The 57,671-nt window shown below is 38.9% G+C and carries 54 protein-coding genes and 5 tRNA genes (1 of these 59 running past the window's edge); 33 read left to right on the top strand and 26 right to left on the bottom strand.

What is annotated here, in order from left to right; translation table 11 throughout:
* Positions 1-190: hypothetical protein (locus tag E6C50_RS04715; RefSeq protein WP_136402076.1), on the bottom strand; the 190-nt coding region annotated here is incomplete at its 3' end.
* A gap of 364 nt (positions 191-554) precedes the next feature.
* On the opposite strand from E6C50_RS04715, the gene E6C50_RS04720 reads away from it, so the two are divergent.
* The 4 genes from E6C50_RS04720 (at position 555) to E6C50_RS18070 (ending at position 2,293) form a co-directional block, all read left to right on the top strand.
* Entirely contained in the window at positions 555-1,481 is a 927-nt protein-coding gene (locus E6C50_RS04720; protein ID WP_136402077.1) for a DUF58 domain-containing protein, read from the top strand.
* Between the two features lie 85 nt (positions 1,482-1,566).
* Positions 1,567-1,643, top strand: a tRNA-Asp gene (locus E6C50_RS04725).
* Positions 1,644-1,926: 283 nt separating this feature from the next.
* A tRNA-Asp gene (locus tag E6C50_RS04730) sits at positions 1,927-2,003 on the top strand.
* A 50-nt stretch (positions 2,004-2,053) separates the two neighbouring features.
* Positions 2,054-2,293, top strand: a complete 240-nt coding sequence (locus E6C50_RS18070) for a GIY-YIG nuclease family protein (protein ID WP_168732745.1) — start codon at positions 2,054-2,056, stop codon at positions 2,291-2,293.
* Between the two features lie 121 nt (positions 2,294-2,414).
* On the opposite strand, the gene E6C50_RS04740 is transcribed toward E6C50_RS18070, so the two are convergent.
* Positions 2,415-3,131: a LexA family transcriptional regulator gene (locus E6C50_RS04740; protein ID WP_136402078.1), complete on the bottom strand. Its 717-nt coding sequence runs from the start codon at positions 3,129-3,131 to the stop codon at positions 2,415-2,417.
* Between the two features lie 1,074 nt (positions 3,132-4,205).
* On the opposite strand from E6C50_RS04740, the gene E6C50_RS04750 reads away from it, so the two are divergent.
* The 3 genes from E6C50_RS04750 to E6C50_RS04760 all read left to right on the top strand — a co-directional run bounded on the left by E6C50_RS04750 (position 4,206) and on the right by E6C50_RS04760 (position 8,703).
* On the top strand, positions 4,206-5,672 hold the full coding sequence (locus E6C50_RS04750) for a tetratricopeptide repeat protein (protein ID WP_136402080.1): 1,467 nt from the start codon (positions 4,206-4,208) through the stop codon (positions 5,670-5,672).
* An 11-nt stretch (positions 5,673-5,683) separates the two neighbouring features.
* Positions 5,684-7,147 carry a sigma factor-like helix-turn-helix DNA-binding protein gene (locus tag E6C50_RS04755; RefSeq protein ID WP_136402081.1) on the top strand — a complete coding sequence of 488 codons (1,464 nt, stop codon included), beginning with the start codon at positions 5,684-5,686 and terminating at the stop codon, positions 7,145-7,147.
* 131 nt (positions 7,148-7,278) lie between these two features.
* Positions 7,279-8,703, top strand: coding sequence for a T9SS type A sorting domain-containing protein (locus tag E6C50_RS04760; protein ID WP_168732746.1), 1,425 nt, complete (start codon positions 7,279-7,281; stop codon positions 8,701-8,703).
* Between the two features lie 31 nt (positions 8,704-8,734).
* Here the strand turns inward: E6C50_RS04760 and E6C50_RS04765 are convergent, their stop codons facing one another.
* Positions 8,735-9,247, bottom strand: a complete 513-nt coding sequence (locus tag E6C50_RS04765; RefSeq protein ID WP_136402083.1) for a DUF456 domain-containing protein — start codon at positions 9,245-9,247, stop codon at positions 8,735-8,737.
* Between the two features lie 93 nt (positions 9,248-9,340).
* On the opposite strand from E6C50_RS04765, the gene E6C50_RS04770 reads away from it, so the two are divergent.
* Entirely contained in the window at positions 9,341-9,823 is a 483-nt protein-coding gene (locus E6C50_RS04770) for a hypothetical protein (protein WP_136402084.1), read from the top strand.
* Here the strand turns inward: E6C50_RS04770 and E6C50_RS04775 are convergent.
* Both E6C50_RS04775 and E6C50_RS04780 read right to left on the bottom strand, forming a co-directional pair.
* Positions 9,801-10,943, bottom strand: coding sequence for a glycosyltransferase family 2 protein (locus tag E6C50_RS04775; protein WP_136402085.1), 1,143 nt, complete (start codon positions 10,941-10,943; stop codon positions 9,801-9,803). The two genes, E6C50_RS04770 and E6C50_RS04775, sit on opposite strands and share 23 nt — an antisense overlap.
* Positions 10,931-11,875, bottom strand: a complete 945-nt coding sequence (locus tag E6C50_RS04780) for a lysylphosphatidylglycerol synthase domain-containing protein (protein WP_136402898.1) — start codon at positions 11,873-11,875, stop codon at positions 10,931-10,933. The genes E6C50_RS04775 and E6C50_RS04780 overlap by 13 nt, the downstream gene beginning before the upstream one ends.
* 23 nt (positions 11,876-11,898) lie before the next feature.
* On the opposite strand from E6C50_RS04780, the gene ruvC reads away from it, so the two are divergent.
* The 7 genes from ruvC to E6C50_RS04815 all read left to right on the top strand — a co-directional run bounded on the left by ruvC (position 11,899) and on the right by E6C50_RS04815 (position 16,424).
* Positions 11,899-12,453 (top strand): crossover junction endodeoxyribonuclease RuvC, encoded by a 555-nt coding sequence (gene ruvC / locus E6C50_RS04785; protein ID WP_136402086.1) that lies wholly within the window; start codon positions 11,899-11,901, stop codon positions 12,451-12,453.
* A gap of 8 nt (positions 12,454-12,461) precedes the next feature.
* Positions 12,462-13,589 carry a radical SAM family heme chaperone HemW gene (hemW, locus tag E6C50_RS04790; RefSeq protein WP_136402087.1) on the top strand — a complete coding sequence of 376 codons (1,128 nt, stop codon included), beginning with the start codon at positions 12,462-12,464 and terminating at the stop codon, positions 13,587-13,589.
* 87 nt (positions 13,590-13,676) lie between these two features.
* The gene (locus E6C50_RS04795) at positions 13,677-14,444 is read left to right on the top strand and encodes a cyclase family protein (protein ID WP_136402899.1); all 768 of its coding nucleotides are present in this window, start codon (positions 13,677-13,679) and stop codon (positions 14,442-14,444) included.
* A complete protein-coding gene (locus E6C50_RS04800; protein WP_136402088.1) occupies positions 14,441-14,803 on the top strand; it encodes a DUF4260 domain-containing protein in 363 nt (120 codons plus the stop codon). Before E6C50_RS04795 ends, E6C50_RS04800 begins: the two co-directional genes overlap by 4 nt.
* A gap of 1 nt (position 14,804) precedes the next feature.
* Positions 14,805-15,176 carry an MmcQ/YjbR family DNA-binding protein gene (locus tag E6C50_RS04805; protein ID WP_136402089.1) on the top strand — a complete coding sequence of 124 codons (372 nt, stop codon included), beginning with the start codon at positions 14,805-14,807 and terminating at the stop codon, positions 15,174-15,176.
* 81 nt (positions 15,177-15,257) lie between these two features.
* Positions 15,258-15,980, top strand: a complete 723-nt coding sequence (locus E6C50_RS04810; protein ID WP_136402090.1) for a PH domain-containing protein — start codon at positions 15,258-15,260, stop codon at positions 15,978-15,980.
* 12 nt (positions 15,981-15,992) lie between these two features.
* On the top strand, positions 15,993-16,424 hold the full coding sequence (locus E6C50_RS04815; protein WP_136402091.1) for a 3-hydroxyacyl-ACP dehydratase FabZ family protein: 432 nt from the start codon (positions 15,993-15,995) through the stop codon (positions 16,422-16,424).
* A 35-nt stretch (positions 16,425-16,459) separates the two neighbouring features.
* On the opposite strand, the gene E6C50_RS04820 is transcribed toward E6C50_RS04815, so the two are convergent.
* The 3 genes from E6C50_RS04820 to E6C50_RS04830 all read right to left on the bottom strand — a co-directional run bounded on the left by E6C50_RS04820 (position 16,460) and on the right by E6C50_RS04830 (position 19,642).
* Positions 16,460-17,560: a DUF4407 domain-containing protein gene (locus tag E6C50_RS04820; protein ID WP_136402092.1), complete on the bottom strand. Its 1,101-nt coding sequence runs from the start codon at positions 17,558-17,560 to the stop codon at positions 16,460-16,462.
* A gap of 124 nt (positions 17,561-17,684) precedes the next feature.
* Positions 17,685-18,233: a class I SAM-dependent methyltransferase gene (locus E6C50_RS04825; RefSeq protein ID WP_168732747.1), complete on the bottom strand. Its 549-nt coding sequence runs from the start codon at positions 18,231-18,233 to the stop codon at positions 17,685-17,687.
* Positions 18,234-18,253: 20 nt separating this feature from the next.
* Positions 18,254-19,642 (bottom strand): dipeptidase, encoded by a 1,389-nt coding sequence (locus tag E6C50_RS04830; protein WP_136402093.1) that lies wholly within the window; start codon positions 19,640-19,642, stop codon positions 18,254-18,256.
* Between the two features lie 139 nt (positions 19,643-19,781).
* Between E6C50_RS04830 and E6C50_RS04835 the strand changes: the two genes are divergently transcribed.
* A tRNA-Leu gene (locus E6C50_RS04835) sits at positions 19,782-19,862 on the top strand.
* 148 nt (positions 19,863-20,010) lie between these two features.
* Here the strand turns inward: E6C50_RS04835 and E6C50_RS04840 are convergent.
* A complete protein-coding gene (locus E6C50_RS04840) occupies positions 20,011-20,448 on the bottom strand; it encodes a hypothetical protein (protein WP_136402094.1) in 438 nt (145 codons plus the stop codon).
* Between the two features lie 92 nt (positions 20,449-20,540).
* On the opposite strand from E6C50_RS04840, the gene E6C50_RS04845 reads away from it, so the two are divergent.
* The 4 genes from E6C50_RS04845 to E6C50_RS04860 all read left to right on the top strand — a co-directional run bounded on the left by E6C50_RS04845 (position 20,541) and on the right by E6C50_RS04860 (position 26,387).
* Entirely contained in the window at positions 20,541-21,221 is a 681-nt protein-coding gene (locus E6C50_RS04845; RefSeq protein WP_136402095.1) for a glycerophosphodiester phosphodiesterase, read from the top strand.
* On the top strand, positions 21,218-22,432 hold the full coding sequence (locus tag E6C50_RS04850) for a BaiN/RdsA family NAD(P)/FAD-dependent oxidoreductase (protein WP_136402096.1): 1,215 nt from the start codon (positions 21,218-21,220) through the stop codon (positions 22,430-22,432). Before E6C50_RS04845 ends, E6C50_RS04850 begins: the two co-directional genes overlap by 4 nt.
* A 70-nt stretch (positions 22,433-22,502) precedes the next feature.
* Positions 22,503-25,067: a ligand-binding sensor domain-containing protein gene (locus tag E6C50_RS04855; protein ID WP_136402097.1), complete on the top strand. Its 2,565-nt coding sequence runs from the start codon at positions 22,503-22,505 to the stop codon at positions 25,065-25,067.
* Positions 25,068-25,247: 180 nt separating this feature from the next.
* Positions 25,248-26,387 (top strand): T9SS type A sorting domain-containing protein, encoded by a 1,140-nt coding sequence (locus tag E6C50_RS04860; protein ID WP_168732748.1) that lies wholly within the window; start codon positions 25,248-25,250, stop codon positions 26,385-26,387.
* A gap of 95 nt (positions 26,388-26,482) precedes the next feature.
* On the opposite strand, the gene E6C50_RS04865 is transcribed toward E6C50_RS04860, so the two are convergent.
* The 3 genes from E6C50_RS04865 to E6C50_RS04875 all read right to left on the bottom strand — a co-directional run bounded on the left by E6C50_RS04865 (position 26,483) and on the right by E6C50_RS04875 (position 28,492).
* On the bottom strand, positions 26,483-27,004 hold the full coding sequence (locus E6C50_RS04865) for a hypothetical protein (protein ID WP_136402099.1): 522 nt from the start codon (positions 27,002-27,004) through the stop codon (positions 26,483-26,485).
* Positions 27,005-27,020: 16 nt separating this feature from the next.
* Positions 27,021-27,935 (bottom strand): OmpA family protein, encoded by a 915-nt coding sequence (locus tag E6C50_RS04870; protein WP_136402100.1) that lies wholly within the window; start codon positions 27,933-27,935, stop codon positions 27,021-27,023.
* A gap of 77 nt (positions 27,936-28,012) precedes the next feature.
* Positions 28,013-28,492: a TspO/MBR family protein gene (locus tag E6C50_RS04875; RefSeq protein ID WP_136402101.1), complete on the bottom strand. Its 480-nt coding sequence runs from the start codon at positions 28,490-28,492 to the stop codon at positions 28,013-28,015.
* An 84-nt stretch (positions 28,493-28,576) separates the two neighbouring features.
* On the opposite strand from E6C50_RS04875, the gene E6C50_RS04880 reads away from it, so the two are divergent.
* The 5 genes from E6C50_RS04880 to E6C50_RS04900 all read left to right on the top strand — a co-directional run bounded on the left by E6C50_RS04880 (position 28,577) and on the right by E6C50_RS04900 (position 33,006).
* Positions 28,577-29,662, top strand: coding sequence for a diphosphomevalonate/mevalonate 3,5-bisphosphate decarboxylase family protein (locus E6C50_RS04880; RefSeq protein ID WP_136402102.1), 1,086 nt, complete (start codon positions 28,577-28,579; stop codon positions 29,660-29,662).
* Positions 29,663-29,728: 66 nt separating this feature from the next.
* On the top strand, positions 29,729-30,667 hold the full coding sequence (locus E6C50_RS04885; RefSeq protein ID WP_136402103.1) for a mevalonate kinase family protein: 939 nt from the start codon (positions 29,729-29,731) through the stop codon (positions 30,665-30,667).
* Between the two features lie 54 nt (positions 30,668-30,721).
* The gene (locus E6C50_RS04890) at positions 30,722-31,642 is read left to right on the top strand and encodes a geranylgeranylglycerol-phosphate geranylgeranyltransferase (RefSeq protein ID WP_136402104.1); all 921 of its coding nucleotides are present in this window, start codon (positions 30,722-30,724) and stop codon (positions 31,640-31,642) included.
* A gap of 69 nt (positions 31,643-31,711) precedes the next feature.
* Positions 31,712-32,599, top strand: coding sequence for a pseudouridine synthase (locus E6C50_RS04895; protein WP_136402105.1), 888 nt, complete (start codon positions 31,712-31,714; stop codon positions 32,597-32,599).
* A 44-nt stretch (positions 32,600-32,643) separates the two neighbouring features.
* Positions 32,644-33,006: a nuclear transport factor 2 family protein gene (locus E6C50_RS04900; RefSeq protein ID WP_136402106.1), complete on the top strand. Its 363-nt coding sequence runs from the start codon at positions 32,644-32,646 to the stop codon at positions 33,004-33,006.
* Between the two features lie 28 nt (positions 33,007-33,034).
* Here E6C50_RS04900 and E6C50_RS04905 read toward each other — a convergent pair whose 3' ends face one another.
* The 3 genes from E6C50_RS04905 to E6C50_RS04915 form a co-directional block, all read right to left on the bottom strand.
* Positions 33,035-33,406, bottom strand: a complete 372-nt coding sequence (locus E6C50_RS04905; protein WP_136402107.1) for a hypothetical protein — start codon at positions 33,404-33,406, stop codon at positions 33,035-33,037.
* A 2-nt stretch (positions 33,407-33,408) separates the two neighbouring features.
* Complete coding sequence (locus tag E6C50_RS04910; protein WP_168732750.1) at positions 33,409-33,813, bottom strand: Panacea domain-containing protein; 405 nt, start codon at positions 33,811-33,813, stop codon at positions 33,409-33,411.
* A gap of 240 nt (positions 33,814-34,053) precedes the next feature.
* On the bottom strand, positions 34,054-36,198 hold the full coding sequence (locus E6C50_RS04915) for a M3 family metallopeptidase (RefSeq protein WP_136402109.1): 2,145 nt from the start codon (positions 36,196-36,198) through the stop codon (positions 34,054-34,056).
* A gap of 144 nt (positions 36,199-36,342) precedes the next feature.
* Between E6C50_RS04915 and E6C50_RS04920 the strand changes: the two genes are divergently transcribed.
* On the top strand, positions 36,343-39,183 hold the full coding sequence (locus E6C50_RS04920; RefSeq protein ID WP_136402110.1) for an AsmA family protein: 2,841 nt from the start codon (positions 36,343-36,345) through the stop codon (positions 39,181-39,183).
* 77 nt (positions 39,184-39,260) lie between these two features.
* On the opposite strand, the gene E6C50_RS04925 is transcribed toward E6C50_RS04920, so the two are convergent.
* Together E6C50_RS04925 and E6C50_RS04930 are read right to left on the bottom strand one after the other, a co-directional pair.
* Complete coding sequence (locus E6C50_RS04925; RefSeq protein ID WP_136402111.1) at positions 39,261-39,662, bottom strand: hypothetical protein; 402 nt, start codon at positions 39,660-39,662, stop codon at positions 39,261-39,263.
* Positions 39,662-40,804, bottom strand: coding sequence for a hypothetical protein (locus tag E6C50_RS04930; protein ID WP_136402112.1), 1,143 nt, complete (start codon positions 40,802-40,804; stop codon positions 39,662-39,664). Before E6C50_RS04930 ends, E6C50_RS04925 begins: the two co-directional genes overlap by 1 nt.
* A 303-nt stretch (positions 40,805-41,107) precedes the next feature.
* Here E6C50_RS04930 and E6C50_RS04935 point away from each other — a divergent pair, with 303 nt between their 5' ends.
* Positions 41,108-42,055, top strand: coding sequence for a hypothetical protein (locus E6C50_RS04935; RefSeq protein ID WP_136402113.1), 948 nt, complete (start codon positions 41,108-41,110; stop codon positions 42,053-42,055).
* Between the two features lie 47 nt (positions 42,056-42,102).
* Here the strand turns inward: E6C50_RS04935 and E6C50_RS04940 are convergent, their stop codons facing one another.
* The 9 genes from E6C50_RS04940 to E6C50_RS04980 form a co-directional block, all read right to left on the bottom strand.
* A complete protein-coding gene (locus E6C50_RS04940) occupies positions 42,103-43,863 on the bottom strand; it encodes a flavin monoamine oxidase family protein (protein ID WP_136402114.1) in 1,761 nt (586 codons plus the stop codon).
* Positions 43,860-45,083, bottom strand: a complete 1,224-nt coding sequence (locus E6C50_RS04945; protein WP_136402115.1) for an FAD-dependent oxidoreductase — start codon at positions 45,081-45,083, stop codon at positions 43,860-43,862. The genes E6C50_RS04940 and E6C50_RS04945 overlap by 4 nt, the downstream gene beginning before the upstream one ends.
* 137 nt (positions 45,084-45,220) lie before the next feature.
* Positions 45,221-46,126 carry a hypothetical protein gene (locus tag E6C50_RS04950; RefSeq protein ID WP_136402116.1) on the bottom strand — a complete coding sequence of 302 codons (906 nt, stop codon included), beginning with the start codon at positions 46,124-46,126 and terminating at the stop codon, positions 45,221-45,223.
* Positions 46,113-47,213: an RNA polymerase sigma factor gene (locus E6C50_RS04955; RefSeq protein ID WP_136402117.1), complete on the bottom strand. Its 1,101-nt coding sequence runs from the start codon at positions 47,211-47,213 to the stop codon at positions 46,113-46,115. Before E6C50_RS04955 ends, E6C50_RS04950 begins: the two co-directional genes overlap by 14 nt.
* A 3-nt stretch (positions 47,214-47,216) precedes the next feature.
* Entirely contained in the window at positions 47,217-48,218 is a 1,002-nt protein-coding gene (locus tag E6C50_RS04960; RefSeq protein ID WP_136402118.1) for a hypothetical protein, read from the bottom strand.
* Between the two features lie 209 nt (positions 48,219-48,427).
* Positions 48,428-48,500 (bottom strand) — tRNA-Phe (locus tag E6C50_RS04965).
* 112 nt (positions 48,501-48,612) lie between these two features.
* Positions 48,613-50,904: a GH92 family glycosyl hydrolase gene (locus tag E6C50_RS04970; RefSeq protein ID WP_136402119.1), complete on the bottom strand. Its 2,292-nt coding sequence runs from the start codon at positions 50,902-50,904 to the stop codon at positions 48,613-48,615.
* Positions 50,905-51,020: 116 nt separating this feature from the next.
* Positions 51,021-51,437: a hypothetical protein gene (locus E6C50_RS04975; protein WP_136402120.1), complete on the bottom strand. Its 417-nt coding sequence runs from the start codon at positions 51,435-51,437 to the stop codon at positions 51,021-51,023.
* 71 nt (positions 51,438-51,508) lie between these two features.
* A tRNA-Phe gene (locus E6C50_RS04980) sits at positions 51,509-51,581 on the bottom strand.
* A 100-nt stretch (positions 51,582-51,681) separates the two neighbouring features.
* Here E6C50_RS04980 and E6C50_RS04985 point away from each other — a divergent pair.
* The 6 genes from E6C50_RS04985 to E6C50_RS05005 form a co-directional block, all read left to right on the top strand.
* Positions 51,682-52,413, top strand: coding sequence for a type III pantothenate kinase (locus E6C50_RS04985; protein ID WP_136402121.1), 732 nt, complete (start codon positions 51,682-51,684; stop codon positions 52,411-52,413).
* On the top strand, positions 52,410-53,681 hold the full coding sequence (locus tag E6C50_RS04990) for a hypothetical protein (RefSeq protein ID WP_136402122.1): 1,272 nt from the start codon (positions 52,410-52,412) through the stop codon (positions 53,679-53,681). Before E6C50_RS04985 ends, E6C50_RS04990 begins: the two co-directional genes overlap by 4 nt.
* Before the next feature lie 7 nt (positions 53,682-53,688).
* Positions 53,689-54,243, top strand: coding sequence for an LPS export ABC transporter periplasmic protein LptC (gene lptC / locus E6C50_RS04995; protein ID WP_136402123.1), 555 nt, complete (start codon positions 53,689-53,691; stop codon positions 54,241-54,243).
* A 2-nt stretch (positions 54,244-54,245) separates the two neighbouring features.
* Entirely contained in the window at positions 54,246-54,422 is a 177-nt protein-coding gene (locus E6C50_RS17600; RefSeq protein ID WP_168732751.1) for a hypothetical protein, read from the top strand.
* A 12-nt stretch (positions 54,423-54,434) separates the two neighbouring features.
* The gene (locus tag E6C50_RS05000; protein WP_136402124.1) at positions 54,435-55,691 is read left to right on the top strand and encodes a hemolysin family protein; all 1,257 of its coding nucleotides are present in this window, start codon (positions 54,435-54,437) and stop codon (positions 55,689-55,691) included.
* A 114-nt stretch (positions 55,692-55,805) separates the two neighbouring features.
* Positions 55,806-57,671 carry the 5' portion of a peptidylprolyl isomerase gene (locus E6C50_RS05005; RefSeq protein ID WP_136402125.1) on the top strand. Its footprint extends 234 nt past the window's final position, so 1,866 of the gene's 2,100 nt are visible here — the first part of the coding sequence; its start codon is at positions 55,806-55,808; its stop codon lies beyond the right edge, outside the window.

The following is a 57,671-nucleotide window of genomic DNA, read 5'->3' on the forward strand; positions in this document are numbered from 1 at the left end:
GACCACTTTGATATACGATATTGATAAGCGGACTGGTATTTTTCAAACTGGGAGGCAGCGCAATAGGCAGGGTATAGGTGGTTTGTCCCGCATTGGAAATTTCCAGTTTTCCCTGTGTATCGTGAAAATGTTGCGCCGATACCAAAATAGCATAAATAAGCGTCCATAGCAATAGTAATCTTCTTATCATAATAGGTTTCAAATTATGGGGAGTGATACAATTATTCCGGTGCTTTGGGGAATTAGGGAAGAGTTGCTGTAAAAACAAGCGGCTCTATAATCGGACTCGAAATGTCCGTCTTTGATAGAATGACGATAAATAATTGGATTATTAAAGTATTAAAAATTTGTTTTAAAAAGTATGCGATAGTACAGATGTACCTGTTAAAACAGGGTTTGACTTATATTCGGGCTAAAGTGACTGTTTGTCTTTTGTTGTTCGACACGTCTTTTAAGACTGTGAAAAGTAAAAAGGGTTTGATTTTGTGTCCTATTTTAAAAAGAAGCTTTTCTAAAATACGAAAGCATTCAATTATCTCATTATCTTTGGAAGTATGAAGATTGACAATCAAATTGCAAAAATATCGAGCTTTCAGCATTTGGAACTTTTGGCGAATCAGATCGTGGAAGGCTTTATTTCGGGTATGCATAAAAGCCCGTTTCACGGATTTTCGGCCGAATTTGCGGAGCATAAAGTCTATAATCCCGGCGAAAGTACCCGACATATCGATTGGAAGTTATTTGCCAAAACCGATCGTTTGTATACCAAACGTTTTGAAGAAGAAACCAACCTGAGATGTCACCTGATTCTGGATAATTCCTCGTCGATGCATTACCCGGAACTAGGGAAAGAGCAGTTGTTTTACGAGAATAAAATCGGATTTTCGGTACTGGCCTCCGCGGTATTGATGAACCTGCTTAAAAAACAACGCGATGCCGTGGGATTGAGTGTTTATTCGGACACCTACGAATACTATGCTCCCGAAAAAGGTAGTGAGCGTCATCATCGGATGTTGCTCAATGTACTGGAAAATGTTTTACAAGCGCCAAAATCGTCAAAAAATACCGATACGATCACCTTTTTACATCAGATAGCGGAAAAGATTCACAGAAGATCAATGGTGATTTTATTCACGGATATGTTTCAGGGGGAAGAGGACGAACGTCTGTTTAAAGCCTTGCAGCACCTAAAACACAATAAACATAAAGTGGTCTTGTTTCATATAATTGATAAAAAAACAGAATTTCGATTCGATTTTGACAATGCCCCACGGAAATTTATTGATCTTGAAACCGGTGAAGAGATCAATCTTTTTGCCGAAAATGTCAAAAATGATTACGAAAAATTGGTTCAGGATTACTTTACAAGAGTAGCAAATACCTGTACGCAGTATAAAATTAAGTATGTTCCGATTTCGGTTGACGAAAAATTTGAAAAAATAATGACTACCTACCTGGTTGAAAAACAAAAGTTTGGGTAGTAATCTAAAATTAATTCTGATTTTTTTTAGAATTTGTTTGGAGAAATGGAAAAGGGTTGTATATTTGCAACCGCAATAAAGCACTGGTTTGGTAGTTCAGTTGGTTAGAATACATGCCTGTCACGCATGGGGTCGCGGGTTCGAGTCCCGTCCAGACCGCCAGTAAAGAGGAAGCCTTTCGAAGAGAAAGGCTTTTTTGCCCTCTTAAAATATTTAAGATTAGTTGTGTTGTTTAGGTACGCAAGTACCAGGTTTAGTAGTTAGACCAATGAAAAGCTTTCCTATGTTTCTGAGTGCTCAGATTCGGGAGGGCTTTTTTGATTTTGTAAGTCTCAGTTATTGTAAATACTGGTGTTCAGGGAGTTATAAAAAACATGATTTTTTCTTTAAAAAATGTTTGCAAATCATTAAAAACGTTCTATATTTGCAACCGCAATAAAGCACTGGTTTGGTAGTTCAGTTGGTTAGAATACATGCCTGTCACGCATGGGGTCGCGGGTTCGAGTCCCGTCCAGACCGCCAGTAAAAAAGAAGCTTCTCATATCGGGAAGCTTTTTTTGTATCTTTATTTGATGTATTATGTTTCTATCATTTATTCGGCTCAGTTGGATGTTTATTATAAAGGGTTTACGATGAATCCGGATGAACGTTTGAAGTGTCATTTAGAGGGAGGTAGTGAGTTAACTTCACGTGCATCCGATTGGAAATTGGTTTATAGTAAGGTATTTGAAACTAAAAAGGAAGCCTTGATAGAAGAGAAACATCTAAAGAAATTGAATCGCTCTTCGATTAAACAATTATTAGAGGGTTAGGAGATATGCCAGTCATCTCGTCTTCGGGACGAGACGGGTTCGAGTCCAGACCGCCAGTAAAAAAAGAAGCTTCTCATACCGGGAAGCTTTTTGTTTGATATTGTTTCATGTTTTGCAACTGTTACTCCGTATGGATAACACCAGTGGCGATGGCAATAGCATTTATTTCCTTCCTGTGTAATTGAAAAGGTAGGAATTCCGGATTTTCGGAAACGATCAAAATGTGGTCTTCATCTTTTCCTTCGAGAACCCGCCTGATTAATAATCCTTGTGTTGTACTTATAATATAAATGTGATTCCATTGCAGGAAACTGTCCATTGGGACTCTTTTGCAGGCAACCAGATCACCGCTATTGTATTTTGGATTCATGGAATTTCCTTTTACGCTAACCAGAAAGTCGACATCTTTAAAAGTTGGGACGTGGTATTTTTCAAGAACGTGATCAATGGTGATAAGAGCTTTGTATTTAATCTTGGAAAAAGCAGTTTCGGTGATCAATGGGATTAATGCAGTGTTTTTAAAGGAAACACAATCGAAATCGATATTGTTTTCCACTTTGGGATAATTATCACGGTTTTCGTTTGCGGCAGAGTTGGAATTAGTGTTCTTGTATACATTGTCTTTTCGGAACATTTTTCCGTTACCCAGTAATAACCATTCAGGTGAAATATCGGGAAAAGTCGTCAGGATATGAATCAAAGTCTCGTCTTTCATACTGGCAGTTCGTTTGATAGCAGTCTGAATAGAGTTGTTGGACATATGGATTTTCTTTTCAAAAGCACTGATGGATAAACCGTAATATCGGATTATTTCTTTGACACGTTCTATAGGCTTCATATGTATAATATTAGGTTTAGTGTTAGGTTGTAGCTTTTTGGAGTGGGTAACTTGGGTTTTAGTTTCCTTATTTGAAACTAAGGAGTTGATATGTAAAGTTATAAAAAATAAATAAAATTATTTGCGGTGGTTTGATTTTTACATAAGGCTGCTGTTGTGGTTTCTTTTTTTGAAACTCATATGCCAAATGACTGAAGTAGTTATAATGATTACATTATAGGATTGTTTTGTGATTGAATATATTGAAGTTTTGTTCCGGATAGGGTTTTTCTGTTGTAAACGGGTATTTTGTTTAATAGCGATCGGAAGAGAAAAGATGTAATATCGGATTGTCTCTTTATTATACTGTATTGACTTCGCAATTAAAAGATTTTCTCAAACAATGTTCTTTTTTTGTTAGAATATTTTTGCTATATTTAGAATGAAGTTAGTGTATGAGTATTTCTGAATAAAACAAAAAATCAATATACAAAGTTATGGGGAAAAATAAGTATAACAAGTATAATGTTCTTGTAATTAACAGACTTTCACAGAAATATGGATTCACGGGATATTATATTCGTCAGTGTTTACGAGGCGATCGAAAGAACTTAACAGCTGATCAATTGAGAAAAGAGTATAATAATCTTAGTAAAGCGATTACCAAGCTGCTGGAAGAAAGCTAATCAAAAGCGTATTTTAAAATCGCTGTGATATAGGATAAATATTTTGTAACACAGTAAAAGTGTGCCCTTATGGTTTTAATTTAGGAAAGTATGCAGCTAAAAAAACAAAATGTTGTTTTATTGTGTTTAAATGTAAAAAAATAACATGTATACTGCATATATGTTTTAAAATTGTATTTTTGTGCTTGAAATGTTGGATGTTTGTCTTTTAATGTAGGCTGAAACTATAGAGAATAACGCTTACATTCATAAGGCCTGCTAGCAAAATAATGGCATTGAACATTTTCTCCGTATTTCCTAAAAAAAGGAATTAGATTTAATAACACCTCCCCTCAATAAATTTCAAAATAACTTCGATTTGTCGAAGTTATCGTTATGTGTTATAAAAAAAAATTAGGAATGATCTTGTATGAAATGTAGCCTTTTCTTTTTAGGATTACTAGGGATTTTGCCGTTGGTATATAGTCAGTCTAAACAGGTGGAATTCGATAGTTTATTTCAAAAAGCAATACGCTTGGATGCCATCGCATCGCCACAGGCATTTACCGCGGCTATAAAGGCAATTACTTATGCCGAACAAACCGCTTATAATCCTGGGATTTTAAAGGGAACATTGTGGATTTGCGAGCATTATATCAGAAATGGAAACGATGCCCAAGCCCTGTTATTTGCTGCTAAAGCAGAAAAAAAAGAGCCTTTTCTGAAGGGTGATAGCAGCGTGAAATTAAAGCGAATTAAGGCCAGGAGCCTCATTCGGATGGGTTTTTATGAAGAAGCCGATAAAACACTGCAGGAAGCGTTGACTTATGCTTTAAAACTAAAAGGCGACAAAAACATACCGTTGCTGGGAGCTGTATATACAGATATGGGAACTAATTATGCCGAACGTAATGTTACGTCGCATCTAGCCATCGAATATTATCAGAAAGGTTTACAGTTATTTCAGAAAATGAAAGATTCGGATCCGCTCAAACCGCAATATACTTTTTGGGTATTGGTGAAAATTGCATCTTTTTACCGAAAACAGCGACATCCGGCTAAAGCACGACAGTATTTAAAAACAGCGGCATTGTATTCAGGTCAGCTGAAAAATAATTTAGGAAAAACAGACTTTTATTATAACAAAGGGATAGAAAGTAATACGGAAGGAAAAATAGATGAGGCAAAACAATATTTTCAGAACGCACTGGATATCGTAAAGCGGGAACGTAAAATAACCTGTAAAAAAGAATTGTATTATGAACTGTTTAGAGTTTGTCAGAACTTAAAAAAAACAGATAGTTGCCGATATTACCGGCAGCAATACATATTGTATAGCGATAGTCTTCATCAAATGTATCGAAAAGATGCCAGTGCGGCTCTGCGTTTTTTTGAAAAAGAAAAACAACAGGAAATAAGGGAACGTTCGGTAGTATATTTTTTGATACTGTTGATTTGTATACTCCTTATTCTGGTGGGTATTACAAAATTGTTCCGGGATCACAAAAAATTTATAATACTACTGGAAGAGAAAATAGCAATAGAAGAGCGATTGCAAAAAAACGAAAGTAATCTGAACCAGATAAAAAAGAAGAATAATCTCGAGGTTGGCACGACAGTAACACTGAGACGACTGGTGAAAGAAGGGAATCCGGCCTTTCTGATCGAGTTTAAAAAACTCTATCCGGATTTTTACGACCGTTTGTTGGTATATAATTCGGAAACGGGCAATGATATGAAGTTTTGTGCCTTGATCAGGTTAAATTATACTACGATACAAATGGCCAAATATACAAAAAGTACGATTCGGGCAGTAGAATCCAGAAAATACAGGTTACGGAAGAAATTTAATATTCCAAAGGATAAGAATATTTATGAGTGGTTTCAGGAATTTTAAAAGGGAGGACAATGGAAAAGATTTTTTTATACAGTACGATAATACTGCTATCCGGTTCTGTTTTTGCACAGCGCTATACCGAGTTGCAAATTGATCAAATGATAGAAGATATCGATCAGATGGTAGGTAAAGAACCGGACAAGGTATTGCCAGCAAGTTTTAAGTGTTATAATTATTCAAAGGAAATCAATTATAAAAAAGGAATGGCGAATAGCCTGCTGTTAACAGGAAAAGGTTTGTTGTCATTGGAGCAGTATGATACCGCTTTGGAGTATGCGGCCAAAAGCGAGGCTATTGCAAGCAGACAGCATTACAGTGAAATAATGTGTGAGGCCTGTCGGATGGAAGCAGAATGTTATCGTTTGTTGGGTGTCGAATATCAGGTGTATAAAATGTTGCAGAAAGCAATGCGATTTACGTTGGATATTCGGGACCAAAATAAGCAGTATCATGAAAAAGGAGTAGTTTTTAGCGATATGGCACATTATTATGAGCGAATGGAAAAACAGGATTCGGCGTTGGTTTATTATGAAAACAGCGATAATATGTTGAGTAGAATGAAAACCGGCCCGGTCAAAAATGTCGATCGATCGCTGGTAGCCTCCGGAATGGCTATGCTATGTATGGAAAAACAACAATACGATCTGGCGGAGATGTATCTTAAAAAAGCGGAAGCTCTGGGAGAATCGACTGATGGTACCGAAGTAAAAATGAAAATTTTCCGAAATAAAGCGAAACTCGAAGCAGCCAAAGGGAATAGTGAAATCGCAATTGCGTATTACGGAAAAACACTATTGTTGGCAAAACAATTAAAAAAAAAGGAGCTGCAGATGCTTATTTATCACCGATTATCGATGTTGTATGAAAAAACAGGAGAGGAAGAAAAAGCGGTGCAATGTTTTTTGGAAGGTCATAAAATAAGCAATCATCTGGAAAAAAACAAAACAACTGCTCGTGAAATACCGGTAAAAATGGTCGTTAAAAATACAGAACAGCAATTTAAAAAAAGTAGAATGGGAACTGTAACAGGTCTGTGTATTGTAATCTTCTTTATTCTGTTTTTGGTGGGACGCATATTTTGGTATTGTAAAAAAATGAAGGATGAGCAATTGGCAATGAAACGTACGGAACAAGAATTAAAGCGTAAAGAAACTTTTTTAAAGCAAGTACAAAATATTGATGAGATAACAATCGAAAAAGTTGTACAATTGGGAGTCGAGAACGATCCGCAATTTCTGCCACAGTTTGCCATCATACAAATGCCGTTTTACGAACGTTTACTGGAACTAAAGCCATCGTTAAAAGAAGAGGAGCTAAAAATAGGAGCCATGCGGAAACTGGGATTTTCGACAAAAGAAATTGCTATTATTACCGATGTTTCGGTACGGTCTGTGGAGGCACGGATATATCGAATCCGAAAGAAAATTAAAGAGTTTTTTAGCGAAGAAGAGCAACATTGGTTTGAAATGATATAATGAAAATTATTATAGAAAGGTAAATTTGTTATAATTGTTTGAAATGTGTATTATTTTGATTTTTATGCTTTTATGTTTTTTATTTTTATATAAAATAGAAATAAAGTAGCAATATGATAAAAAAATACATATTGAATATATTCGTGCTTGCCTTCAGTATAGTACAGGCGCAGGAATTTTCGATCCGGGAAATGCCGAACCTGATCAATGTACAATATAGCTCGGTCGCTTTTGCCGACGTAAATGGTGATGGAAATGCGGATTTATTGCTTTGTGGCGCCGATGGCGGTTATGCATTGCGTTCCAGTTTATATCTGAATGACGGACAAGGAAATTTTTCGTTATCCGATAATCCCGATTTAATGGTTATCCGGGAAGGTGCTGCCGCTTTTGCCGATATCGATGGCGATGGCGATCAGGATTTACTCATTACCGGAATAACCGAAGTGGTGACACCGGCCGGAAACTACGGAACCCGAGTAAAATTGTACCGAAACAACGGAACCGGCTTGTTTTCAGAAATAGCAAATCCGGGTTTGGAAGCCGTAAGTCAGAGTGCAGTTTTGTTTCAGGATATTGATAACGACGGTGATGTCGATTTGCTTATGGCCGGACAAGGAGGAGGAGCGGGGACAACAAATCTGTATGTTAACGATGGTAGCGGGAATTTTACGTTGGCTAATGCGAATATCCCGGCCAAAATTAACCTGATATATGCTACCATCGCAATGGCGGATATCGATAATGACGGTGATCCGGATTTGCTTTTAACCGGAATGGATGGATCGGACAACCAGATCAGGATGGCTTTGTATAAAAACAACGGATCGGGTGTTTTTACCAAAGTAAATAATCCCGGAATTGAACCGATTTTTACCGGAGGTGCGGTTTTTGAAGATGTCGATAATGATGGGGATATGGATCTGATGATGATGGGTGCAGATCCGTTATATGCCAAAGTCGCAAAATTATATTTAAACGACGGAAGCGGAAACTTTACTTTAAAAGCAAATACACCTTTTATCGGAGCACAATATGGCGATGTGAAGTTTGCCGAAGTGAATAACGACGGCTTAAAAGATGTATTGATCACCGGTTACAGAAACCCAAATATGCGAGCCGATTTATATATCAATAACGGAAATGCCGAGTTTACAATGGCTACGGATATGCCTTTTATCGGAATGAATAATAGTGCTTTTGCCTTTGCCGACGTCGATAATGATGCGGATATGGATTTGGTAATTGCCGGTCAGAATTCGCCATTGGGAACCCTGACAAAGTTGTACATCAACCAGACCAATATGTTATCGGTTGCCAATCCACAGATGGCGACTGTTAAACTTTATCCCAATCCGACGCATCATTCGATAAACGTAGAAATCCCGGTTGGAACAATGGTGGAGAAAATCGAAGTATACGATAACCTGGGTAAGTTGGTTGTTCAACAACAATCCGGACAAACCCTATCGGTTGAAAAACTACCTACGGCATTATATATGGCGGTAATTTATACGGACAAAGGAATTTTAAGACAGAAAATAGCCAAATATTAAAAATCTGTCAGGTCTCAAAGGCCTGCCAGGTTTAGTAGTAAATTTGAAACCAGATATGGCGATAATCCCATACTTTGGCCAGAAAAAGACCAAGGTAAACCATGCAAACCACAAACTTTATAAAAGTGGAAGCCAGAAAACCGATAAAAGAACCGGTGGCGGCTTTAACCGCTCGCTTGTGGTCTTTGGCGTCATAAATTAATTCGCCAACCAGGGCACCCACAAAAGGTCCGATAATAAAACCCAGCGGAATAGGAGCGATAAGTCCGATGATTAACCCGATATTGGTTCCCCAAACACCATATTGGCTACCGCCAAATTTTTTGGTTCCTTTGGCCGGAATGACATAATCCAGTATGGCGACTGCAATCGCGACAAATAGTGTTATGCCTAAAATCCAATAGCTAAATGGAATGCCTTGGGTGAGGTAAAGCAATAGCAATCCAACCCAACTAATCGGTGGTCCGGGCAAAACAGGAAGAAAACTGCCCAATATCCCAACCAGCATACAGATGAAACCCGTTATTAGTAAGAAGTATTCCATAATTTTTTTAGTACTTTTGACGACTTAAAGTTACGATTTATCATTGTAAGAAAGAACAACGGGATTTATAAACCGGTTTTAAGAAACAAAAAAATGAAAAAACACGGGCTCTTATTCTTGCTATTTGTTGCGATCACTTCCTGTCAGTTTTCTGACAAAAAAGTACAATCGGAAGACGATCTGCTACAAAAAGAACTCAAAAAGATCGACTGGAAAAAAGTGGATGCTTTCCCGACCATCGATGCCTGTGAAGCGATTTCCGATGAAACCCAGCGGCGCCAATGTTTTTTCGAATACCTAACGCAAACCATCCAGGAAAAACTTAACATCGATACACTGGCGATTTTATATCCCGAAATCGATACAATCTCAGTAAAAGTAACCGTATTCCCGGACGCAACAATCAAATTTGAACCACAGTTTCCGAAAGACAGTGTGGCCTATGATAAAGTAAAAATAGACAGTATTCTACACAACCGTCTGGTCGATTTTCCAAAGATCAATCCGGCCATTAAAAGAGGCGTTCCGGTGAAAACACAATTTATACTTCCGGTTATTTTGAACGTAGAGAAGTAAACCGTCTCCCTTTCCATGAATAGGAACCATTAAGGGAAAACAAGGCAACAGCAACCGAAAAAAACGGATAGATAATACTACTGATCAATACTGAGCTCATCTTCATATCAAGTAAACGGTTCGTTTGCCACATCAAGATCCAGTCGACTGTAAATTTTAGAAGCGTAAAAACCAATAGCAATAACCAGCTTATTTGTGCTGTAATGGCAAGTGCTACTAGCGCTAACAAACAGCAATTGGCTAGGAAAACAACAATCGCCAGTCCTTTTGAAAAATCCGATTGATAGGCTCCGGATTTAGATGCCCAACGCACATGTTGTAGAAAAACCGCTTTCCAGCTTTTTAACGGTTTCGTTTGAACGATAGCCGCTTTGGTTTTCAAATAAAATACCCGCTCCGGATCGTGCGCAATGGCTTTTTGTAGTAAAAAAACGTCATCTCCGCTGGCAATAGTGGTGTTTCCGTTAAAGCCATCCAGTTCGGAAAATAGCCGACGATGATAAGCCAGATTGGCGCCATTACACATAAAGGCTTCGTTAAGTCCGAAACTGCCCAAAGTAGCGCCCTGTAAACTCAGTATATCCATCTGTTGGAAATGGGACAACCATCCGGGATCTTTTCGTAGCTTAACTGCTCCGGCGATCATTCCGGGCTTTTGTAGCTGAATGCAGTTGTCCAAAGTTAACAACCATTGAGTAGGAACACTGCAATCTGCATCGGTGGTCACAATCCAATCTTTTTTTGAAATGGAAACCGCGCGGGTAATCGCATCTTTTTTCGGAGCATTTGTGATGCGTACATTGTCTAATATCGTCACATGAAAAGCGGTATATTCCATTCGCCAGGTATTGATCAAACGTACCGATTCATCTTCGGAGGCATCGTCTACAAAAATAATCTCAAACAATTCTTTCGGATAATCCAATGCGGCAAATGACGCTAATAAGTCCGATAAATTCGCAGCTTCATTCCGGAAAGGAACGACAATCGAAAAAGAAGTTTGTGCTGTTTTCGGGCTACTATCAAAGGATTTTACTTTTGCAGATCCGTAGATAAGTAAGCCGATAAAAAGCGCATAATCGATAAAAATCAGGCAAAAAAAGAGAATTAGGATTTCCATTGGGATTTAAAATTTAAAACAAAATAACTACCGATTATAACCGGAAGCACCACGTTTAAAAACCACATCAAGGTACTAATAAAAACCACAATCCATTCGTTCACACCCAACAAACCAAAAAAATACAACGCCACACTACCTTTTACCGCAAAATCCAGAAACTGGAACGTTGGAAGCGACGACGCCAGAAAATACACACTGGTTATAGTAGCCATCAGTAAAGTATAGGGCAGATCAACATCAAATACAAGAAAAAGGATATAATATTGGTGTGAAAAAAACAGATAACGGCCAATCGCCAGCACTATATTTTTTCGATGTATGGATTTTGGGATTTCGTTTATTTTATGGATCAGTTTTTCAATAGAATAGCCTTTGATGGTGATGCGTTTTGCCAGAAAAAGAACCACAAGTAAGACAAGTAGGGAACCGAACAATATTAGTACGGTTTGCGTGGTGATGACCTGAAAAGAGGCATTAAAATACAGCAATCCGAAAAGTCCGAAAAGCACAGTTAAAACCATCTGAATCCCGTTACAGATCAGATTTAGAAACACAATTTTTTTAGTCTGTGATTTTTCAAAAAACAAGGCCTTTCCGGCATATTCTCCAATCCCGTTTGGTGTAAAAATCGCAGCTGTTAAGGCGCCCAGAACCTGTTTTGACGCTTCGCCAACGGAAACCGGCCGGATTACCGAAACCAGATTTTGCCACTTTAAAATCTCAAGAAAACGATTCAAAAACGTTAGTAACAAGATTAAGGCAATACTGCCAAAAGTCTGCTTACTTTGTATTAAAGTGATGAATTTTTCCCAATCGAGTTGGTCATTTTGCATTAATTGCTTGTAAATAAAATAAAAAGCAGCGCCTACAATCAAAAGTTTGACTACAAGAACGAGGAATTGTTTAGCTTTGTGGGATACAGAAATCATCGCTACAAAATAACAAATTAAAATTGGCAAACGAACGCATCATATTAGGAATTGATCCCGGTACCACAATCATGGGATTCGGTTTGATAAAGGTCATCAATAAAAAAATGGAATTTCTGCAATTAAACGAATTGCAATTGTCCAAATATGATGATCATTATACTAAACTGCGAATCATTTTTGAGCGTACCATCGAGCTGATCGAAACCCATCATCCGGACGAAATCGCAATTGAGGCACCGTTTTTTGGAAAAAATGTCCAATCGATGTTAAAACTTGGGCGAGCGCAGGGAGTGGCAATGGCGGCAGGTTTGTCGCGTCAGATTCCAATCACCGAATACGAACCGAAAAAAATCAAAATGGCGATAACCGGAAACGGAAATGCGAGTAAGGAACAGGTGGCTAAAATGCTACAGCAACTATTAGGATTGAAAGAACTGCCGAAAAACCTGGATAGTACCGACGGTTTGGCGGCTGCCGTTTGTCATTTTTTTAATTCCGGAAAAGTGACCGTTGGTAAGAGTTATTCCGGTTGGGATGCTTTTGTAAAACAAAATGAAGATCGCGTAAAAAAATAACATTCGTTTTGGCAGGAATTTATATCCATATACCATTTTGCAAGCAGGCGTGTCACTACTGCGATTTTCATTTTTCGACTTCTTTAAAGAAAAAGGATGAAATGATTGCGGCATTGGTTCGCGAACTGCAACTCCGTCAAAAAGAATTGGGTAATGAAACGGTGGAAACGATTTACTTTGGCGGTGGAACACCAAGTATTTTGCCAATAACCGATATCCGCCTAATAATTGATACGATCTACAAAATTTTTACCGTGGCGGATAACCCTGAAATTACGGTAGAAGCCAATCCTGACGATTTATCGGAAGAACGGATTATGGCTTTGTCGGAAAACGGAATCAACCGTTTGAGTATCGGAATCCAATCGTTTTTTGAACAGGATCTGAAATTGATGAATCGTGCGCATAATGCAACCGAAGCCTTAAAATGTCTTCAGATTGCGACACACTATTTCGACAATATTTCAATAGATCTGATTTACGGAACACCGGGAATGGACAATCAGCGTTGGCTTGAAAACATTCAACAGGCGTTGGATTTAGGGATTTCGCATATTTCGAGTTATGCACTAACGGTCGAGCCTAAAACCGCTTTACAACAATTTATCAAAAAAGGGATTATACCACAACCGGATGATGCCGTGGCACACGAGCAGTTTTTATTGTTGGTTGATCATTTGGAAGCAAATGGATTTGTGCATTACGAATTGTCCAATTTTGGAAAGGAAAACTACTTTTCGCGAAATAATTCGGCCTACTGGCTGGGTAAAAAATACCTGGGAATTGGTCCTTCGGCACATAGTTATGATGGGATCCATCGCAGTTGGAATATTGCGAACAATACGGTATATATTAAAACCATCGCAGAAGATAAACTGCCGTTGGAAATCGAAGCATTAACACCAACCGACAGGTATAACGAATATGTGATGACCGGATTGCGAACCATCTGGGGTGTATCGATTGATCGTATTGAAGCCGAATTTGGCCCGGTTTATAAAGACTATCTTTTACAGGAAGCACAGCAATATCGGGATAGCGGAAAACTGGAACTGAAAAACAACATCTTGCGAACAACCCGCGAAGGAAAATTCTTTAGTGATGGTATTGCAAGCGACTTATTTTTTGTGGATTAAAAATCCGGTTTAAAAAGGATTGCCCGGAAGTCAAATCCTAAGGGAAAAGGTTTATATTTGATGATATAAATGACCTTAATCAGAACCATGAAAGCCATCATCCATCATAAAAACCAGGATTTTGAAGTCAATTTAGCACAACCTATCGACATTTCAATACCGTTAACCAATACCGACCAGAATCCGATTGCCTGGTATATCGAAAAACCGGTTATCGAACCGGTACGTTTTGGCGATTGGATCGGAAAAGTAAGCGAAGGAAAATCATCGACCAATTTCAATAATATCTTTTTTAATCCGCATGGACATGGTACGCATACCGAATGTCTGGGGCATATTACCCGCGATTTTTACAGTATTAATGAATCATTACAACAATTTTTCTTTATCGCCGAATTGGTTTCCATTCAACCGGAACAACAAGGAGAGGACCGGGTAATTACAAAAACGCAAATTGTGACGGCATTGGCCGATAAAAAGCCGGAAGCTATTGTAATCCGTACCCTTCCGAATGCCGCCGAAAAAAAATCCCGTAACTATTCGAATACGAATCCGCCCTATCTGGACGAAGCGGCAGCTACTTTTATTCGCGAAATAGGAATCGAACATTTATTGATTGATTTGCCAAGTGTCGACAAAGAACATGATGAAGGGAAACTATTAGCGCACAAAGCCTTCTGGAATGTGACAGATGTTACTACACTGAATGCGGATGCCCGAACCAACGCGACGATTACAGAAATGATCTTTGTAAAAGATACCATTCCAGATGGAAGTTATCTTCTCAACATGCAAATCGCCTCTTTTGAGAACGATGCGTCACCAAGTAAACCAATACTTTATACCATACCATGAAAAAAATACTCCAATTAGAAGAAGCAGCCCTGTTTTTAGCAGGATTAATCCTGTTTTTACAACTGGATTTCGCCTGGTGGTGGTTTCCATTATTATTGTTAGTACCCGATGTATCGATGTTGGGGTATCTGTTTGGAAATAAAATCGGTGCCTGGAGTTATAATTTTGCACATCATAAAGCAGTAGCCATTATCGTCTATTTTATCGGAATTTATACGGTAAATAAAAATCTGGAACTGGCTGGAATTATTTTGTTTTGTCATTCCAGTATGGATCGGGTTTTTGGCTATGGATTAAAGTATATCGAAGGCTTTTCGAAAACACATTTGGGAATAATAGGAAAACATAAAACACAATAAAATGGATATACAGGCGTATTATGAGTATTGTTTGTCTAAAAAAGGGGTAACCGAGCATTTTCCTTTCGATGAGGATACGCTGGTGTTTAAAGTAGGCGGAAAAATGTTTGCCCTTTCGTCCTTAAAAGAATGGGAAAACGGGAGTCCGTCAATAAATTTAAAATGTGACCCGGAAAGGGCACAAGAATTGCGGGGACAATATGACGATATTAAACCGGGATATCATATGAGTAAAATACATTGGAATACCGTTACGGTAAACGGTGAATTACCGGATAAATTTGTCAGAGAACTGATCGCGCATTCGTATGATTTGATCTTTAACAGCCTGACAAAGAAAATACAAAGTGAAATTAATCAGTCCGAAAATTAGAAAAATTCAAAAGGACTTTGCAATTTTGCATTCCGAAAAATGAAATCAAATAAAACAGCATTATGCTGAAAGGATAACAATATGAAAGATCAAATTAAAAAGTTTTTAAACGAAGACCAGGATCCGAAAGCCATTGAGAAAATTACATCCAAATTACAGGATTTGCTGATGCGAAATGAAGAGGTAGGCTATATCGGTGTACAAAAAAAACCGGCGATCACCGTATTTCCGGACAGTATTGTACTGACGAACAAACGTATTATTATGTGTCGTCCGAAAAACCTGGGACTATCAATGGATTTTGTAGATTATAATTGGGATGATATTGCCGGAGCCTTTGTAAAAGAAAATATTTTAGGTTCTGAATTCTCCTTTTCGACCAAAAGTGACCTGACGATCTCGATTGATTATATTCCAAAAACACAGGCGCGAAAATTATATACGTTTGCAAAAGAACAGATGGACGCCTTAAAAGAACCGGTAAATCCGGTGCAAGCGGCACCCGCGACGGAACCAACACCGGTTGCAGAACCATTTGAAGAAGAAGTGGAAGAAGTGGAAACCGAAGAAGTAACCAGTTTCGCCGAAATATTGCCGGCTACTCCGGTTAGTTATCAGGAACCGGTTGTCGAAACGCCAATTCCGGCTGCGGCTCCCGTTTCAACCGGAGAGAAAAAATTAAGCGAGCTGACCAAAGAAGAGCTTTTTGAAAAGCTTCAGAACTATAAAAAACTATTGGACAACGGACTGATTCTTCAGGGAGAATACGATACCCTGAAAAAAGAGATTTTAACCTATATGTAAAAAGAATATAGTATGGAAAAAGGTAAAGACGTAGAAGCACTGATTCCACATCGGGCTCCGTTTCTGTTTGTAGATGAAATTCTTTCGGTAAGCGAAAAAGAAATCATTGGGGTGTATACTTTTAAAAAAGATACGGATGTATTTATAAAAGGTAGTTTTCCCGAGATCGAGTTTGTACCGGGAACAATACTGATCGAATCGATGGCACAATGTGGAGGTGCCGGCGTACGGTTATTAGGTGTTTCAAAAGGCGTTTTTGCCCTCGCACAGATCGAAAGTGCCCAATTCTTTAAAGCTGTAACCTATGACGAACAGGTGCGATACGAAATTGCGATACAACGGATGAGCGAAAAAATCATCAAACAATCCGGAAGCGCTTATGTTGGTGATGTCAAAGTAGTAGAAGCCTCCTGGATGTCCATCCGGATTGATTCGGCTCAATAAAATATAAAAGCTCCGTTACTAACGGAGCTTTTATATTAGAGTGCTTTTTTCTGTTTTTCCGAAAAATTGTCGGCCTGCATTTCCAGCAATTCGATCGCCTTTTTCTTTTTGTATTCGTAGAGTTCGCGATCCTGTCGTATTTCGGCATACACATCGTCATAAATACCGGCATCGGTAGTGCGTTGCAATTCCCGTTGGTAGTTGTTTTGTTCCAACAATGTTTTAAGTGCCATTTCGGAATCTTCCAGTTTAAAATCGTATTCGCTTTTAGCGGCCAATAACTTTGCAATAATGGGTGAGGTTTCGATCGCTAAAAACAACAGCATAATAAAAATCGAAGGCAGACTTGGTAGTTTGTTTAGCGCATTGATACGTGCCATTAAACCATCGAAACCGTCGATTACCGGTTGGGTATTGCTCACTTTTTTATCCAGCTCGGCCTGTAAAGTCTTTGCTTTGGCCTCTTTTTCGGTGATCCTGGCCAGATTTACTTTCCGCAACGTATCCAATTCCTTTAAAGCCGCATCGTGTTTATCACGTTTTTCTTTATAAACCGGACCTTTGCCTAGCTTTAGGGTTCCTTTGGTTCCTTCGGCTTCGGTGATATAGGTTGTATAAAGATCGTTAACCTCTTTTTCTTTTTTAAGAATATCCGCTTTCAGACCGTCAATTTCGGCTTTATTTTTGGCCAGATCCGTTTGGAAATAATTGGAAACCTCCTTTTTGTTGGCCAATGCCATGGCGTTTTTCTCTTTAAGCAACACGGTATTGATTTCCTTTTCGAATATTTTAATCTCAAGTGGTTTGGAGATAACAATAGCGATGATCATTGCCAGAATAATCCGTGGCGTTGCTTGTAGGAATTCGCTCCAGAAGCGGTCGCGTTTCCGAATGGTAGAAACAATAAAACGATCCAGATTAAAAATAAGTAAGCCCCAGACGATACCGAAGAAAACGGCTGTATACACATTGTCGAAAACGGTATAAAGGGCGTAAGCACTCGCGATAAAAGCCATAACGGCTGTAAAAAATACGGTAGCTCCGATCCCGGCGTATTTGTTTTGTTCCCCGTTACTACAGGAGTCGATGAGGTTTTTGTCTGCGCCGGAGCACAGCATAAAAAAACGTTTTAACATGATTGATGATTTTGATTGATGATAATGCAAATGTAACGCCAAAAAAGATAGTATAGTGTAAAAGCTTGATATATTTTGGATTAAAGGCGAAAGTGACACTGCAAAGAGTCCGAAAGACTACCGATTATTTACGGCAGATAAAAACAAAAGCAGGTGGAATGTTGAAAAAAGTAAAGCGGATTTTTACTTTTGAGAAAACAGATTTTAGCTTCGAACGCAATTTTAGCGAATATTGAAACTGTATAAAAGCACCGGTTTCGGAAAGACAATATTTTGAGTTGATCAATATATTATGAACCATATTTTCCGGTAATACGGTAAGCGGGAGCGACGATACGATAAAATCGGCATGCGAACAATGATAGTGACGCAAATACGATTCAATTTTTTCGGCACTGTCGTTGATTACAATCAGACGGGGATCGTTGATTTGTTTTAAAGCTTCGTAAAACTCTTTGTTGACTTCAAAAACGAGTAATTTTCCTTCCGGATGTAGTCTTTCCAATAGTTTTAAGGTGAAAATACCGGTGCCCGGACCATACTCTACGATACAACGCGCGGTTTTAAATCGGATTGGCTGTAGCATTTTTTTAGCCAAAAAGGAGGAACTCGGTGACAAAGCACCAATAGTTCCTCCTGATTTCAGGACTTCGGATATAAATTTTTTGTCCAAAGTACTATGTTGTAAATACTCTATTTACTCAGTTCGGTAAAATATTTGTAGAATAATGGAATGGTTTCGATTCCTTTCAGGTAATTAAATACACCGAAATGCTCGTTTGGTGAATGGATGGCATCGCTATCCAATCCGAATCCCATTAAAATGGTTTTGCTTTTCAATTCTTTTTCGAATAAAGCTACGATTGGAATACTTCCGCCGGAACGTACCGGAATCGGTTGTACACCAAAGGTATCGTTATACGCTTTGGCAGCCGCCTGATAGCCAATACTGTCGATCGGAGTTACATAACCTTGTCCGCCGTGGTGTGGTTTTACAACCACTTTAACGGCTTTAGGAGCGATGCTTTCGAAATGTTTCTGGAATAATTCGGTAATTTCTTTCCAATCCTGATTCGGAACCAAACGCATCGATATTTTGGCATGTGCCTTGCTGGCGATAACGGTTTTAGCGCCTTCACCGGTATAACCGCCCCAGATTCCGTTTACATCCAATGTTGGACGGATGGAATTTCTTTCGTTGGTCACATAACCGGTTTCTCCGTATACATCGTCAATATTCAGGGCTTTTTTATAATTCTCCAAAGAGAAAGGTGCTTTTGCCATTTCGGCTCTTTCTTCTGTTGAAAGTTCCTGTACTTTATCATAGAATCCCGGAATGGTAATATGATTGTTTTCATCGTGCAATGAAGCAATCATTTTGGCCAGTATATTAATCGGATTGGCTACGGCTCCACCGTATAATCCGGAATGTAAATCGCGGTTTGGTCCGGTTACTTCCACTTCCACATAACTCAAACCTCTAAGACCGGTTGTGATGGAAGGCTGCGTATTGGAAATCATTCCCGTATCGGAAATCAGAATTACGTCGTTAGCCAGTTTTTCCTGGTTGCGTTCAACAAACCATCCTAAGCTGGCAGAACCTACTTCTTCTTCACCTTCGATCATGAATTTAACGTTACACGGAAGTGTATTGGTTTGGACCATATACTCCAATGCTTTTACGTGCATGTACATCTGACCTTTGTCGTCGCAGGCACCGCGGGCAAAAATAGCACCATCGGGATGTAATTCGGTTGTTTTGATCACCGGTTCGAACGGAGGAGAGGTCCATAATTCGATCGGATCGGCCGGTTGTACGTCATAATGACCGTATACTAAAACGGTAGGTAATTTCGGATCGATGATTTTTTCACCGTATACAATAGGGTAGCCCGGCGTTTCGCAAAGCTCTACAAAATCGCATCCGGCTTTTTCAAGACTTGCTTTAACGGCATTGGCAGTATCGATAACATCTTGGGAGTAAGCACTGTCGGCACTTACGGAAGGGATTTTTAATAAGTCAACTAATTCGTTTATAAAACGTTCTTTATTTTCCTGAACGTATTGTTTAATAGTATCCATTTATAATGCTAATATGATGAAAGCCAAATGTACAAAAAAAACTATCAAAATTTTTTTCATTTTTTTCTTGGATGGTAAGAAGTAATGCGTATATTTGCACCCACAATAACAAAGCAATCGCGCTTTACGAAGTTGTCCTGCGGGTGTGGTGAAATTGGTAGACACGCCAGACTTAGGATCTGGTGCCTTCGGTGTGTAGGTTCGAGTCCTATCACCCGCACAAAAAGCCTCTGAGAAATCAGAGGCTTTTTTTATGCAAAAAAACTAACGACTTGACAGGTGATTTCTGTTGAAAATGTGTGTTTTAGTTTTTTTTGCCTTGCTTTTATTTGGTTCCGTTTCGAGTTGTGATAAATAGCTGTAATCCTTTACATCGGTCGTAACGTATTACTATAGGTAATTTTATACGGATTTTTGGTTTCCGCATTGTCCTTCATCACATAAATAAATTTGTACTGTTGTGCTTTTTTTGGTTCAATTATCACTTCTTTATTGCTTATTTTATCGTTAATTGTTGTTGGAAGTGTATTGTCGATTCGCAACGAATGTGCGATTCCATTTCCCAGATTGGTGATGGTGGTTCCTTTATATAGCGTCTTTTTCTCGTTCGAGATAGTAACCAGTTCACCTTTAAAACCTTTGGTAAGAATAAGAACCGAAAAGTTGTCGCCATTGGCATTCATATCGGACAGAAATTGCTTTTTCTGACTCTCGGAAACCGATCGGAAATCGTCGCGATACTGCACATTAGAAGTGCTGCACATCGTAAATAATAACGTAAAAAGAAATAGGGCAATCGTTCTCATAAAATCAAATCAAAGGTTCATACTATAAAAGTAACGGGTTAAAAGGCAATTCTATTATATCTTTGCAGGATTAAATCTAATCGGAACCGGAAATGATTCATAAAATTGGGCATAGAGGCGCTAAAGGTTTTCTGGCGGAAAACACGTTGGAATCGTTTAGTAAAGCACTGGATTTGGGTGCCAATGCAATCGAATTGGATGTACATGTTTGTGCTACCGGAGAAATTGTGGTAATCCATGATTTTACGGTCGACAGAACAACAAACGGTTTCGGAGAAGTACATCAGTTATCCCTTTCAGAATTAAAAAAGTTCAGGATTGAAGCATTGTACACGATTCCTTTATTGGAAGAAGTATTGGATTTAGTAGCTGGAAAATGTTGGGTTAATGTGGAATTAAAAGGACACGGAACAGCAGAACCTGTCGCTGGACTAATTGAGCGATATGTTAATGAAAAAGGCTGGGAGTATGCCGATTTTGTAGTTTCCAGTTTCCAGAAAGAAGAATTAAAAAGAATTAAAAAAATAAACCCTGAAATTCCAATCGGAGTACTCACGCAGGCCAGTGTAGAACAAGCGATCCATTGGGCTGATCAATTATCAGCCCAGGCGATTCACCCGCATTTTTCATTGCTAACCGAAGACAACTGTAAGGAAGCACAAGCAAAAGGATATGCAATTTTTACCTGGACAGTTAATGAAGAAGACGATATCCGACGTGTAAAAGCATTAGGAGTAGAAGGTATTATTTCCGATTTTCCAAACAGATTATGAACGCAAACTACGATGTTATCATTATAGGTGGTGGAGCTGCCGGTTTTTTTACGGCTATCAACATCGCCGAAAACAATTCGAAACTAAAAATTGCCATTCTCGAACGTGGCAAAGAAGTGCTTTCCAAAGTGCGTGTTTCCGGTGGCGGGCGGTGTAATGTAACGCACGCCTGTTTTATTCCGAATGAGCTGGTTAAATTTTATCCAAGAGGCGAAAAAGAATTAAAAGGACCTTTTCATCAGTTTTGTTCGGGCGATACAATCGAATGGTTCGAACGCCATGGTGTGGAGCTGAAAATTGAAGACGATGGAAGAATGTTTCCGGTAACCGATAGTTCGCAAACCATAATCGATTGTTTTCAACAAGCTGTGAAAAAATGGGGGATTGATGTGCTGACCGGACAAAGTGTACAATCCCTTTTTCGTGGTGAAGACTATTGGAAAGTCGAAACGACACGGGACACGTTTAAAGCGTCAAAAATTGTAATGGCAACGGGGAGCAATCCGAAAATGTGGGACATGCTGGAAACCTTAGGGCATTCCATTGTACCACCAGTACCGTCTCTTTTTACCTTTAATATTAAGGATCCCAGAATTAAAGATTTGATGGGTGTTTCGGCTTTGGCCTCTGTAAAAGTAAAAGGCAGTAGGTTACAGGCTTCCGGTCCGTTATTGATTACACATTGGGGAATGAGTGGTCCCGGAATCTTACGACTTTCGGCTTGGGGCGCCCGCGAATTATTTGCTAAAAATTACCAGTTTGTACTACAGGTAAACTGGTTAAATGATCTCGATTTTGAAGAAACAGCCGAACTACTTCGTGAACTCAAAATTGAACACGCTAAAAAGATAATTACAAAAAAATCACCATTTGATTTTCCGAACCGTTTATGGGAAAGTCTGGTGCTTGCTTCCGGAATTACGGAAGCAACCAAATGGGCCGATTTGTCTCGTAAGCAACTGGATAATCTTACCGGACAATTGGTAAACGGGCAGTATCATGTAAATGGGAAAAGCACCTTTAAAGAAGAATTTGTAACCGCTGGAGGAATCGATTTAAAAGAGATTAATTTTAAAACGATGGAGAGTAAAATCTTATCCGATTTGTATTTTGCGGGAGAAATTCTGAATATAGATGCGATTACCGGAGGTTTTAATTTTCAAAATGCATGGACAGGTGGGTTTCTTGTGGCTAAAAACTTCTCAAATTGACATTTTCATAATTAAAATTGTGAGAATTATTTTTATTTTTAACACATAAGATGTGTTAGAATAAAAATTTATGCCCCTAAAACCCATTTGCAGGTTAATCCTGCTAGTATTTCTATTGCCTTACAGTATTGTAATGGCGCAAAATGTCACTTTAAAAAACTATAAACAGAAAAATGGACTGCCCAGTAATGAGGTCTACGATATTTTTCAGGACAAAAATGGTGTCATGTGGTTTGCAACCGATAGAGGTCTTGCAAATTATAACGGAACCCAATTTAAAAAGTTCGAACTCAAAGACGGATTAACCGATATTACGGTCTTCGATTTCTTTCCGCAGGAAAATGATCAGATATGGTGTACCACCTTTAACGGTAAACTGTTTTATTTTGAAAATGGATCCGAAAAATTTATACCATACCGATACAACAACGTTATCGAAAATTTCTTTAAAGAAAAAAAGCTACCTGGATCTTTAATCATTTCTTTAGCTGTTGATGCTCAAAATGCTTTGCATTTTTTTATGGCTTCCGGTTTTTATCTTAAAATCGATGCAAAAGGCACTCTTACGTATATCTCAGAAATCAAACTTCCAACGGAAAAGCCGCGGTATTTTCATTATAAGGCAATTAATAAAAAACAAGGGATCGAATATTTTTCAAAACAAAAATCAGTATTTCCACCGTACGCCGGGATAAAAGAATCCATCAAACGATTTTTTAGTTTTAAAGGTATTAAGGTCGTATATTCGGAAAGATCGGTTTGGATTTACCCAAAAAATAAAAAGCCATTTCTGATTTCAGGTAAGAATTCCGAACCATTGGAAAGTGGCGAATATGACGCGGATCATTTCTGGATCAGTTACAGAGGGAAAGGAATAGTTGTATATGATACAAACGGAGCCGTTGTAAAAAGAGGGCTTAATGGACATTCCGTCTCAAGAGTTTTTAAAGATAATTTTAATTCACGATGGTTTTCAACGGTTGATGGGGGTGTTTTTTATGAGCAGGAAGTAAAAATAAATAAAAACATACTAAAAGGAACCTATATACATTCGTTAACGCGTAATGAAGAAGGAGAATTGTTTATAGGTTGCTATAATGGTGATGTCTATAAAAGAAATATAAAAGGAGCACTGGTATTGTTACACCGCGGGTTGACAAATAAACCGGCAATTGTACAATATTATAAAGCCGAAAAATGCACCTATTATATGGTCGATGAAATGCTTTATACTGATACGGGGAAAAAAATGATTTGTACCGGTGGTGTTTTAAAAGCATCGGATGATACACCGGTACCGATTATCTCGCGCTTTGGTCTCCTGAATGTAATAGAAGATGTACAGGTTCGTAAAACAGACACTTTACTGTTTCGGATACATGATGTTTCGGAGCATGACGGAAACTATTATGCTGCTTGGATGAAAGGCATTAAAGTGAGTAAGGGTGGGAAAAAATATGTGACAATCAATAATCGGCTACTTAATTACCGATTTGATGACATGGATTATGAACCGGAACGGAAGGTTTTTTATCTCGCCAGTTTGGGAGGCGGAGTGGTGGTTTACAATCCGCATACGGGTAAGACAATGAGTATTGACAAATCAAAGGGATTGTCGGATGATTTGGTGACAGAGGTATATATAGAAGATAAAAACACCATTTGGGCTTGTACCAACTATGGACTCAACAGGATTACATTTAATAAAGATGGTACATTTAAAGTGCACTATATTACAACATCCGATGGTTTGTCGGAAAACCAGATCCGGGATGTGGAAATTGTAAAAGACACTATATATGTAGCTACCGCTAATGGTTTGTGTAGCATCGCGAAAAATAACTTTGAAACCATCTTTAACAAAAGGAAATACTTTCTGCGATTAAGCTCCATAGCGATTAATAACACGATTTTGGAGGAACCGGCAAAACAGCTATCGTTGTCGTACGATAGAAATCAGCTCAATTTTGGGGTAGAATCGGTGGCCTATGGCAGAAAAGAACAAGTATATCGTTACAAATTAAAAGGACTGCATGAGAATTGGAATTATACCAGTGATCGCAAAATTGCCTACGAATTTATTCCGCCGGGGCATTATGAATTACAGGTACAGGTTTTGGAAGACAACCGTCTTTTTTCGGATGAGATGATTCGTTTGCCCATAACAATTCGCAATCCTTTCTGGATAACCTGGTGGTTTATTATTATAGTAATAGCAGGGGTAACAGCATTGATCTATCTGTTTTTCAGGATTCGGGTATTAACCTATAATAAAGACATTATCCGGGAACTATTGCGATTATGGGTTCGGAAGATCAAAAAGAAAGAAAAGTATTTTGTGTTTAAAGAACAAGGCAAGGAAATACGGATACCAACCAATACCATTTTATATGTCAAATCCTCCGGAAACTATATGGATATTGTTACAGAGGAAAAAGTATACGTCATGCGATGTAAAATAGGGGACTTTATTAGTAAAGTGCCTGATCCGTTGGAATTTTTACGGGTACATCGTTCCTATATCATCCGAATTGACAAAGTGGAACAAAAAACCAAAAAAATGGTATTGATCAAAAAACAGGAAATCCCGGTAGGCGAAACTTATCTCGAAGAACTGGATAAAATCGTTTTTTAAAAAGCGCTTTATAACGGATAAAAATGTTGTCCCAAAATAAAAGGTGTTTGTAAAACAGGTAGGTGTTGAGTGATAATTTCGTCACTATTTAGAATGGTGTTCATCACAAATTGCGATTTTACTGGTGTTTTTGGATATGATGCTAATAGTTTTGTGTTATTAACTTTTAAAACTAAAAACATGAAAAAAATTATTTTCGAGGTAAAAAGAGCTGCGATTGTGTGCGGATTGTTTTTACTAACAACCTTGTCGGTAAATGGGCAAACTTTGACTTTAGGGACGACAAATGCATTAAGTATGCCGGCTCCAACAACTTCCGGAAGTCCGGTTACGTATACGTATAATGTAACCATACCGTATTTTGCCAACCAATTAACCGGGACGTTTAATATAGCCGTTCCGTATTCTTGTCCGACAAATTATACAAAAAAGTTATTTTTAAGCAATGCATTAGGTGCAGTAAACTCATCATCTGGAAGCAATATAATAACAATTCCGGGGACATTGGGAGTTGGAGTAAATAGTTATACGGTAACCGGGTACTGTGAAGATGGGTCGAGTTTGCCGGATCCGGTAATAACAACATTTAATATCAAAATTATAGTGACGCGAGAAACAGCACCGTCTGTTAGCTTAAGTTTTGCGCCATATTGTAAGCTTACGCCTAATAGTAATCCACCACTGTATAATGGTTATATCGGATTTAATGTAACAGGAAATTATGCAAATGCCGGTAAATTATATTTAAGAGTAACAAATGCTTTGGGGACTTGTCCTACTGCCGATTATAAAGTGACCTTGTTGAATGCTTCCGGAGCAGCTACGGCTACTATTAATCCTACAGCTAGTTTTTACGATTGTGCCGCTGGTACAACCTATACAATTAAGCTGGTATATAAAACAACAAGTATGTCGGGAACGGCAATTAGCTATGTTGTGAATAGTGGTGAAATTGGTTGGACGGATTACAGTTGGACAAAAACATTCCGATCATGTCTAAACAAACTTGAACCTGTACCTGGAGATCCGGTATTTGGACGTAACGTAGCTGAAGACATGACGGCTGAGCTTGCAGATGTTAAAAAATACAACGTATATCCAAACCCAACCAACAGCGATTTGAATATAGCACCAGCCGAAGGGAAAGAGATTCGTAGTGCTAAAGTGATCGATCCAAGCGGTTTTGTATACGAAACCAAAGCGTTTCGTAACGGAAAAGGAAAGCAATCCATCAATATGAGTCATTTAAAGCCGGGAATCTATTTTGTAGAAATCGAAACCAACGAAGGGGTGTTTGTAGAAAAAGTAGTGAAAAACTAAATAACATTAAAAACGGTTTTGAGCTTGCCGTTTTTATCCGAAGCCTGTCAGGATGTAATGTGCCTGACAGGCTTTGTTTTTCTACAGATTTGTGATTATTCCCGTCCGCCGTCGAGTTTGTCCTGCCATTCTTTTAATTCCTGCCATTTTCCTTCGTACGCCATTCGGGCTTGTCGCGGCCATGTTGTAGGATTATGCATGGCAAAACGTTCACCGGCTTTATGGAGGATCTCATTGCAACGGTCTACCGAAGTTTCCGACAATGCTTTCCAGGAAAATATCCCCGAAGTGTTAAATAATTCTTCAATTTTAGGGCCGATACCTTCGATAATTTTCAGATCGTTTTCGGTAATTTTTCTACCGAGTACCGATGCGGCCAGTTCCGCATTAAAAGGTTCAATTATTGAGGTAGCGGCAAATCCTAATGAAGAACCCTGACGTTTCAGAGCATCCAGTTCGGCTGTAAGTGTTGCGGATTTAGACCGGCAATTGTCCAGATCAATTTGTAATTGCTTGGAATTATGATTACCCGATGCTGCTGATTTACCAAGTAAATAGCCTAATAATGCACAGATTAAACCTGTTATAACCGGGATGAGTATACATGGTGCATTCATATGTAATGGTATTAGATTAATGGATCGTGATTACGGTACGTCTGTTTTTAGCTTGTCCTTCTTTGCTAGTGTTGCTTTGTAGCGGATCGGCAGGGCCTTTAGAGTTACTATTGATTTTATCCGGAGCAATGCCATTTTGAATAAAATAATTTTTGGCAAAATCGGCACGTTGCTGTCCGATATGGATATTGGTTTCGCGGTTGCCGACATTGTCGGTATAACCTACGATATCCAGTTTGGCATTTTCCACATGATCGATATAGCGTATCATATCAGCTATTTTCTGACGGTCAGTTTCGGATAGAAGAATCTCAGTTTGTCCAGTGTTAAAATAGAGTGTCAGTGGATTGGCGTTCAATTGTGTTTTTACGGCTTGCCAGTCGGTTTCCGGCTTGGCTTCGGTAGCGGGTTCTACAAGGTCAAAGGTGATCGGTCCGAGTAGCGTTCCGTTCTGAACAATCAAGTCATCACTAATTTTGCCATTAATTTCAATTTTAGCGGAAGGGATTCCCTGGGAAACAAAATAATTTTTGACCTCGTTGGCCCGTGCATAGCCCAGATTTGGGAAAATGGAAGAATTGACTTCGTCTTGTAGCGCAAACCCGTTGATTTTTAATAATGCCGGACTATTTTCAAGAAATGATTTTAGAGAAGTCGCCCCGATTGCTATCGAATCGTCGACAGGAAGTAGTTTTTTAAAATCATTTTTTAAAAAATTAAAATTATCCTGTGCGTTAAAACGAATGCCGTTGCCTTTCAGGGCAAACGGATAGGCCGGATGTAGCATGGTACTGTCTGTGCTACGAATAGCTGTCTTGTCTTTTTCAGAACAGGTATTGCCACAATGGGCACAACAAAATTGATGGTACAAAAAACAACCGATAATTAGGGTTGCTAGTATACCAAGAAGGTAAGTAGCTTTTTTTGGCATAATCGGCAAATTTGATTTATTCTCAAATTTAACTAAAAATGCTTTTTATTTCTTTATTTTTGGTTAAAAAGTATATATTAATGTTGATTAAGTTGCCATATGCTTGCGTTTAGTACCCCTGCGAAAGTAACCCAGGCAAGATAGGGTAGCAACAGATAACCGGCAATTTTGTGAATCTTTCGAAACGATTGGTAAGTTTCGTAAATCATTAGCCATAGTATAATCAGCTCGATTAAAGCCAATAAAACATTGTGAAGTCCGAAAAATAAAAACGACCACAACGCATTTAATCCCAGTTGAATGGCAAAGAACAGCAAGGCTCTTTTAACGGCCTCACGTTCAAAATCAATCCGATTCCAAACCATTCCGGCTGCAATTCCCATCATAATGTATAACGTACTCCATACCGGAGCAAACAACCAGTTGGGCGGATTAAACGACGGTTTTACCAAAGTAGGATACCAGGTTTCAATACTGCCACGGGTTACAATTCCGGAAAAATAACCTACCACCAGACAGGTTACCACGATCATTACTATACGGGTGATGTTTTTCATACTTCAAAAATAAGCGAAATCTGGCAATTTTTTCAGATGGATCGCTATTTCAAAAAAAGTATCTTTGCGTAAATTTTTAAGGATATGTTTTTAGAAAAAGATTTTGTTTACAACGGAACGTTGGATGGTGTGGAAAACGGAAATTCCGAATGGAGTGCACCCAGCAATATTGCTTTGGTAAAATACTGGGGGAAAAAAGAACACCAGATTCCGGCGAATCCGTCGGTGAGTTTTACACTGAATAATTGTAAAACGATCACAAAAGTGTCTTTTTCTAAAAAAGAATCCATTACCGGTTTTTCGTTTGATCTCTTATTTGAAGGAAAAGAAAAAGAGTCTTTCAGACCAAAAATCCAGAAGTTTTTCGAGCGAATCGAAACCTATTGCCCGTATCTGAAAAACTTTCATTTTGTTATCGATACCTTAAACACCTTTCCACACAGTTCCGGAATTGCCTCCTCGGCCTCGGGAATGGCGGCATTGGCAATGAATATTATGGATTTGGAAAAAGCTTTAAATCCGCAAATGAACGAAGCTTATTTCTATAGCAAAGCGTCGTTTTTGGCGCGTTTGGGCTCTGGGAGTGCCTGCCGAAGCATAAAAGGAAATGTTGTGGTTTGGGGAACGCATAAAGAAATTGAAGGTAGCTCCGATCTGTTTGGAGTGGAGTTTCCGGGACAGATTCACGAAAATTTTAAGAACTATCAGGATACGATTTTGTTGGTTGACAAAGGTGAAAAACAGGTGTCGAGTACGGTTGGACACGATTTGATGCACAATCATCCGTATGCCGAAAAACGCTTTGAACAGGCGCATGTTAATCTGTCGCAAATCAAAAACATTCTGGAAACAGGCGATGTGGAAAATTTTATCAAAATCGTCGAAAGTGAAGCGCTTACTTTACATGCGATGATGCTTACTTCCATGCCGTATTATATCCTGATGAAACCTAATACACTGGAGATTATCAACCGCATTTGGAAATACAGAAGTGAAACCGGAACACCGGTGTGTTTTACACTCGATGCCGGAGCAAACGTACACGTCTTATATCCGGAATCGGTAAAAGAAAAAGTAGTGGCATTTATTCAGCAGGAATTAGTTGGCTATTGTCAAAACAGTCAGTACATTTGTGACGAAATCGGAAAAGGAAGCGAAAAGATCAATTAAAACTTTTTTTCACTACCTTTATACTAGATTTAGCGGTAAACCGTTTCTAAAGCAGGAAATACGTATATGAAAGGACCACTTTTTTACTCGAAAATTTTACTCTTCGGAGAGTATGGTATTATCAAAGATTCCAAAGGGTTATCCATCCCGTATAATTTTTATAACGGGGCATTGAAAATAGCCGAAAACCCAACTTCGGAATCGATAAAATCAAATGCGGCTTTACAACGTTTTACAGCCTATCTGGAAGATATTCAGGAAGAAAACCCGGAATTGGTAACCTTTAATATGGAAGCCTTACATGCCGATGTGGAACAGGGAATGTATTTCGATTCCAGTATTCCGCAGGGATATGGAGTGGGAAGTAGCGGTGCTTTGGTGGCGGCTATTTATGATAAATATGCCAACAATAAAATTACGGTACTGGAAAACCTGACACGCGAAAAATTACTACAGTTAAAAAATATCTTTGCCCAGATGGAATCCTTTTTCCACGGGAAAAGTTCCGGATTGGATCCGCTAAACAGCTATCTGAGTTTACCAATATTGATCAATTCCAAAGATCATATTGAACCAACCGGAATTCCATCGCAAAGTACCGAAGGGAAAGGCGCTGTATTCCTGATCGACTCCGGAATTGTAGGTGAAACGGCACCGATGGTGAATATCTTTATGGAAAACCTAAAAGATCAGGGTTTCCGTAAAATGCTAAAAACACAATTCGTAAAATATACCGACGCCTGTGTGGAAAACTTCCTGCATGGCGATGTAAAATCCTTATTTTCCAATACCAAAAAATTATCAAAAGTTGTTTTAAACAACTTTAAACCAATGATTCCGGAACAATTCCATCAGGTATGGCAAAAAGGAATCGATACTAATGATTACTACCTGAAATTATGTGGCTCCGGTGGTGGTGGTTACATACTCGGATTTACGCAAAATCTGGAAAAAGCTAAAGAATCCTTAAAAGATTATAAGTTAGAGGTTGTTTATCAATTCTAATTTATAACTTTTCGGTCGGAAAATTCCGCGGATGATAAATTAATAGCCAAAACCATGCTTACCCGTAAATCCAAATTGACTTTGATGAAGATACTCAGTTTGTTTTCTGTGGTACGGGGTTATAATATTCCGATTATTGTACTGGCGCAATACCTGTCATCGATCTTTATTCTGGCCAAAGACGAACGCGCATTGGATGTGATTCTGGACTGGCGTTTGTTTATTCTGGTGTTTGTATCTACGCTAACAATAGCTTCCGGATATATTATCAATAATTTTTACGATGCGCAGAAAGATCTGATTAATCGACCGAACAAATCAATGCTGGACCGATTGGTGAGTCAGCAAACCAAATTAAAAGTTTACTTTGGATTGAATTTCCTGGCAACGGGTCTGGCCTATAGCATATCCTGGCGGGCGGCTTTCTTTTTTGCAGTCTATATTTTCCTGATCTGGTTTTATTCGCACAAGCTTAAAAAATACCCGATTGTTGGAAATCTGACGGCTTCTGTTCTTGCGGTAATGCCGTTTTTCGGAATATTATTGTATTTCAAAAACTTTTACCACGTAATTTTTGCCCATGCGGGATTTCTTTTTCTATTGATCCTGATTCGTGAAATGATCAAAGATCTGGAAAATATCAAAGGGGATTTGGCTTCCGATTATCAGACTATTCCGGTTCGCTTCGGAACAAACGTATCGAAAAAAATGATAACGGCTTTAACAATAGCAACGGTTATTCCGGTGTTTATCCTGGTCGAAAAATATGATGTAGGCTATATGGATATTTACTTTTATATAGCATTGATCATCTTGATGTACTTTATCCGGTTATTGTGGAAATCGGAAACCCGTGAAGAATATGTACAGTTGCATATCATCTTGAAAACGCTTATTGTAGCCGGCGTTTTCTGTATTGTGCTAATTGATCCTACGGTTTTGGTAAACGGAAAAAAACTACTGGCCGGACTATAACAATCTTTCAAAATACTTTTTTAACACACAAAGAGATAAATAGTATCTTTGCAAAAATTTTTTAGCGAAATGAACAACGGAAAAGGAAATAATAAAAGAGGTTCTTCCAACGGCAAACCGGGTTTTGGACCAAAGAAATCAAGTGCGGCTGGGAAACCGAATTTTAAAAAAGACGATAGAAAAAGTAATTTCTCAAAACCGAAACCGGACTTTGAAAAAAAGCCGAAAGCCCCTAAAGCAGCAGCTTCGGATGATATTCGTCTGAATAAATATATTTCTAATTCCGGTATTTGCTCACGTAGAGACGCTGATATTTATATCCAATCGGGGAATGTAAAAGTGAATGGAGAGGCGATTACCGAAATGGGATATAAGGTAAAACCGGGCGATGTTGTTAACTTTGACGGAACGGTGATTACACCGGAGAAAAAAGAATACATCCTGCTAAATAAGCCGAAAGGATTTACTACGGCCGGCGATGGAGACGGAAATACGGCAAATGTATTGGATTTGGTACGTAATGCAACCAAAGCAAAACTACAATCGGTTGGACGTATGGATAAAAGTACAACTGGATTGTTGTTGTTTACAAACGATTCGGATATGGTTCGTAAGTTTACGGCCCCAAACCAACGTTCGTCAAAAGTATACCAGGTAACACTGGACCGTAACCTGAAATTCGAAGATTTGGAAAAAATCCAAAAAGGACTTACGATCGATAATTTTAGAGTATATGTAGAGGAGATTTCGTATATCGAAAACGAACCGAAAAGTGAAATCGGTTTAAAGATGAAAACCTCCAATGTAAAAGTTGTGCGTTCTATTTTCGAACATCTGGAATATGATGTGATTAAAGTAGACCGCGTTGTTTTTGCCGGACTGACCAAGAAAAATTTGCCTCGTGGAAACTGGCGTTTTCTGACTGATCAGGAAATTATAAACCTTAAAAATATATAAATCCACAATCCTGAAGCCAGCTTCGGGATTTTTTTACCGTACTAATGACACCAGAAACATTACAATCGATTGCTTTTCGCTGGTTTGATGCCTTCAATACCAAGCACCTCGACAAATTACTATCGCTTTATGATGATGAAGCACAGCATTTTAGTCCGAAATTAAAAATCCACCAACCGGAAACTAAAGGATTGGTTGTTGGAAAAGAGGCCATGCGCGCCTGGTGGCAGGATGCTTTCGATCGTTTGCCAAGCTTGCATTATAAAGTAACCTCGCTAACGGCCAATTCCGATCGTATCTTTATGGAGTATATCCGTCAGGTAGAAGGAGAAGACGATATGCTGGTTGCCGAAGTACTCGATGTAAAAAATGGAAAAATAATTGCTTCACGTGTATACCACGGATAAAATAAAAGTCCCGTCATTGGCGGGACTTTTATTTTATCCGGTCTTCAGATTTCCCATTGAATATATCATACATGGCAATGGCTACGATGCCTAATACATTTAGGGTTGTAGTTCCTAAAAGAATGGTTAAGACATTATCCGACAAACAGTAATTGTTATTATTTATTAAAATCTCCTCCACTTTCAAAAGCCAGCAGCTTACAATCAATGAAGACCAGATTGCCAAATATATCCGAAGATTGGTATTAATGGAATACCTTTTGTTTTTTAAAGCATTACAAGTGTATTTGATATAGTTTTTCTGACTCTTAAATGTTTCTTCTTCTTTTTTTGATTTATCATCGGTGCTGTTTGATTCCGAAACAATGTAATTCAAATTATTCTTTAAATCAGACGACATATTTATCCAGGTTGTTTGTTCTGATTTTGTTTTAAAAGGTGTTTATAGTGTTCTTTTATATAGGTATCGGGTATTTGCAGGGAAAAGTAATCGTTGTTTTTTATCGTATTCCATACGAATGACCAGGGAGAGTCTTCCTGATGGGTTTTGGCACTTAGCTCGATACCGTTATATTGACCGTAGACTTCCCATATTTTGTCGAGAAAGTTTTCATCTTCCTTGTTGCCTAAGGAGGGGGATCCGTTGTATTTTTCGATTGGAGCGTTTCCATATCTTTTGTATCGATGGTAAAGGCTGGGAATTACCGGGCCATATTTCCAGGCTTCCGGATTTTCGTCTATTAGGGCGTTGTCTGTAATTCCGAGATACCAGCCATGAGCGATGTAGACTAATTTGATTAGTTTCATTGGGGTTATGTTTTTGCCATCGCAATATTTGGCTAAGAAGTAGTTGGCTATTTGTTTTGGACTGTACATGGCTTATAATGATTTAGATAACTAAGGTACAATTTATGTTTGGGGGATATAGTAGTCTTAATCAATTTGACTTCCGTTTTACCACATAAGACTTCCAAAACTAATGCGTGTGAATTGAGAGGGGAATGGTATAAAAAAAGAGGTTGTCTATTTCAGACAACCTCTTTTTGTTTAGTTTTTCAATAGTTTGTTACCATTGTTCAAACCGCGTTTGTTGAGTAGCGGTGTGATGTTTGGTTCTTCACCACGGAATTTTTTATAAAGGATCATCGGGTCTTCAGTTCCTCCTTTTTCAAGGATGTATTTACGGAAGGCTTTTGCTTTTTCGGGATTGAATAGCGAAGTGCTTTTAAACGCTTCAAACGCATCGGTGTCCAAAACGCCGGACCAGATATAGCTGTAATAACCCGCTGAATAACCACCAGAGAAAACGTGGTTAAAATAGGTACTTCTGTAACGTGGAATAATAGAATGGATCAATCCGATTTTCTTCATGGAATTGGCTTCAAATGTAGTAGCATCCTGTGTGATGGCTCCGGTTTGTGTATGGTATTCCATATCCAGTAACGAAGCGGCCAGGTATTCGATGGTCGCAAATCCCTGGTCGAAAGTACCGGATTTTTGTAATTTTTCAATCAGCGCATCGGGAATTACAGCTCCGGTTTGGTAATGCTTGGCATACATTTTTAAAACTTCCGGCTCGGCTGCCCAGTTTTCCATAACCTGCGATGGTAATTCTACGAAGTCTCTTGGAACCGCCGTTCCAGCCATACTCTGGTAATTTACATTCGATAGTAAACCGTGTAACGCGTGACCGAATTCATGGAAGAAAGTCGTTGTCTCGTCAAATGTTAGTAACGTAGGTGCATCGCCAATCGGTTTGGAATAATTACAAACGATTGAAATCACCGGAGGAATACGTTTCCCGTTTTCCATTTGTTGCGCACGGTAGGAGGTCATCCAGGCACCACCGTTTTTAGAAGCGCGCGAATAGAAATCCATATATAAAGTACCCACGGGAGTTCCGTCTTTTTCCAGAACTTTCCAAACAGTGACGTCTTCATGGTATTTCGGAACATCTTTTAGTTCTTCGAATTTCAACCCATAAAGATTCTCGGTTACTTTAAAAATACCCTGTTGTACATTCTGAATGCTGAAATACGGTTTTACTTCCTGCTCGTCCAGATTATAACGTTCCTTACGGATTTTTTCAGCATAATAACGCCAGTCATACGGTTGTACGTCACCGGAAATACCATCGGCAGCCATCATTTTTTTGATATCGGCCGTTTCCAGTTTTGCTTTTTCAAGAGCCGGTTTCCAAAGTTGGGTTAACAATTCCGTTGCTTTTTCCGGAGTTTTGGCCATACTTTCTTCCAATACATAGGCAGCATGGTTTTTATAACCCAGTAAGCGTGCTTTTTCACCGCGAAGGTTAGCCATCTGGATCAGATTTTGTTTGTTGTCGAATTCGTTATTATTGTTGCCGCGGTTTTGATAAGCCGTCCAGATTTGTTTGCGCAGTTCGCGATTGGAAGCATATTGTAGGAAGGGCATCACACTCGAATTACTTAGTGTAAATACCCACTTTCCGTCCTTTCCGGAAGCTTTGGCTTTGGCTGCTGCGGCAACGATCAGTTCGTCGGGTAAACCGGCTAGATCGGCTTTTTTATCAACCACCAGTTCGTAGGCATTGTTTTCTTTTAGAATATTGTTGCCAAATTTTAAAGATAACAGTGATAACTCACCGTTGATTTTGCGCAGCTTTTCTTTGTCTGCATCCGACAGATTAGCACCACTGCGTACAAAAGCTTTGTATTTTTTCTCCAGTAAACGGGATTGTTCCGGAGTTAGTTTTAAGGTCTTACGCGCATCCCAAACGGCTTTTACCCGTGCAAATAATTTCTCGTTCAAATAGATATTATCGTTGTGTTTGGACGATATCGGAGCCATTTCCTGAGCGATCGCCTGTAATTGGTCGTTTGTATTAGCCGAACTCAGATTACTAAAAACAGTCGCAACCCGGTTTAAAAGCTGTCCCGAATTTTCGAGCGCCAGAATGGTATTGTCGAAAGTTGGTTTGGCCGGATTATTAGCAATGGCATCGATTTCCTGTTGGTGGATTTTAATACCTTCCAGTAAAGCCGGTTTAAAATGTTCGTTTTTAATCAAATGAAAAGGAGGGACTTCATAAGGAGTGTTGTACGCGGCCAAAAGCGGATTGGTTGGATCGCCGTTTCGCTTGGATTTGTCATCGTTCCCTGAAAGTAAAGACATTCCCACAGTTGTAAGAATCAGAACAGTTTTTGTAATCATGATGTTATTTTGATTAATTTAGTTATGTAAAAATAACAGAAAAAGTGATTACCGTCGGTTATGGCACATTTTGTTAACGAATTTTTATGAGCCGATTACGGAATATTCTGTTAAAATTTGAAAATTAGATAGTACTTTTGTAGTATGAAGCGCTCCCCTAAAAATATAATCCTCAAGACCCTTAAGATCATTGGAATCACAATTGGTAGTATACTGCTGTTATTATTCCTGATTCCGTTGCTGTTTCCGGGAACGATTGCCGAACAGGTAAAAAAAGCCGCAAATCAGAAACTGGATGGCGAACTGAATTTTAAAGAAACGCATTTGTCGTTTTATAAGCATTTTCCGTCGTTAACGGTTTCGCTGGATGAATTTTCGTTAAAAGGATCGGCACCCTATCGAAACGATACTTTGGTGGCGGCAAAAGAGGTGGCCTTCGGGATCAACCTGAAGCGGCTTATTTTCGACAATCAGGTGAGTATTGACGAGATCTATTTATCCGATGGACAAGCGAATATCAAAGTAGACGAACACGGACACGCGAATTATAATGTCTATATTTCGAATGCACCAAAAACAGCCGATACTACAGAATCGGCTTCCATCCGACTGGATCGGATCGAAATTAAAAATGTCGATTTAAAATACAACGACCTTTCGGCCAAAGTCGCGATCGATGCCAAAGATTTTAATTATATCGGAAAAGGTGACTTGGATAAGTCTATTTTTGACCTGACAACTAAGGCGCGAATCGGATCACTGGATTTCGCTTTTGACGGAGAGACCTATCTAAAAAACAAAGTGGTTAACGCCGATTTGCTTACACGAATCAATACCAATTCCTTGTCGTTTGTTTTCCGACAAAATAATCTGAAAATCAATAAACTTCCGGTGAAGTTTATCGGAAAACTGAACTTCCTAAAAGATGGATATGATATCGATATTCACGTAGAAACCCAGAATAGTAACCTAAACGATTTGTTTACCGCGATGCCACCGGCCTATGTGACCTGGTTGGAGAAAACAAAGGTTCAGGGACAAACGGATGTGTTGTTTACGTTTAAAGGAATCTACAACGCTTCTCAAAATAAAAAACCCGATTTAGGATTGGCGGTAAACATCCGCGACGGTTTTATCGCTTATAAAGATACGCCCTTTCCAACCTCGAATATCTTTTTAAAATTCAACACCCGAATGCCGTCATTAAATCCGGATTTACTGGAAATCGATATGGATTCGATTCACTTTAATGTTGGGAAAGACTTTTTGGCTGGAAAACTGTATTCCAAAGGAACCAAACATATCAACGTAAACACGGATATGAAAGCCAAACTGGATCTGGAAAAATTAAACCGCGCTTTAGGATTGGAAAAGGTAGAAATCAAAGGATTGCTAACCACGAGTATTAAAGCCAAAGGCGATTATGATGCGGCTCAGAAACTATTCCCGGTTACTGATGGGTTTTTAGCCTTACAAGGTGGACGATTAAAGACACCGTATTATCCAAACCCGATCGATTCCATTCGAATCAATGCGCGTATCAAAAATACAACGGGTAACTATAAAGATCTGATGGTAAAAGTAACGCCGGCCTCTTTTCATTTTGAAGGCAATCCGGTGTTTGTCGCAGCCGATTTATCGAATTTTGAAGATCTGGCTTATAAAGTCAACGCTAAGGGTGAAATTGACGTCGCAAAAGTCTATAAAGTATTCCGTCAGGAAGGACTTGACGTAAAAGGGTATATCAAAGCCGATTTGTTTTTGCAAGGAAAACAAAGCTATGCGACTACGGGTCAGTATGGTAAAATGAATAACAAAGGAACCCTGGTGTTACGGGATATTACGGCAAAATCGCAGTTTTTTCCAAAACCGTTCCTAATCAAAGAAGGTTTGTTCCGATTTGATCGCGACAAAATGTTTTTTAACGATTTTAAAGCGGGCTATGGGCAGTCGGATTTTAATTTGAATGGGCAGTTACAAAATGTGATCAATTATGTATTGAACGATAAAAGTGTTCTTTCCGGAAACTTCGCATTGCAGTCCGATTTTCTAAATGTGAACGAATTTATGGCCTACAATCCGGATGGTGTCAAAACGAACAATTCCAAGGTCAATGCGAAAAAAACAAAACCGAAAGAACCAACGGGTGTTGTTGTGGTACCTACAAATCTGAATGTTTCGGTTGTGGCCAATGCGAAAAAAATAGACTACGACGGTTTGGTGCTGAATGACATGTCTGGAAAAGCAATGGTCAAAAAAGGAAAAATCATGTTGCGCAATGCGGGTGTAGGAATTATCGGAAGTCGGATGACATTGGATGGTGTTTATGACGATGTAAGTGCCGATAAAGCGAACTTTAGTCTGCGTTACCGTGCAAAAGATTTTGATGTGAATCGTGCCTATCGCGAAGTAAAACTATTCCGCGATTTAATGACATCGGCCGAAAAAGCCGAAGGAATCATAGGTGTAGATTACCGTTTACGCGGCGTACTCGATCAGAACATGCAACCGATCATGCCATCGTTAAAAGGAGATGGTGTGGTAACGGTTAAAAAAGTAAAAATAAAAGGACTGAAATTGTTTTCGGCGATCAGTAAAAAAACAGGATCCGACGGTATCAACGATCCGGATTTAAGTGAAGTGGAAATCAATTCGAACATTAAAAATAATGTGATCACTATTGATGAAACGTTGATCAAAGTAGCTTTATTCCGTTTGAAATTCAAAGGGCAAACCAACTTTGCTGGTCAGATGAATCTGCGAATGCGTTTGGGATTACCGCCATTCGGATTAATCGGAATTCCGGTTGTGATTACAGGAAATAAGGACAATCCTAAAATAAAAGTATTTAGTAAAACGGGCGAAGAGGTTCCGGAAACCGAATACAAAGGTACACCGGCACCGGTATCACCGCCAACACAATCGGAACCAAAACCGGAACCGACGGCAACACCTGCACCGATAACTCCAAGAGCAAAGGAATAGTAAAAACACACTCATTTTATGAGTGTGTTTTTAACGATTAGAAAATCGTAATGTGAAAATAAAATGGAAGTGTAATTCTATATTTTGTGAGTCCAACCTCTTTTAACAGCTATGTTTTTGAGCTTTTTGGCGCTCTTTCTTATTTGATTAGGTGTTTCGATATTGGAGTAATCAATCACAGCATGTCCATCAAATGACATATTATCTTCGTATGCATTTAGATTTTTAATGGCAATTACTTCTGCAAATGTTACCGATAAAACGCCCGCAGAAACATAATTTTGAGTAAAGTGGTTAAAAGAGTCTTGAGCTGAAAATTTTTCACCGTTATAAACTGAGAGTTTTTTATTGTCTTTTTCAGAAGGTGTAAACGCTAAAGAGGCAATGTTGTTTTCAACTAAAAAAGCTTGTTCTGAAATAAAATTATTTTGAATCCAGTTAGGATGTATTTGCCGATGAAGTAAAGTTGTGCCGGTCATTAAATAATGTTTTTAGAAATAATACTATTAATTTTGTCCCAGTCAGAAACAATTTTCAAGTTAATATTTTCCTGAAAATCATGGTCGTCATTTTCCATATCGAAATAAAATATCTCAGCGTTTAAATTACTTAAATCGATCTCCATTGAGATTTCAATATTACCTTTTTTCCATTCAAGAACAATGTTACCAGTTAATGTTGGGAAAATAGCTGGTAGTTGTAAATCAGAATTAAAATAGGTATTAAAGTAATCTTTAAAAAGTAATGTATTCTTTCGATCTAAGATCTTACCGTCTACACCATCATACCATTTGTCTTTCAATTCTAAAAGATCGTTTAATCGGACACTTATATCAAACGGATCCAATATATCCATTGATTCAATATGTTCGATATGAATTAGTTTGTGCTGATTGTTAAAAAGGCCGGTTGCTTTTAGCGAAATTAATGTTTTGTTTTCATATTCATGAAAAGCTGTGGATATGGTATCATGAAAATCAGGTATGATTGGACATTCATACGTGTTGTCTTTTAGTTCAATATAAAAGACTTGTTTTTTTTTGTCCATAGCAGATATACGAACGTTTTCGTGGATCAATTCTGAATATTCAAGTTTTTCATTTCGGGAAAGCAGTATTTTTCTTCGCGTATTTTTACTGAATTTTACATTTCTTGTAGAAGTATCAGAATTTAGAAAGTCAATTGTTTCGCCTTCTTTCAGGTTTTTTCCAATTCTGTTAAAATAGTTTAGAAACTTGCTCTCTGTTTCAACAGATTTATCAGAATTTGCATTTTCAATTAATTCAAATACTTTATCCCGGGCTTTTTCAAAATAGCTAAAATACTCGTCGTTAGGAACACTGATGTTAGGAGTAGCAAAAACACTAATAGTAGTAGCGATTACTATTTGTGGAATGGTACTACCTTCTTCTATAGTTGAAAGTTTCAGATAAATATTTTCTGTAAACCCTTTGGGGACTCTTTTTCGCTGCGGATTGAGATCAAGATATATTTTTTTTGCGAGCTCGAAAATTAACTCTTCAAAAGCGGAGAAGTCTTCTAAAATATTGACAGGAAGCGTATGGTCATCAAAACGTTGCCCTTCTAATTTTGGTTTGATAAAGATTTTCTCTGCTGACATAAATATATAATAACAATAATAAATTGAAATAATTTTATGAAGAAAAGCAATTAATGATAATGCATGAGCTATTAATACAAATATAAGTTTTTTATTCTGCTAAAGAAAGGGATTGTATTTTGTTTATGAATGCATTAAGGGATTTTTTGGGGTCATTTAATGAAGTACAAGGGAAAAAGTAGTAACTTAATTCCTGTATTCAAAAATTCCCAAAAGAAAACAGATTTCGGGTTATTTATATTCATCGATTTTAAAGTCATAACGATGGAAAACACAACAGCAACAAAAAGCCTTTTTTTCGGGATGATAATAATCAGTGCGCTTGTGCTGACGTCTTGTTCTGGATTTCAACCCACCCGTATGAAATCACAATTGTATACGAGTAATTGCAATCAGCAGAATGTCTACAATTATACGGTAGCCGAAATGCCTCGCCCGATGCATACCATCCCAGTCGACACAGCTCTGGCATCGCGATTTAGTCTTAAAAGTTTGAATGCCGCCAATGCGATAGGTGTTTTGGATTTATTAGGGGATTATGTAGCGATACGTAAAGAATATAAAGAACATCCGACAATTGAAAACCGACTCACGCAATTGGAGTTGGTGCAACAGTTAAACCAGCGGATCAATATTGCGTCACTGGAAGTTTCGGCCGTATCCTCAGAAATGGATTGCGAAGAAGAACGGACCAGTCAGATTGCCGATTTTTTAAAAGGGAAAGAAGACGAAACCGAAAGTAAGTTAACCGTTGGTGCGATCGTCATAGGTGCTGCGGGAGCGATTGCTTCCGGATTGTTAATCGACAAAGGGAACACAGGCGATTATATCGGATTGGGAACCGGGATTACCGAAGCGACCTTAGGGATGTTGATTTTGCGAAACAAACGCAGTATCGAATTTTATCATAACCGGAATGCATTAAGAGATATTTGGGAAGGTCGGCCGACGTCTTCTATTTTTCCGCCAACCGTTTGGTATTATCTGAATTATAGCAATCCGAACGAACCGGGAAAAGTCTCCTTCCGTCGGGAGATTATTGAGAAATGGATGAACTTTGGTCAGATTGCGGATGAAAAATCCAAAAAGAAAACCCAACTGTTGGAACTGTATTTTGGGAATGGTGGTAAATATTCGGCTCAGGAACTGGACAACCGCGCGAATATGTACGATCAGTTGGAATCGCAGATCAACCTGATGAAACAGGATTTAAAAGCGCTGTCAATGGAACTGGAAAATCTGAAAATATAAGTTGAATATCTTCCGGACAAACAACGTTGCCCGGAAGATAGGTTGTATTACCAACCTAAATAATACGCCGGATCCAGCCATTCCGGACGTTTTAGTCCAAAATGCGTTTCCAGCATTTTTTCGGCTTCACATAGGGCACCTTCCACCCATCCCTGCTGATCGGAATAGGCTTCCCCGCAAATATGGATTTGTTCTGTTGGTTTTGGTTGTCGCATGTATGGCATGACATTTTTAACCTCATATCCGGCTTTCCAGGCGTGATATCCGGCGCCAAACGGATCGTCGGACCAGTCTCTGAAATAGGTTACATACGGATCCGGGATTTCAACATCCGGGCCATGTAGTTCGCGTAACTGGTTCATCACTTCGTTTACCATCATCTGGGACGCCTGAACACTATCCAGTTCGTGTAGTTCTTTTAGTGAAGCCGATTTGGACGCTTTTACTTTAAAAAGAATCTTATCGTCCGATAATGCTTTCCAGAACGTTTCGGTTTCCATGTCTCCGTAACTACCCAATAACATCGAATTATCGGTATGCGTATCGGTACCAAAATAATAGCACTGGCGCATTGGTAAATCGGTTATGGAATGCCCGGAATCGATGCCTAGTTTTTTCCACCACGGATGCGGGAATCCCATCAGGATTTTAAAAGCCGGTTCCATAATCACTGAACGGATATTATTGTTTAGCGTACTGTCTTCATTCACATTAAAAAAGAAGTTTTCCTGATCCAGTAATTCCAGCGATCTACGCGGCATCGCCAATACGATATTGTTAGCGTAAACATGCCATTCCTCATTGGTTTTAATGTTTAGGAATGTCAGCTGGTATTTGTGCGAATGCGTAAAAGCGTGCTCTTTTGTAAAGGTAATCAATTTGTTTTCCGACCAGATACAAGCGCCCGGATTGTCCATATAGGTGTTGGCAATGGCGTAGGCAATACTGTCAAAACCTTCTTCAATGGTTTTATAAACGGTCCCTTCGGAAAAGTCACCCACCATATACGGGAAGGCTTCAGCTGAATTCCAGTTGATCGTATTGGAATAATAACCGCCGGCATTGGCTAAAAAGGTATAACCTTCCTGTGATACCTGATCTTTGATCAAATTCCAAAAACCGATGTCGTTTACTTTTCGGCCTTCGTAAGGCGATCCTTTAAAATTATAGCGCAATTTCGGTTTGATATCGTCCCATTGGCGACTCGTTATTTCGAATGTATAGTCGTATTCGGATGTTTTTTTGACGAAATCCGAATAGTTTTCCCGGAACCATGGATCGGCCATCAGCACGTCATAAATGATCTTATTGAACAACTGATCGGAACTAAAACCGATATTGTCGTCATTCAGATAATAACGGGTGATAAACTTTTCACCGGCATGCTGAGCCACATTCCAGGCATCCTGTTTACAGCGCTCTTTTCGCAAATACATCAGTAATTTTGAAGTGTCGCCCATTGGAAACGGGACCGGGTTCATTTTGTCAACCAGTACCTGTTTGCGTTTGTTTAGATCGGGTTCGGTTAACGGATAACCTTCAATAAGTGTGGTTACGATTTCCTGAGATGTCAGGTAGCGCATTCCACCTAATTCGCCCCAGAAATCCATTCCGGGCATAATCACCGATTCCAGTCGGCCGCCTAAACGGTCATTCAGATCAAAAATCTGAACCTGATCGGCGGTGAATTTTTTATCGGCTACCAGTCGGTAAGCCGTATATAATCCGGAAGTACCGGCGCCAACAATGGCTACTTCAATTTTTAAACCGGGTTCCATCCCCGGATTTAAAGGTGTGTTTTTATTCATAATGGTAGGTTTTGGTTAATGGGTTGAAGCGCTCTAAAGAATTTATAACCCAATTGGAAATTGGAAATATCGTAATCGGATTTACCATCCAAAGCCATATCAGATAAGATCTTACCCAATAGCGGTGTAAATTTGGCCGCCCATCCGGTCGCATAGACCACGATATCCTCATGGTTTGGTACATAATCTGGAGCGAAGTCGATGATCAATTCCTTATTCGGGATTTTACTCAGCGCGATCAGGCAGGTCGACGTAAAGCAAGCTTCGGTGTCCAGACCGGTCATATGATTTTTGACCCATTCGGAGGTGTAGTGCAATTCTTTTTCGTTCGGAATAAAGGAACGGTCGTACGGTTCGTCCAACGGTTCGATTACAAAATCGGGTGCGACACGGATATAGTCCGGATGATCCCAGTCGACTTCCGGGAAGCCATAAAATTGATTGCCATTGTCGCCTTCGGCATTCTGGAAGACAAACCAGGTCGGGTATTGTACTTTTTCGTCGGTCTTTTTAAAATAGGCGGAAGCCATATTCCAATAGGTCGCTTCGATCGTAAAATCCAATAAGTTGATCACACTATTAATATACGGACCGGGTGTGATCACGATTTTTTTAGCGGCATAATAACCATTCGGAGTGGTTAGGTGAAATAAATCGTCTTTGCGTTCGATATCGGTTACCGGAGATTGTTCCATCAAAGTGATATTGGAGTCTTTCCGGCAAAGCTCCAGTAAGGTTTCGATAGTCGCTTTAAAGTTGATACTCGCACCGTCGGCCTGAAACAAACCGGTATAGTTATCCGGTAGGTTGCGGAAATTATATTGTTCTTCGACTTCCTTGGCGGTCAGTTTGGTATACGGAACGTTGAGTTCTTTTAAGGCGATTTCAGCTTTTGCGATATTTCCTTCGGTAGAATGCACCTCCGGATCGCCAAACCAAAGCGTGCCGACTTTGTCGAGTAGTTCCGTTTCGGTATGGCTTTGGAGTTCTTCCCAATACGGTAACGAATCCAGTGCCATCTGAACCATATATTTTTCAGGATACGGAATACGGAATTGTCGGGAAACACCGGCAGAACTTCCCTGTTGGTTTACAAAAGTAAACTGTTCCAGCACGAGTGTTTTGGCCTTTCTTTTTCCCGAATAGTAGGCAGTGGACAGGCCCATAGCGCCGCCACCAATCACGATTACGTCATAAACGTCATTTGCAGTAGTCTCCATAATAAGATGTAGGTTATCTTGGTTATGAAGTTAAAATTAGGTGCTATGAAGGTAGGATTTTACAGTAGAAACACCTGTTTTAGTTACTTTTTGCCGAAGCGGAAATAAAGGCGTTTTTTGCGATCCGGCAATGTGTTTTATAAAGTGTACAGGAGTTGTATCAAGAAATTATTTTCGGTAAACGCATTTTTAGTTTTAAAGAATTGATTTTTGTCGTCACGCTTACTAAAAAACAAATTGTTTGCTTTCCCGGAGCTAAAATGCAGCGCCACCGAAATATGTTTTGATAGCGAATAATGCAGTTCGATAAGGTAACCGATTTGGAGTGCTTCGGCTTTAAAATCCTGTATTTCATCAAAGGTTAGCGGTAGGTTTCCGGACGAACCGATAAATTGTGATTTATAGGTCGAAGTACTGGCAAAAGCTCCTACGGAAGGTGTGAATTTGTTGATATTGTAGTACAATTGGATGGGTAGTTGTAATTGGAAATTTTTACTATCAATCGTTTTAAAAAGCTTTGGCTGCTTGTTGTTTGTAAAATAATAGCCATTAAGAACACTTTCATTTTGTGCGGCATCAAACGAAAACGAACCCATCCAGTAAAAGGCGTTAAATCCTATTCCGACAGCAAAATCGGAATTTAAAAGTGCTTTCCGGGTCCAGATTCCAAGCCCAAGGCCGACGGTGTTTGGCGCATTCATTTCTTTAAAAAGACTATTTCGGGCGATGCCTATATGTAGTTTTCCGCCAAAAAACCAACTTTGTATTTTCTGTTTTTCGATCCTTTTTTTATCGGTCACCAAAACAAGTGTGTCAATTGCGACCTCGAATTTTTTTCCGTTTTGAATTAACTCCAGTTTGTCTTTTTTATCGGTTTCGGAAGTAAAAACCGCCTTGTCAATTTTGGTAAAAGGTTTTTCGATAAAAACCGTGTCGTATACGATGACTTCTTCATAAACAAATACGGTGTCGGTCTTTTTTTCCTGTGAAAAAGCAAAACCGGTAAAAGCTAAAAAAAAGAATAGGAGTTTATCGCGTAACATAAATAGTGTCTTTTTTTACAATTTGCTTTTTAATGACAACTACTTTCTGAGGTTCTTCCTGTATCGAATCTTTTAGTGTGGTAACAATTGAATTTGCAGTTGTTTTTGAGGTGTTGTTTTGTAAAACCGTAGCTTTTTCCGGTGTGGTAACTGTTGCTTTTTTATTCGGATTTGGAACAGTAATCGTCTTGTTTTGTACCGAATCGGCGGTGTTTACAAGTGGCTGACTGATGATTATATTTGTTATCGGTTTTGGATGTAATTCCGGTGTTTTTTGCTCCGGAATAACGTTATAATGAAATACGTAGGCATACATCAAAACGCTGAGTATGCTGATCAAAACTAAGCTTGCTGCGATCGTTTTTACAGCAAAAGTAGTTTGGGTTAAACCGATAAAATCCTTTGGTAATGGCAATTTACCGGAATTTAATTCTAATTTTTTTTGCGGTTGTATTTCAAAATCCCGGAATTGCTTTCTATAATAGTTGGCAAACATCTGATTTCCGAAACCTAAGAAAAGTAAAAAAGCAACGCGACGTTTTTTCTTTTCATCAACCGGTTTTTCCTGTATTTTTTCGAGTAAAAAGGCCTGAATGGCTTTCCGGGCGCGGAACAAATGCGATTTGGAAGTTCCGGTTGAGATGTTGAGTATTTTACCGATTTCAACATGCGAAAACTGGTCGATTACATAGAGGTTAAAGACCGATTTGTGATGTTCCGGCAATTGGTCGATTGCTTCCAATATATCGTTCTTTTCCAAATCGGAAGCCAGAAGTATGCTTTTAGAATCTATTTCTGCGGTGTTCATAAGGGTAGTGGTGTCAACAATTTCACAGTCTTGATCGGTTGAGAAGTTTATTTTTTTGGTTTCTTTTAAATGATGGATGGCCATATTGATCACAATTCGGCTTAACCAGCCATTTATAGCGTTGGCGTCTTTTAGTGTATTTTCCTTTTGGATGGCCACGATAAAAGAATCCTGAATAATGTCTTCTGCTGTGGCCTGATCTTTTATATACCTGCGACAAATCCCCAGTAATTTTGGGGATGTCGTGCTGTATATTTCGTTCCAGTTAAAGGTCGCCATCGTTTAATTTTGTACTACAAAAACCGACATAAAGGTACCCTCGGAATCATTGATATGCATGGCTTCAACACCGTTAACAACCAAATGACTGGTATAACCATCTCCAACGGCTACCTGTGTTATTTTGTAAGCACCACTGTTTTGAATTTTAAAATCGATAATACCGCCCAATTCCGGCTGACTGTTATCGAAAGCAACTCCGTTTTTATAAATGGTATTCGACCCGTTTGTAACATATAGATCTGTTGCAAATTGCATTTTTGTAATTCCGTTGATTGGTGCCGGAAGTGTCGTTTCCGAATTCGTGTTGGTATTTTTATAATAACCGGCATTATTCAAGGTTCCGTATACAAACATTTCATTGCCATTGGAAGCCAGACCGTTTAGAATCGAATTTGGAATTTCGTTAAAAATACTGTTTGCATAATAGCCGTTAAGTGTTTCACTGCCATCGCTTGAAGCGGTAATATAAACGGTATTGTTTTGTATTTTAATTTTTGGAAGATTCTGAACGTAGCTACCATAATTGCGTACCGTTGTTTTGACACCATTTTTCCAATAGGCAAGGGTATAGTCATCGAAAGTGATAATCGGTTTTTTGGTATAACCCACAAAGTAGACATCGTCTCCGATTACTTCCATATCGGTGATGGTCATTACTTGTTCCTCATCGGTACTTAAAGCGGCTTTTAGATTGGTAAGCACTCCGTTTTTCCAAAACATCGGAACATTTTCCAGTGCTGTTGTTGTCGCTCCGATTCCAATTCCTAAAACATAAACATCGTTATTGGATACGATTACTTTGTTTGCTGTAGGTCCCGTAAAACCGTTGGAATCCAAAATAACAGGCTGGTTGTTTTTCCAATAACATGCCTGACTATCCTTTTGACCGGCAACATAAACATCGGCCGAGTTCGTTGCTGTGGTATTCGAAATCAGGTCTTCACTACAGGAAATTTGTAATAACGCGGTGGCCAGAGTTAGAACAAGTAGTATTTTTTTCATAATAAAAATAAATTAGGTTAATATAGTTTAATTTTATTATAAGAGTGAAAAATCAATAAGGGTTGCAGTAAAAAAGTAAAAATATTTTAAAAATATTTTTGAGTATATCCGGTCGGAATGATTGCTGTTGCTTTGTAAATGTAAAGCAGTGATTTTTGAGAAAGTGTATAAATAAAAAAAAACCACTCGAGATGAGTGGTTTTTGTAAGTGGTGCCTCCAGGAATCGAACCAGGGACACATGGATTTTCAGTCCATTGCTCTACCAACTGAGCTAAGGCACCGTCCTTATTGCGGTTGCAAATATAGAATCATTTTTCGGTTTTCCAACACTTTTTTATGGAAAAAAGAGACTGTTTTTGTAACTGACTCAATGTTAAGGAATTATTTTTAAAATTATCGTTTTGGCTTGTTACTTAAATAAAAAGTTAACGCGGCATTATCGTAAAGTTCGCCGTGTAATAGGTAATCGCGATCGATTTCTTTTCCGTTAAGGGTGATTTTCTGGACATATACATTTTTTGGTCCCTGGTTAACCGTTTTTATTTTTAGTGATTTGCCGTTTTCAAAATGTAGCGTAGCGGCTTTAACCAACGGACTTCCGATGGCGTACTGATCCGATCCCGGAAGTACCGGATAAAAACCAAGCGCACTAAAGACATACCAGGCGCTCATCTGACCGGCATCGTCGTTTCCGCACAAACCATCAATGGAATTGGAATACATCGTATCCATGATCATACGAACGCGCTCCTGCGTTTTCCAGGATTTGCCGGTCCAGTTGTATAAATAAGGAATATGGTGTCCCGGTTCGTTACCGTGTACATAGGCTCCAATGATGCCGTCGCGGGTAATATCTTCGTTTTTCGCGATGTATTTATCATCCAGTTTGATCGAAAACACCTGATCAAGCTGTGCGGCAAATTTGTTTTTACCACCCATCATTTCAATCATAAGATCAATATTGTGCGGAACATAAAAACCGTAATTCAATGCATTTCCTTCAATAAAACCTTGTCCGTGGGTGTCCAGCGGATCGAAAGGTTCTTTCCATTTACCGTTGTTTAATTTCGGACGCATATAACGGGTCGTCGGATCGTAAACATTTTGGTAGTTTTCAGAGCGCTTCAGATATTCCTGATAAACGGCTGTATTGTTGGTTTTTTTGGCGATCTGCGCAATACACCAGTCATCATAGGCAAATTCCAGTGTTTTCGAAACGGAATTACCGCTTTTGTCTTCCGGAACGTAGCCCAGGCGCATATAGCTATCCAGTCCGTCGAAATACGGAACGGTCGACGTGTTTTTTCCGGCGGTAAGTGCGCGGTTAAGATCGACATCGGTGGTGTTTTTGGCAATGGCATCCGCAATTACGGAGATCGAATGATAGCCAATCATACACCAGTTTTCATTGGCATAATGACTCCAAACCGGTAACATTTTATGGACACTTTGGTCGTGGTGCGCCAACATGGATTTGATCATGTCGTTATTGCGTTTGGGTTGGATCAGGTTAAATAGCGGATGTAGTGCGCGGTAGGTATCCCAAAGCGAAAAAACGGTATAATTGGTAAATCCGTCCGATTCGTGGATGTTTTGATCGAGTCCTTTGTATTTACCGTCCACATCTTCGTATACAATTGGCCCAAGCATGGTATGGTATAAAGCGGTATAGAATGTCTCTTCGTCTTCCGGTTTTTGGGTTTCGATGGTGATTTTGGATAGTTCTTTATTCCATTTATCGCGGGTTTCGTGTCGGGTTTTCTGGAAATCCCAATGTGGAATTTCGGTTTTCAAATTTAACAACGCCCCTTCGCTACTCACCGGGGATAAGGCGAATTTAACCTGTATTTTTTCGTTTTCCTCGGTTTTAAAGTTGAAATACGCACGGATGTTTTTGCCGGCCATTTCCGGGAAGTTTTCTTCTTCATTAAAACGACGGTAAAATCCATTATACGGACTGTTGTCGTATTTTTTATGACCATAGGAAAGGAACGGTTTGGAAAACTGCATCGCGAAGTATACGGTTCGGGTTCGTCCCCAACCATGGGTTTGACGGTAGCCGGTTATGGTCGAATCGTTTTCTACGCGGATAAACGTCCAGACATTTTTGCCGTCGTAATTATAGATGTTGTACACCAGATCCAATAGAATATGTGCCGATTCCGATTTTGGAAAGGTATATTGATGGAATCCGACGCGATCACTGGCGGTTAGTTCGGCTTTGATGTTATAACGATCGAGTTTGACCATATAATAGCCCGGTTTGGCAAATTCGTTTTCATGGGAGAAATTCGAAAAATAACCGCTTCCGGGTTCGTTCGCTTTTCCGGGATTTAGTTCCAGTTTTCCAGTCGTGGGCATAATCAGGAAATCGCCTAAATCGGCATGACCGGTTCCGCTAAAGTGCGTATGGCTAAATCCGAAAATCGTTTTGTCGTCATATTGATAACCGGCACAGTATTTATAGGCATCCGGATTGTATTTGCCGTCGACAAACATATTGGTATAATTGGTTTCCGGGCTTAATTGTACCATTCCGAACGGGGTTGTGGCACCGGGAAACGTATGGCCCATTTTATGGGTTCCGATCATCGGATTGACAATATCGGCCGGCCCGGCAACGCGTTTCTGACTAAAGCAGACTACGGTAACCAGTGAAAAGAAAAGGGAAAGTTTTGTAGACATGAGCGCTGTGATAACAAAAATGATAGCTCAAAGATACTTTATTTTCGATTTCGGAAAGTTGAAAAGGCTAGGTGTGGGATGAAAAAAATAGTCGTTTGGAGTGGTTTTAACGTGCTTTACGTTAGATCCCATTCAGTAAGCGTCTTGGTGAAAAAGTTTTTAAACGTTCCGGTGCTTTTTTTTTCATTGGAAAGATAATACCCTATAAAATGGCTTGGGTAAAAATCATGCTTGCCAATAGTTATTTTGCAAAAATAGTAGTTGTTTCCGATCCGACTTTTATGACTGTAAAATGCTCCGCTCCAAAAACCATTTCGGTTTTGACATAGGGTTTCACCGATATATGCGGTTAATTTTGCTTCAAGATCAAATTTCGTGTCTTCGGAATTAATAGGAGAAGTTTCTAAAATACGATCGATTTCTAATTCCAAACTTTGAAGGCTAAAGTCAAGCGTATAGCCTAATGCCTGCATTTCTTTTGAAAATAAAGAAGCGGTTAATTTTGGATCGTCGGATTCGTTATGGGGTGTCATACAGTTATGATGTGAATACCAAAACTAAACAAAAAACCCTTGAAATCGTAAGAGATCAAGGGTTTTGTAAGTGGTGCCTCCAGGAATCGAACCAGGGACACATGGATTTTCAGTCCATTGCTCTACCAACTGAGCTAAGGCACCGTCCTTATTGCGGGTGCAAATATAGGGGCATTTTTTATTTATCCAAAACAATTCGGTAAAAAAAATCTATTTGTATCTTTGGATTTTAATCGGAAAAATAATGCTTTTAGCAATAGATGTAGGGAATACCCGGATCAAAGTGGCTGTATTTGAAAAAGATAGCCTGCTGGATCAGGATGCGTTTGATAAAACAGAAGCCGTAAATCGGTTTTCGAAAATCCTGGAAAAATATACGCAAATAGAAAATGCGATACTTTCCAGAGTAGGATTTTTGGACGAAACGGTTCTGAAATGTCTGGAAAGTCGGCTAACATTGCATGTTATTACCCCGGATAGTCCGATGCCGTTTTATAATCGTTATGAAACGCCAAAAACATTGGGAATCGACCGAATGGTGCTAGCTTCGGGTGCGGTATTTCAGTTTCCGAAACAAAACCGATTGGTAATCGACTCCGGAACCTGCATTACCTACGACTTTATTGATGCCGACGACAATTACCTTGGTGGAGCCATTTCGCCGGGACTTCGGTTGCGGTATGAATCCTTACATAATTATACGGCAAAATTACCGTTATTAACCCTTGAAAACCCGTCGGGCCTGATCGGAGGATCTACAAAACAGTCGATTCATTCCGGTGTGGTGAACGGATTTTTGTGTGAAGTTGACGGGCTTATCGAACGCTATCGTCAACAATATCAAGTTTTAACAGTAATTTTAACAGGAGGTGATACGGATTTTTTGGCTAAAAGCGTAAAAAACACCATATTTGCCAATCCAAATTTTCTATTGGAAAGTTTGAACCACTTATATCAATATACAATCAACAAATGATTAAAAAGATAATTCTAGGCACTAGTTTGCTTTTTTCTTCCGTAATTTTTGCACAGGAAGGTACCGCTTCGCCGTATTCCTTTTATGGAATCGGAGATGTAAAGTACCGCGGAACCCATGAAAATAAAGCCATGGGAGGGTTGGGGATCATTCCGGACAGTATTCACCTGAATCTTCAAAATCCCGCATCGTTAGCGTCCTTACGCCTAACGACATTTTCGGTGGGAGCGACAAACCGTAGTACGACTTTTAAAACGGATTCGCAAAAAGAAACAGCAAGCAGAACGACATTCGATTATCTGGCACTGGGATTCCCGATTACTAAAAAAGCGGGTGTTTCGTTTGGAATCATGCCATATTCTTCTGTTGGTTATAAGGTGGATCAAACAACAACTACGCAATTGTCAACCGGAGATATTCTAAATACGAACAAACGTTTTACTGGTGAAGGTGGTGTAAATAATGTATTCTTAGGATTGGGATATAAAATCACGTCGAAATTAAGCATCGGAGCGGATTTTCAATATAATTTCGGACGAGTGGAAACCAAATCCGTTGTTTTTATGGACGATGTATATCTTGGAAAACGCGAGATCAATACAGCTCGTTATAGTGGAGTGGCCTTTAATACGGGTTTAATGTACCAGACCAAAATCAATAAAAAATACGACTGGTATAGCAGTTTTACCTATTCGCCACAAAGTAACTTAAAAGCGGATAATAGTGGTTCGGTAGCGGCCATTACCTATTCGGGTACCGGAGCAGAGTTGGAGTCGGATGTGGTAAACTACGAAGCCACGCAATCTACGTTTAAATTACCGGCTAAATATGCATTAGGAACTGGTTTTGGAATTGCAAAACAATGGTTTGTTGGTGCTGAAGTAACTTTTCAGGATAAAAGCAGTTTTGTAAATCGTTTTGATCAGATTACAAATGTTGGTTTCGAAAAAGCACAGCGTTATGTAATTGGAGGGTATATTACACCAAAATTCAACTCGTTTACCAGCTATCTGGAGCGTGTAACCTATAGAGCTGGTTTCCGATATGAAAACACCGGGCTTGTGATCAACAATCAATCCGTTAAAGATTATAGTGTAAATGCCGGTTTTGGATTGCCAATCGGTCGAAGTCTTTCGAATCTGAACGTTGGATTTGAATACGGAACAAAAGGAACGACAAGTAGTAACCTGGTTCAGGAAAACTACTTTGGAATTTATATCGGACTGTCGGTAAATGACCTATGGTTTAAGCGAACTAAATACGAATAGTATTCTGATGAAGGTACACTTTGGAAAATATTTTCTAACATTAGTCACAGTTCTCGCTGTGACTGTGTTTTTTTCATGCGAAAGCAATTTTAAAGACGTACAGCGTATCAATGCGGTACCGTTTTCTCCCATTGGAGAAGCCGAGCATGTAAATTTAAAATATACCGATTCGGGTAGGATCAAAGCGATATTAGTGAGCCCGTTATTGTTGGATTTTTCCAATTTAAAATATCCGTATACTGAATTTCCGAAAGGCGTATTTGTGACCCTTTTTGATGAACGTGGTAATAAAAGCTATGTAGAGTCCGATTATGCAATTACCTATGCCAAAACCGACATTATCGATTTACAGGGTCATGTAAAGATAACATCCAGTGATGGTAAAGTACTGCAAACGGAACAATTGTACTACGATCAGAAAAATGAATGGTTTTTTACCGAGAAATATTTTAAATTTACAGATGCGAACAGTTACCTGGAAGGAAAAGGTATCGATTTTAGCAAAGATTTTTCAGTTATGAATGCCCAGCAAAACAGGGGCGAGATTTCAAAGATAGAGTAATTATGGGATTATTAAAGTACGTCCACTATTTGTATTTGGTTTTAGCAGTATTGTTTATTTATGAAGGCGTACGGCGACAACAGGCCGGAGAAAGCTACCTGATTAATTTTCTTTTTGCGGCTGTAGCCATTTTTATGTTTTTCTTCAGAAGACATTTTTCAAACAAGATGAAACGATAGGATAAGCAATATATGGAAATAGCGATAATCATAACGTGTCTGATTTTGTCCGCGTTCTTTTCCGGGATGGAAATAGCCTATATCGCTTCCAATAAAGTTTACCTGAGTATCGAAAAAAAACAAAACACTTTTTTTTCAAAAATACTAACCCGACTCACAGAAAAACCGGCTCATTTTATAGCATCTATGTTATTGGGAAAAAGTATCGTTTTTACGATTTACGGTTATTTTTCCAGTGCTTTGGTGGTGCAGTTGCTTCGGGAACACGGCGTTTTATTAAACTCTTTTCAGATGATCGTGATGCAGGTGCTTATCGCAACCGCGTTGCTATTGCTTACGTCCAGTTTTCTTCCGAAAGTTATTTTTCAGATTTATCCGAATACGCTGATTAAAGTACTGGCCTTGCCGGCCTATTGCTTTTACCTGCTATTTTCAGGGATTTCCAAAATTGTCGTAGCGATTGCTGATAAAGTCCTGGTTCATGTTTTTAAACTCGAACGAAATAAAGAAGTGCTGTATTTTAATAGGGGTGAGTTGGGAACCTATATTACCGAACAGGTCAATGCGGCCGAAAACCAACAGGAAATAGATGCCGAGATACAGATTTTTCAGAATGCATTGGAATTTTCCGATGTTAAAGTGCGCGATATTATGACTCCACGAACGGAAATTGCTGCGGTGGAATTGTGCGATAGCGTTACAGAACTGCGGGAATTGTTTGTAGAAACCGGTTACTCCAAAATAGTGATATACGAAGGGACGCTTGATAATAGCATCGGATATGTGCATTCGTTCGAATTGTTTAAGAAGCCAACCGATATTCAGTCGGTAATGATACCGGTGGAATATGTGCCGGAAACCGTGCTGATTAAAGAGGTGTTGGATTTGCTTACAAAAAAGCGGAAAAGTATGGCGGTAGTTATCGACGAATATGGAGGAACTGCCGGTATTGTTACGGTAGAAGATATTATCGAAGAATTATTCGGTGAAATTGAAGACGAACACGATCTGGAAGAACTGATCGAGGAAAAGCGGAATGATCATTCATTTTTGTTTTCGGCTCGTTTAAATGTGGAATATGTTAACCAGAAATATAATCTTAAAATTCCGGTAAGTGATTCCTATGTTACATTAGGGGGCTTCATTGTACATGCGACCAAGGAAATCCCGCAACAGGGACAGCAATTGGAGTTGTCCGGTTACCGGATTATAATACGCGAGGCTTCCGGTAAACGAATTGAATTAATCGAAGTTCGTATCAAAGAATAAAGAAATATCCAAATAAAAAAGTAAAAATATTTGAAAATATAGTGGGACATCTTTTATTATTAAATAGATAATTGTATTTTCGCCCACTGAATAAAAAAAATAATATCATAAAAGATGGCAGTTTTATCAAAAATTAGACAGCGTTCGATCCTTTTAATTGGAGTTATCGGATTTTGTTTGCTAGCATTCGTAATTGGGGATGTTATCCAAAGCGGAGGATTTAGACAAAGTACACGTAACGTAGGTAGTGTAAATGGAGTAGATATCTCAGCTCAGGACTTTTTGCAAAAAGTATCTATGGCAGAAAAAAACAGCCAGGGTATGAGCAATACACAAGCTTCAAACGGAGTTTGGGAGCAGGAAGTAAAACAAATCCTATTAGACGCTGAATTTGAAAAAATCGGTTTAAAAATCGGAAAAGAGCAAATGATTAATGTAATCAAACAGAATCCTAACTTTGCTCAGGATCCAAGATTTTTAAATGCTGCCGGTCAGTTTGACGTAAATAAATTCAACGAATTTGTAGCCAGTATCAAATCATCACAGCCGGATCAGTGGAATAACTGGTTGGCGTATGAAAAACAATTGCAGCAAATGGCTACCGAGCAAATGTATTATACCATGATCAAAGCAGGTCTTGTAACGACTAAAAGCGATGGTAAATTTGCTTACGAAAGAGAAAACGACAAAGTTAATTTCGACTATGTAGCGGTTCCGTATACTACAATCAACGATGATGAAGTAAAAGTTTCCGATAGCGAAATTTTGGATTACGTTAAGAAAAATCCTAAAAAATATAAATCAGAAAACTCACGTGAAATAGAATACGTATTCTTCGAAAACAAACCGTCTAAAGAAGACGAGGATGAAATGAAGAAAACAATCGAAGGATTATTATCCGGACGTGTAGTTTATAACGACAAAACGGGAACTAACGATACGTTACCTGGTTTTAAAGGTGCTAAAAACGTAGAAGAGTTTGTGAATGCAAATTCCGATATCAAATACGATTCGTCGTATGTAGCGAAAAAAGACCTGCCATTGGAAAATCAGGAGCAGTTATTTAACCTTTCAACAGGAGAAGTATTCGGACCATACATCCACAACGGGTACTACTGTTTGTCTAAAATGATGGGAAGAAAAGGTGGTGCTACTGCAAAAGCAAGTCACATTCTATTGAGCTATGCCGGAAAAATGCCAGGTATTACCAGAACAAAAGAAGAGGCTAAAGCAAAAGCAGAAGAATTGTTAAAACAAGCACAGGCAAATCCATCAAGCTTTGCCATGTTGGCGATGACAAATACAGACGATCCGGGATCAAAACAAACCGGAGGTATGTACGATAACATCCAACCTGGTCAAATGGTGAAAACGTTCAACGATTTCGTATTCAACAACCCGGTAGGTAAAATTGGAATGGTAGAAACAGAATATGGTTTCCACGTAATTAAAGTAGACGATAAATACGATGCTGTTCGTTTGGCTACGATTGCACAAAAAATTGAACCATCTGAGGCAACTGCTGATGCGATTTATGTAAAAGCTACAAAATTAGAAGCGGAAGCTGCAGATAAAGATTTCGACAAAGTAGCAAAAGAAATGGGATTAACGGTAGTTCCGGCAATGAACGTTAAAGCTACAGATGAAAGTCTTCCGGGACTTCAAAACCAGAGACAAATTGTACTTTGGGCATTTGGAAAAGATACAAAAGAAGGAGCTGTTAAGAAATTTGACAACCTTGAAGGACATATCATCGCAAAATTAAAAGGGAAAAACGAAACCGGTTTGATTTCTTTGGAAGAGGCTAAACAAACAGTATTGCCAATCCTTAGAAACCAGAAAAAAGCGGAGAAAATCAAAGCTAAAATGCAAGGCGCTACTTTGGAAGCGGTTTCACAAAAATCAGGTGCTGCTGTTAACGTAGCTTCAAATGTGACAATCGATAACCCAAGTATCCCGAACATCGGGCAAGAGCCTAAA

The sequence above is a fragment of the Flavobacterium supellecticarium genome (assembly GCF_004801375.1).
GTDB lineage: Bacteria > Bacteroidota > Bacteroidia > Flavobacteriales > Flavobacteriaceae > Flavobacterium > Flavobacterium supellecticarium.

Coding starts and splice junctions, on each gene's coding strand:
- E6C50_RS18070 (WP_168732745.1), top strand. CDS start 2,054: ATGTATTATGTTTCTATCATTTATTCGGCTCAGTTGGATGTTTATTAT.
- E6C50_RS04885 (WP_136402103.1), top strand. CDS start 29,729: ATGAAAGGACCACTTTTTTACTCGAAAATTTTACTCTTCGGAGAGTAT.
- E6C50_RS04900 (WP_136402106.1), top strand. CDS start 32,644: ATGACACCAGAAACATTACAATCGATTGCTTTTCGCTGGTTTGATGCC.
- E6C50_RS04820 (WP_136402092.1), bottom strand. CDS start 17,560: ATGTTAAAACGTTTTTTTATGCTGTGCTCCGGCGCAGACAAAAACCTC.
- E6C50_RS04850 (WP_136402096.1), top strand. CDS start 21,218: ATGAACGCAAACTACGATGTTATCATTATAGGTGGTGGAGCTGCCGGT.
- E6C50_RS04880 (WP_136402102.1), top strand. CDS start 28,577: ATGTTTTTAGAAAAAGATTTTGTTTACAACGGAACGTTGGATGGTGTG.
- E6C50_RS04805 (WP_136402089.1), top strand. CDS start 14,805: ATGGATATACAGGCGTATTATGAGTATTGTTTGTCTAAAAAAGGGGTA.
- E6C50_RS04930 (WP_136402112.1), bottom strand. CDS start 40,804: ATGTCAGCAGAGAAAATCTTTATCAAACCAAAATTAGAAGGGCAACGT.
- E6C50_RS04860 (WP_168732748.1), top strand. CDS start 25,248: ATGAAAAAAATTATTTTCGAGGTAAAAAGAGCTGCGATTGTGTGCGGA.
- E6C50_RS04990 (WP_136402122.1), top strand. CDS start 52,410: ATGATTAAAAAGATAATTCTAGGCACTAGTTTGCTTTTTTCTTCCGTA.
- E6C50_RS04865 (WP_136402099.1), bottom strand. CDS start 27,004: ATGAATGCACCATGTATACTCATCCCGGTTATAACAGGTTTAATCTGT.
- E6C50_RS04815 (WP_136402091.1), top strand. CDS start 15,993: ATGGAAAAAGGTAAAGACGTAGAAGCACTGATTCCACATCGGGCTCCG.
- E6C50_RS04830 (WP_136402093.1), bottom strand. CDS start 19,642: ATGGATACTATTAAACAATACGTTCAGGAAAATAAAGAACGTTTTATA.
- E6C50_RS04765 (WP_136402083.1), bottom strand. CDS start 9,247: ATGGAATACTTCTTACTAATAACGGGTTTCATCTGTATGCTGGTTGGG.
- E6C50_RS04925 (WP_136402111.1), bottom strand. CDS start 39,662: ATGACCGGCACAACTTTACTTCATCGGCAAATACATCCTAACTGGATT.
- E6C50_RS04810 (WP_136402090.1), top strand. CDS start 15,258: ATGAAAGATCAAATTAAAAAGTTTTTAAACGAAGACCAGGATCCGAAA.
- E6C50_RS04915 (WP_136402109.1), bottom strand. CDS start 36,198: ATGATTACAAAAACTGTTCTGATTCTTACAACTGTGGGAATGTCTTTA.
- E6C50_RS04855 (WP_136402097.1), top strand. CDS start 22,503: ATGCCCCTAAAACCCATTTGCAGGTTAATCCTGCTAGTATTTCTATTG.
- E6C50_RS04955 (WP_136402117.1), bottom strand. CDS start 47,213: ATGGCGACCTTTAACTGGAACGAAATATACAGCACGACATCCCCAAAA.
- E6C50_RS04795 (WP_136402899.1), top strand. CDS start 13,677: ATGAAAGCCATCATCCATCATAAAAACCAGGATTTTGAAGTCAATTTA.
- E6C50_RS04970 (WP_136402119.1), bottom strand. CDS start 50,904: ATGTCTACAAAACTTTCCCTTTTCTTTTCACTGGTTACCGTAGTCTGC.
- E6C50_RS04985 (WP_136402121.1), top strand. CDS start 51,682: ATGCTTTTAGCAATAGATGTAGGGAATACCCGGATCAAAGTGGCTGTA.
- E6C50_RS04740 (WP_136402078.1), bottom strand. CDS start 3,131: ATGAAGCCTATAGAACGTGTCAAAGAAATAATCCGATATTACGGTTTA.
- E6C50_RS04845 (WP_136402095.1), top strand. CDS start 20,541: ATGATTCATAAAATTGGGCATAGAGGCGCTAAAGGTTTTCTGGCGGAA.
- E6C50_RS04870 (WP_136402100.1), bottom strand. CDS start 27,935: ATGCCAAAAAAAGCTACTTACCTTCTTGGTATACTAGCAACCCTAATT.
- E6C50_RS04945 (WP_136402115.1), bottom strand. CDS start 45,083: ATGGAGACTACTGCAAATGACGTTTATGACGTAATCGTGATTGGTGGC.
- E6C50_RS04720 (WP_136402077.1), top strand. CDS start 555: ATGAAGATTGACAATCAAATTGCAAAAATATCGAGCTTTCAGCATTTG.
- E6C50_RS04920 (WP_136402110.1), top strand. CDS start 36,343: ATGAAGCGCTCCCCTAAAAATATAATCCTCAAGACCCTTAAGATCATT.
- E6C50_RS04905 (WP_136402107.1), bottom strand. CDS start 33,406: ATGTCGTCTGATTTAAAGAATAATTTGAATTACATTGTTTCGGAATCA.
- E6C50_RS04950 (WP_136402116.1), bottom strand. CDS start 46,126: ATGTTACGCGATAAACTCCTATTCTTTTTTTTAGCTTTTACCGGTTTT.
- E6C50_RS04895 (WP_136402105.1), top strand. CDS start 31,712: ATGAACAACGGAAAAGGAAATAATAAAAGAGGTTCTTCCAACGGCAAA.
- E6C50_RS04770 (WP_136402084.1), top strand. CDS start 9,341: ATGAAAAAACACGGGCTCTTATTCTTGCTATTTGTTGCGATCACTTCC.
- E6C50_RS04975 (WP_136402120.1), bottom strand. CDS start 51,437: ATGACACCCCATAACGAATCCGACGATCCAAAATTAACCGCTTCTTTA.
- lptC (WP_136402123.1), top strand. CDS start 53,689: ATGAAGGTACACTTTGGAAAATATTTTCTAACATTAGTCACAGTTCTC.
- E6C50_RS04935 (WP_136402113.1), top strand. CDS start 41,108: ATGATAATAATCAGTGCGCTTGTGCTGACGTCTTGTTCTGGATTTCAA.
- E6C50_RS04840 (WP_136402094.1), bottom strand. CDS start 20,448: ATGAGAACGATTGCCCTATTTCTTTTTACGTTATTATTTACGATGTGC.
- E6C50_RS04910 (WP_168732750.1), bottom strand. CDS start 33,813: ATGAAACTAATCAAATTAGTCTACATCGCTCATGGCTGGTATCTCGGA.
- E6C50_RS04775 (WP_136402085.1), bottom strand. CDS start 10,943: ATGGAAATCCTAATTCTCTTTTTTTGCCTGATTTTTATCGATTATGCG.
- E6C50_RS04755 (WP_136402081.1), top strand. CDS start 5,684: ATGGAAAAGATTTTTTTATACAGTACGATAATACTGCTATCCGGTTCT.
- E6C50_RS05000 (WP_136402124.1), top strand. CDS start 54,435: ATGGAAATAGCGATAATCATAACGTGTCTGATTTTGTCCGCGTTCTTT.
- E6C50_RS04890 (WP_136402104.1), top strand. CDS start 30,722: ATGCTTACCCGTAAATCCAAATTGACTTTGATGAAGATACTCAGTTTG.
- E6C50_RS04875 (WP_136402101.1), bottom strand. CDS start 28,492: ATGAAAAACATCACCCGTATAGTAATGATCGTGGTAACCTGTCTGGTG.
- E6C50_RS04940 (WP_136402114.1), bottom strand. CDS start 43,863: ATGAATAAAAACACACCTTTAAATCCGGGGATGGAACCCGGTTTAAAA.
- E6C50_RS04960 (WP_136402118.1), bottom strand. CDS start 48,218: ATGAAAAAAATACTACTTGTTCTAACTCTGGCCACCGCGTTATTACAA.
- E6C50_RS04750 (WP_136402080.1), top strand. CDS start 4,206: ATGAAATGTAGCCTTTTCTTTTTAGGATTACTAGGGATTTTGCCGTTG.
- E6C50_RS04800 (WP_136402088.1), top strand. CDS start 14,441: ATGAAAAAAATACTCCAATTAGAAGAAGCAGCCCTGTTTTTAGCAGGA.
- E6C50_RS17600 (WP_168732751.1), top strand. CDS start 54,246: ATGGGATTATTAAAGTACGTCCACTATTTGTATTTGGTTTTAGCAGTA.
- E6C50_RS04780 (WP_136402898.1), bottom strand. CDS start 11,875: ATGATTTCTGTATCCCACAAAGCTAAACAATTCCTCGTTCTTGTAGTC.